This is a genomic window from Micromonospora sp. NPDC007230 (assembly GCF_042869115.1).
Classification (GTDB): Bacteria; Actinomycetota; Actinomycetes; order Mycobacteriales; family Micromonosporaceae; genus Micromonospora.
On sequence record NZ_JBIAFE010000036.1, the window covers coordinates 1 to 52,973 of the forward strand.

A 52,973-nucleotide genomic window follows, 5' to 3' on the forward strand; every position below is an offset into this window, starting at 1 on the left:
CGACGCCGCCGACTACTTCGACGGCCGACTACCCGAAGCCTTCGCCGGATACCCCCGACACCTCACCCGCTACCCCGTCCAATACCCCACCGCGTGCAGCCCGCAGGCTTGGTCAACGGGCGCCCCTCTGTTGTTGCTGCGGACCATGCTCGGCATGGAACCGCGCGGAGATCACCTGCTGACCAGGCCGGCGGTGCCCAGTAAGGTCGGCCGGATCGAACTGCGCCGCATACCCGGGCGCTGGCGGCGGGCCGACGTCTTCGGCCGCGGCCGGTTCGGCTAACTGCTTCGTCTCGAACCCGCGCAGCTGACCAGCACGGCGTCGGCCGGCCGCCGCCCGCCACCTGTTCGGCATTACTCCCGCGGGGCAGCGCCCGCCGTCGTCACGGGGTTCTTCGGCGCATGCCCGCTATCGTGAAGGCCACAAGCCGGTCAGCCTCCTGCGCCGAGCCGCTCTCCCGCAACCAGGCGGCGGCGTTCATCAGCGCGAAGACGTCCTGCCCGCGCACCTCGGCCCTGATCGCGCCCGCCGCCCGTGCCTGCCCGACCAGCCGCTCCCCGATCTCCACCATGCGTACGCAGCTGGCGTGCAGCTCTGACGCCTCGTCGTCGGCGCCGCCGACGAACTCGGCGGCCAGCCCTTGGTAGGCCGCGGCGTGTTCGACGACGGCGCGGATCCAGCGTTCCAGGGCGCGGTCGGCGCTGCGGGCGGACTCGGCGATGAGCTCCTCGCCCAGCGCGAACAAAGCCTCGTTGCGTTCCCGCAACAGCGCCCCGAGCAGCGCCCGCCGGTTCGGGAAGTGCCCGTAGAGCGTGCCGATGGCGACTCCCGCGTCGCGAGCGACACCCTCCAGCGATGCGTTGACGCCCCGCACCCGGAACGCGGTCTCCGCCGCTGCCAACAGCCGCTCGTAGTTGCGCAGCGAGTCGGCGCGTGGCCGCCGCTTGCGCTCCGGGTTGGTGGTCATGACATCCGCCTTGCTATGTCGAGGGTGCCTCGGGTTATATTTCGAGGGCCCCTCAGTTTACTTTCCTCCGATGGGAGCGTCCATGATCCTGGTGACCGGCGCGACCGGCTCGATCGGCCGCCACCTCGTACGCCTTCTGCGGCAGCAGCAAGCGCCTTTCCGCGCAATGGTCCGTGACGCCGCCCGCGCCGAAGACCTCGGATGTGACGTCGTTGTGGCCGACTACGACGACCCCGACTCGGTCGCCGCCGCCCTGCACGGCGTGGACCGGCTCTTCCTCAATGGTGGCGGCGCGATCCCGGTCGACGGCCCGCAGCCGATGGTGCGCCAGCAGATCGCCGCGATCGACGCCGCCGTCGAGGCCGGAGTGCAGTCGATCGTGAAGGTCTCCGTCTGGGGTGCCAAACCCGGGGGCAAGCTCGCCGAAGGCGCGCACTGGGAGATCGAGCAGCACCTCACAACAGCCCCGATCGGCTGGTTCCTGCTGCAACCCAGCGGCTTCATGCAGAACTTCCGCACCGGCGCCGGAGCGTTCACCGACAACGGCGACCTGATCGGCCTGGCCGGCGACTGGCGAGTCTCCTACATCGACTGCCACGACATCGCCGCGTGCGCCGCCGCACTGCTCACCGGACCGGCCCGGCCCAACGGCACCTACATCCTCACCGGACCAGAAGCGCTCACCCACGCACAGATCGCGGCGAAACTGTCCGTCGGGCTTCTCGAATTGACCCCCGCCGAGATGACCGCCCGGCTGACCAGCCTCGGGCTGCCCGGCCACTTCGCCGCCGACGTCGTCGGCCTGTGGAGCGAAGTCGCCGAAGGATCACTCGCCGCCGTGACGTCGACGGTGCGCGACCTGACCGGCCAGCCACCGCGCACCTTCGACGAGTTCCTCATCGCGTCGGCTAGGCCGTAGGGGTGATCCCCTAGCGGTCGGGAAGCAGCGGGTCCGCCAGGAGGTGGAGCGAGGCGTGGGGCGGTGGCGACGCCAGTCGTACGGCCCGCGCGACCGCAGGACGATGCCGCAGGGATGACGGTTGCCTACCGTCCTGGATGTGGAAGAACGTCTTGATGGCATGGCGGTGCCTCGCCGGCGTGTCCGGTCGGGTTGGCGGCGCGTGTTGCTGCGGATCGCCGCTGGTCTGGTAGTGGTGTTCGTGGTGGTCAGCGGCTCTGGTTGGACCTACGAGACGCTGTCGAGGCGGGGTGACGGTCAGCGGCATCCGGCGCCGGGCCGGTTGATCGATATCGGGGGGCGCCGGCTGCACCTGAACTGCACCGGGTCGACCGGCAGTGCGCCGACCGTGGTGTTCGAAGCAGGGCTCGGCGAGTCGTCCACGACGTGGGCGACAGTGCAACAGATGCTGACTGACGCCTCGGCGACCGTCCGGGTCCGGGCGTGCAGCTATGACCGCGGCGGCTATGCGTGGAGCGATCCCGGGCCGGGTCGGCGCGACGCCGGGCGGCTGGCCGAAGAGTTACATACTCTCCTGGACAAGGCGGGCGAGCATGGGCCGTACGTCCTGGTCGGTCATTCGCTGGGTGGGTTCGTGGTGCGTCTGTTCGCTGACCGTTGGCCTGGCGAGACCGCGGGTCTGGTGCTCGTGGACGTCACCGACGAGCGCGAGACCGGGACGTTGAAGGCGAGCGCCCCGATCATTCGCGCGCAGATGGCAGCCTTCCGGTTCGCCGCGCGGATCGGTGTGGTGCGCCTGGCCCCCGGGATCGCCGCGACCGCGGGCGCGCCGCAGGCGGTACGTGAGCATGCGGCGGTCGTGTATCGGAGCACCAGCATGGCAGCCGCCGCCAGCGAAGCCGAGGCGTCTGTGGACAGCGCCCGCCTGGTGCAGTCAACAGTGCGTCCTGGAGCTTGGCAGGACCGGCCGGTGGTCGTGATCTCCGCAGCCGGGCAGCCGCGCGAGGCGCTCGAGCATCACGCCCACCTGGCCGCCCTGTCCAGCCGAGGCCAACACGTCATCGCCGACACGACCGACCACTACGTCCATTACGGCCAGCCACAGTTGGTTGTGGACGCGGTGCGACGAGTCGCCTCCGCTGCTCTGTAGACGACCGCCGGCCGCGCAGATCGGCAGGCTTCACAAGGCGTCAGCGGACAACAACCAGCGTCGCCGCGCCGGCTGAGCAGCCCGCCCTGGCCGGCGGTCACGGGGCAGGCGCGGGGGTCAGGTCGGGCATGCGAAGCGCATCGTGCAGCGCCGCGGCGGCATTGTCGTCAACGGTGGGTAGGGTCCGCGCGGCGAGCCAGGCGGCCCCGACCTCGCCCGGCGCCGCGACGAGCACCGGCGCCGACCATCGGCGGGTGAGCCGTCGGCGGACCGCGTCCTGGAAGATCCGCCCGGCGGTGAGGACACTGCCAGCGAGCACGATCGGCGTGGTGTCGGCGCGCTCGCGGACCGCGGTGACGGAGGCTACCAGCCGATCGGCGGCCGATCGGACGATCGCCTTGGCGTCCGGGTCACCGGCGTCGGCAGCGCGGGCCACCAGCGGTGCGAGCTGGGCGAGTCGGGTCGGCGGCCGGTCGTACACGGTGCGTACCAGCGCGTCGGCGCACTCACGGGTGGCCGTTCCGGGCTCTGTTCCGAGCAGGTGCCGCGTCACCAGTACGGCGAGCGGGCCGGGCGGACCGCCGGCGTAGAGCGCGCTGGCGACGGCCTGCGCTGCCGCCCGGCCCAGCCAGAACCCCGAGCCCTCGTCGCCGAGCAGCCAGCCCAGGCCGTCGACGCTGCGCACCAACGTGCGTTCGTGGAGCTGGGCGGCGATGGCCCCGGTGCCCGCGATCAGCACGGTGCCGGACGGCTGCCGGGTACCGGCCGCGAAGGCGACGACCACGTCGCCGACGACCTGGACCGGGCAGTGCAGCCCCAGGCCCGCCCACGCGCGCTGGAAAGCGGCGGCCGTGGCCGGCTCGGCGAACGCGCCGGAACCGGCGATGCCGAGCACGGCGGCCCGGACCGCGCCCGGGTCGACACCGGCCAGGGCCGCGCGTACAGCCTCCGCCACCGTGGCGGCGGCGTTCGTCGGCGGCGTTGAGACGGGATTGGCGCCGCCCGCGCGTCCGTACCCGACCGGTACGCCGGTGGCGGTGGTGATCAAGGCGCGCGAGGACGAGCCGCCCACGTCGAGCCCGAGGACGAGAGGTCGACTGCCGGCGATGGGGCACCTCCAGATGCGGGTGGTCGGTAGCGCGGACATCGTGCGGGCCGCTAACCGATGGAGGCAAGGTGCATGAAAAAAATGTTCTCGATCCTTGACATTCGGCCCCCCTGATCGTAATTTTCACTGCCAACCGACGGTAGTGAAAGGAATTCTCTGATGGTGGCTGCCACGGAGCCCACGGGCGGTGTACTCGGGCGGATCCGCACCGAGCTGCCCACGCTGCCCGACGCGCTGCAGCGGGTCGCGGAACAACTGCTCGCCGATCCGGCCGAGGCCGCGCTGGCCACCATCGTGGACCTGGCCGAGCGCAGCGGCACCTCGACCGCGACGATCACCCGGTTCTGCCGAGTCTTCGGCTTCTCCGGGTATGCGGCGCTGCGAGTGGCGATCGCGACCGAGACCGGTCGGGCGGCGCAGGCCCGCTGGGAGCTGGACATCGGCCGGGAGATCGTCCCGCAGGACCCGCTGGACCGGGTGCTGGAGATCGTAGCCAGCGCGGACACTCGGGCCATCCAGGAAACCGTCGCCCGGCTCGACCGCGAGTCCCTCGAGCGGGTCGTCGCCGCGCTCGCCGGGGCCCAGCGGGTGGAGCTGTTCGGCATCGGCAGCAGCGGCACCGTCGCGGCCGAGATGGCCTTCCGGCTCCAGCGCATCGGTGTGGTCTGCTGGGCACGCTCGGAGGTGCACACGGCGCTGACGAACGCCGCGCTGTTGCGTCCCGGCGACGTCGCGATCGGGCTGTCCCACGGGGGACGTACCCACGAGATCATCGAGATGCTCGCCGAGGCCGGCAGCCACGGCGCGACGACGGTGGCGGTGACGAGCTTTCCGCGCTCGCCGTTGGCCGAGGTGGCCGACGTGGTCCTCACCACGGCCGCACACGAGACGACGTTCCGGGCCGAGGCGCTCGCCGCCGTCCACTCGCAACTGCTGGTGCTCGATCTGATCTACGTGGTGCTGGCCCAACGCACCTTCGAGCGCAGCAGCGTGGCCTTCGAAGTGACCGCTGAGGCGGTCGCCGGCCATCGACTCCCCGAGGAGGCTGACGACTCGCGTCGCTCGGCCGGTCGGCGGGGCAGACGCAGGGATACCAGCGGCCGCACGCGGCCCGCACCGAAGCCGGAGGAAGCATGACCCTCACCAGCCAGGCCTATTTCACCGCGGTCAGCGATCGCCTTGCACGGGTGGCCAGCGCCCAGTCGGCCGAGATCGAGAAAGCGGCCGATCTGATCAGCGCGGCGATCCAGGGCGGCAAGGTGGTGCACGCATTCGGTGCCGGCCACTCGGAGGCGTTGGCCATGGAGATCGCCGGGCGGGCCGGCGGGCTCGTCCCCACCAACCGGTTGGCGTTGCGCGACATCGTCCTGTTCGGCGGCGAGCCGACCAGCGTGCTCGCAGACCCGACGCTGGAGCGCGATCCGACCGTGGCCGAACGAATCATGGCCCTCGCGCCGGTCGCGCCGGGAGACGTCTTCGTGATCGCCTCCAACTCCGGCGTCAACGGGGTCGTTGTCGAGCTCGCTCACCTGGTCAAGCAGCGGGGTCACGGTCTCATCGCGATCACCTCCCTGGAGCACACCATGCGGGTTTCCCCGCGTCATCCCTCCGGTCAACGTCTGGCGGACCTCGCCGACGTGGTGCTGGACAACGGTGCGCCGTACGGCGACGCCATCCTGCCGCTACCCGGCGGCGGGGCGATCGGCGCTGTCTCCTCGGTCACCGCGGCGACGCTCGCGCAGATGGTCGTCGTCGAGGTCGTCCAACGCCTGCTCGCCGCCGGCGAGCGACCGCCGATCTACCTCTCCGCCAACATCCCCGGCGGGGACGAGCACAACCACGAACTAGAGGCGCGTTATGCCGGCCGGATTCGCCGCAACGCCTGACTACGAAGCGAGGTTGTCATGACCACATCCCACCTGCTGCCCCACGTGGTGCAGTCCCGCCGCACCCTGTGTCGGGCGATCGCCGCGGCGCTGCTCGCCGCACCCGTGACCGGATCGCTCGCGGCCTGCGCCATCGGTGCCGGCGACGACAAGACGACGACCGCCGACCGGGGCTCGACCAGCGACGCCAATCCGCTGGGAGCCCCGCCCGACAAGCCGCTGGAAATCGTCATCTTCAAGGGTGGCTACAGCGACGAGTACGCGAAGTTCGACGAGGAACTGTTCCGGCAGCGGTTCCCCAAGGTGAAGATCAACCACCAGGGGATCCAGAAGGTCGGCGACGTGCTGCGCCCACGGTTCGTCGCGGGCGACCCGCCGGACGTCATCGACAACACCGGTGCCGGTCGGCTCGACATCGCGTCGCTGATCGCCGACGGCCAGTTGCGCGATCTCAAGGAGGTGCTGGACTCGCCGTCGATCGACGACAAGAGCAAGACCGTACGCGACACCCTGCTGCCCGGCGTGGTGGCGAAGGGCAGCACCGACGGCACCTGCTACCAGCTCAACATCGCCTACACCGTGTACGGCCTGTGGTACTCCAAGCCTCTGTTCGAGAAGAACGGGTGGACGTACCCGAAGTCCTGGGACGAGATGCTCACGCTCTGCGCGGAGATCAAGAAGTCCGGTATCTCGCCGTGGACCTACCAGGGCAAGTATCCCGAGTACATGAACGACCCGCTGTTCTCGATGGCCATGAAGGCCGGCGGGACGGACCTCATGGCGAAGCTCGACAACCTCGAGCCGAACGCCTGGCGCGACCCGGCGATGGTCGCCGCCGTCGAGGCGATCTACCAACTCGTCGACCGCGGTTTCTTCCTGCCCGGATCCGAGGCGTTGTCGCACACCGAGGCGCAGAACGCGTGGTGCCAGGGGAAGGCCGCGTTCATCCCGTGCGGCTCGTGGCTGGAGAGTGAGCAGAAGGCGGTGACCCCGGCCGGCTTCGACATGGTGGTCGCCCCGATGCCCGCCCTGTCCAGCTCGGACAAGCTGCCGGGCACCGCGATCCAGGGCGCCGCGAGCGAGTCGTTCATCGTGCCGACGAAGGCCAAGAACCCGTACGGCGCCATGGAGTTCCTGCGCACTCTGGTGTCCAGGCCGGCGGCGAAGAAGTTCGCGGAGCTGGCGGCCACCCTGCCCAGCACCGCCGGGGGCACGGAGGGGGTTCAGATGACCTCCGGCCTGGCCTCCGTCGCGGCCATGGTGGCGGCGGCGGGATCGGACGTCGTCTCGCTCAACTTCGGCGAGTGGTACCCGACCATGGGCACCGCCGTGTCGAACGCGACGGGCGAGTTGCTCACCAAGCGCATCAAGCCGGGCGACTGGATCAACCGGATGCAGAAGGCGGCCGACGACGTGGCCAAGGACAGCACCATCACGAAGCACAAGCGGTAGGCAGCCATGCGGCAGGGCAAGTACCGGTTCCTGGCCTGGTCCGTCCTACCCGGCCTGGCACTCTACGCGGTGTTTGTGATCTCGCCGTACGTCCAGGCGTTCTATCTGGCGTTGACCGACTGGCGCGGCGTCTCCGCCCGACAGAAGTTCGTCGGCTTGGACAACTTCGCGCGGCTCGCCGGTGATTCGCTGTTCTGGACGGCGCTGCGCCACAACGCGTTGATGCTACTCGTCGTGCCACTGGCCACCATCGGCATCGCGCTCTTCCTGGCCTCCATGCTCAACCTCGCCGGCCGTGGTGGCCGGGCGGCGATCCAGGGGGTACCGGGCGCGAAGTTCTACAAGATCGTCTATTTCTTCCCGCAGCTGCTGGCGGTCTCCATCGTCGCGGTGCTCTGGCAGTTCGTCTACACCCCCAACTCGGGCCTGCTCAACGGAGCCCTCGACGCGGTGGGGCTGGGCTCGCTCACGCGGCCCTGGCTGGCCGTACCGTCCCTCGCCCTGCCCGCCGTGATGACCGTGATGGTGTGGGGATCGGTCGGCTTCTACGTGGTGCTCTTCTCCGCCGCCATGCAGTCGATTCCCCGGGACATCCTGGAGGCGGCGGCGATGGACGGCGCCAGCCGGTTCGTCACGTTCCGCCGGATCACGCTGCCGCTGCTGTGGGACACCGTGCAGGTCGCCTACGTCTACCTGGGCATCCTGGCGATGGACGGCTTCGCCCTCGTACAGATCCTGACGGTGGGGCTCAACGGCGGTGGCCCCGACAACGCCACCGAAGTGCTCGGGCTGAACCTGTGGCGCAACGCCTTCGTCTACGGCCGCTTCGGCTACGCCTCGGCCATGGGGGTTGCGATGTTCTTCCTCACCCTCGCGCTGGCCGCCCTCACCCTGCGGTTCACCCGGCGCGAACGCATCGAGTACTGAGACGGATCAGTCATGACCCTGACCCAACAGCCCGTCGCCCGGGCCAGCGCACCGGGAGCGACCAGTCCGCCCCAGCTCCCGCGCCGGCGCATACCGGGCCTCCTCAACGCCTTCTCGCACGCCTTCCTGGTGGTCTGGGCGGCGCTGGTCGTCCTCCCGCTGCTGTGGGCGGTGGTCAGCTCGTTCAAGACCGACGCGGAGATCTTCGACAGCCCGTGGCGGCTGCCCGCGACGCCACGGTGGGAGAACTGGGCCCGCGCCTGGAACCAGGCCGATCTCGGGCAGTTCTTCCTCAACAGCGTCATCGTGGTCGGCTGCGCGCTGGTGCTCACCATGCTGCTCGGATCAATGCTGGCCTACGCCCTCGCCCGCTACGACTTCCCCGGAAACCGGGTCGTCTACTACCTCTTCGTGGGTGGCATGACCTTCCCGGTCTTCCTCGCCCTGGTGCCGCTCTTCTTCGTCGTGGACCAACTCGGCATGATCGGTACATACCAGGGGCTGATCCTGGTCTACACGGCGTACGCACTGCCGTTCACGGTGTTCTTCCTGACCGGCTTCTTCCGCTCCCTGCCCAACGAGATCGCCGAAGCCGCCTTCATCGACGGCGCCTCCCACGAGGTGGCCTTCTTCCGCGTGATGCTGCCGATGGCCAAACCCGGGCTGATCAGCGTCGCCATCTTCAACTTCCTGGGTCTGTGGAACCAGTACCTGCTGCCGGTCGTGCTCAACCCGAACCCGGATCGGCAGGTGCTGGCACAGGGTCTCGCCGCACTCGCGGTGAACCAGGGATACCGCAGTGATTGGAGCGCCATGTTCGCCGGTGTGGTCATCGCGATGCTGCCGGTGCTGGTGGTCTACGTGGTCTTCCAGCGCCACATCCAAGTCGGGCTGACCGCCGGAGCGATCCGATGAGCAGCCTTTCACACGACGTGCTCGCCGACCGAGCCCGCGGCTGCCTGCTCGGGCTCGCCGTCGGCGACGCGCTCGGCCGCCCCGTGGAGACTCTGGAACCGGCGCAGATCCGCGCCGAGTTCGGGCGGCTGACCGAACTGCTGCCGGACGCCGACGGCCAGGTCAGTGGCACCGACGACACCGAGTACGCCGTCTTCGTCGCGATCCTGCTCGACCGGCACGGCCGTGACCTGAGCCCGGCGCACGTGGCCGACGCGTGGCGTGCGGCGCTGGTGCCCCGCGAGACGCTCGGCGCGGCCGGCTTCAGCGAACTGGCTGCGGTGCTGAACCTGGCGCGCGGCTGGGACCCGCCGCACACCGGACGGCATCGGCACTCGTGGAGCGACGGGCTGGCCATGCGCGCGGCACCGTACGGGGTCTACGCCGCCGGCCAGCCGGACATGGCCGCCCGGCTGGCCATGGTCGACGGGACGGTGTCGATGGACGGTGAGGGCATCCACGGCGGCTGTGCCGTCGCGGCCGCCGTCGCGGTCGCGATGACCGGGGCCGCGCCCGCTCGCGTGGCCGAGGCGGCCCGCGCGGCGGTACCGGCCGACAGTTGGCTCGCCCGCACCCTGGCCCGGGCGACGGAGGTGGCGGCCGGCGGTGCCCGCGGGGACGCGTTGACCGAAGCACTGCACGACGCGGTGGTACCCCGCTTCTACCCGTTTTCCGACCTTGCCCCCGAAGCGGTCGCACTCGCCGTCGGGGCCTATCTCGCCGCAGACGGCGACGTGGAGGAGTCCGTGGTGAACGCGGTTAACCTCGGCCGGGACGCCGACACCATCGGCGCGATCGCCGGAGCGCTGGCCGGCGCCGGGCGCGGCCGGGACGCTGTCCCCACCCGCTGGGCCGACCAGATCGGGCCACTGACCGGGGCCTGCGTCGACGACGTCGTCGGCCGGCACCCGACGGACGCCGCCGACCTCGTTGCCGCAGCCGCCCTTCGCGACGGGATGTGGACGGCATGACCAGGCAGGTGCGCGACCGGGTACGCGGTGCCCTCGTTGGCCTGGCGATCGGCGACGCCGCGGGTTGGCCCGCGGGCTGGCACCGTTCGCACCTGATGGTCGACTGGATCCGACGGAGCCGGCCGACGCTCGACCGGTACGCCGACGAACGGGGCCTCACCACGCTCCCGGTTCCGTTCGCCCTCAACCAGCCGGTCGGACCGCTGCTGCTCGGGCCCGGCGACGATGCCGAATGGGCCGCCTTCACCGCGACCGCCCTGCTAGGCGGCGCCGGTCAGGACTCGACCGCCGATCCGGTAGTCGGCGACCGGGAGGCGCTGATGGCGGCCTGGCGGAAACTGGCGCTGCGGGCCGAGGAGCCGTCCCTGTGGGGACGGATCTCGGTACGCACCGCGCTGGAGAACCTGCGCCGCGGCATCGACCCACCGGCCAGCGGACACGACAACCCGCACCACTTCGACGACGCGGCGGCGATCCGGGCAGTGGCCATCGGCGCCCGCTACCCCGGCGCCCCGGCAGTTGCCGCGACGCTCGCCGAGGCCGACGCGGCGGTGACCCAATCCGGCGACGGCGTCCACGCGGCCCGAGCGGTGGCTGCGGCGGTAGCGGTCGCCATCGCCACGGACGGGGACCTGGAGCGGACGCTGGCGGCCGCCTCAGCCGAACTGCCCGCGGACACTGCCGTGGGCCGGGACGTACGGGCGGCACTCGCCCTGGCCGACCCGGCCGACGGCGCGTTCGCCCTCGTGCCCGCCCTCGACCAGCAGGTACTCGACCACGTCTACGCCTACGGAGTGGCTGCTGCGGACACCCTCGCGGTGGCATTCGCGACTGTCGCCGCCGCGCGGGGCCGGCTGGCCGAGGCCGTACCCGCGGCGGCCTGCGTGGCCCGCACCGCCGATTCGGCTCCTGCGCTGGCCGGCGCGCTGTGCGGCGCGCTGGCCGGGTACGACGCGCTGCCTGCCGCCTGGGGGCAGGCATGCCGGCGGCTCATCGGATGCTGTCTGCCCGAGACGGCCGGCTTGGACCTGGTGGAGGTGGCCGACCGCCTCTACCAAGCCGGCGACGTCTGATCCACGACCCGGCAAAGTCCTTCTGCCAAGGACTGTGCAGAGCCGTCGCCCAGGTCGAGGCCCACCGGGCCGCCGGAGTCTCTCACCTCGACACGATGCCGCAGCGGACCCCTGACCCATCACCTGTCCGATGTACCGCACGCGAGAAAGGGCAGCCCAATGAACCCCTCCGCCATCCGCCCACCCGACCAGACGCTTCCAACCGCACCCACTCGGCGACGCCGTCGCAGCGGCCTGATCCGTCGCCGTGCCCGCCGTGCCCAGGCAGCGGTGGCGTCCCTCGTCGTCGCACTCGCCGCGATGGCCGTCGGTCCGTCCGCGCCGGCCGCCGCCGCGGACGAGGGCGCGGTCAGCATCGACTCGCACCACACGGACGACCAGCTGCCGGTCGGCATCGTTCGAGTGAGCGGCAGCTACCACGGTCTCTATGACCTGAACATCGTCGTCAACGGCGAACGGATGGACCGGGTCCGCATGACCGACCCGGAGAACGACGATTCCGGCAACTGGAGCTACGACCTGGACACCAGGCCGTACGACGGCGACCTGGAGATCGCCGTACTGGGTATCAGCGACGTCACCCGCTACGGTGTCTGGTCGAGCTGGGTGCTGATGCACGTCGACAACCCGGCGGCCAACAAGCCGACCGTGACGGTGACCTCGCCGGCTGAGGGTAGCAGCGTGACCGAACCCACCACGGTCACCGTGAGCGCCACCGGCCGCAACGACATCCGGCGCGTGGAGATCCGCGTCAACGGCAACGCGTGGCAGCCGGCGGAGCTGGTCGGCGGCGAATACCGCTACCCGCTGGACCCGCGCCCGTTCGGTGACACCATGGCCAGCATCGAGGCCCGGGCCACCGACAGCCGCGGGAACGTCGGCACCTCCCACCCGCAGTACGTGTCGCTCAACGGCGGCGCCCCCGCCCCCGTTGTTCCGCATGCCCAGGACCGGGCGATGTGGATGTGGGAGGAGTCGTCGTACAACCTGGTCAACAACCCAGGCGCGCGCTCGGTGCTGGAAGCGCTGACCACGGACACCGCCACGTTCAACTCACGTCCGATCAAGACCATCTACTTCGGCGTGGACCGCGGCTGGGACAACAACATGCTGGAGGACATGCGGCCGCAGGTGCGCGACCTGCTCCGTTGGGCGCACGACCGCGGGTACAAGGTGCACGCCCTGATCGCCGGCGGCACCCGGCCGCCGTTCCTCGGTGGGCTGTGGCGCTACCGGGACCATGCGGTGCGCGAGATGGAGAAGGTGCTCAACTTCAACCTGTCCTCAGCCCCGGCGGAGCGCTTCGACGGCGTGAACGTGGACATCGAGCCGTACATCATCGGGCCCAGCTACATCGACGACCGACCATTCGTTCAGTTGCAGTGGCTGGACACGTTGCAGACTCTGATCGACCGGCGCGACGCCTCCGGTACCGGCATTCTGTTCGGCCCGGCGATGCCGGTCTGGCTGGACAGCGAGACGGTTACCTGGCACGGCGTCACCAAGACGATGGCCCAGCACTTCCAGGACATCTCCGACTATGTGTCGCTGATGGACTACCGGGACACCGCTGAGGCGATTGTGCGGGACGCGGCCACCGAGGTGGCGTACGCCCAGCAGATCGGCAAGCCGGGCTCGGTGCTGGTCGGGGTGGAGACCATCGACCTGGTCGCGGTGGGCGGTGACCCGGAATGGGTGACGTTCAGCGAGGAGGGCCGGGCCGGCCTGGAGACCGAAGTGGCCAAGGTTTACGACCAGTTCGCCGGCAGCCCCGGATTCGGCGGCGTCGCCATGCACCACTACGACTCTCTCCTGGATCTGCCGTCCACCTGGGCCCCCGGTGGGCTGCTGCCCCCGATGCCGGTCGACGCACAGGCACCGACCGCGGTCAGCAGCGCACCGATCGCGAGCACCGTGGATTTCAGCCGCGTTGACCTGCGGTACGGGCGCGCCCACGACAACGGCGAGGTGCACCACTACAACGTCTACCGCTCGGAGAGCCACGACGTCGCGGTGGTGCCCGGAAATCTGGTCGGACGCACCCACGGCCTGGGGTACACCGACACTGGCCTGCTGGCCAACAAGCGGTACTACTACCGAGTCACCGCGGTGGACATGAAGGGCAACGAAGGACCGCCGTCCGCCGTCACCTCGGCCCGTACCGAGCGGAGCAATCTGCGTCCGATGGTGGTCCGGGAAGCCGCGACCACCCTGGCGGACGGAACGATCCGGATCACGGCCCAGGTCGTCGACGCGCGTACCGGTGCCGGCGTGCCGGCGAAGGTGGAGGGCCGCTTCACCAAGTCGGCCAGCCAGTATCTGTGGATGTCCGCCGACGCCAGCGGCCGGGTCAGCGGTGTGTCCGCTCCGCAGACGGCGGCCAGCGGCACGGCCGGCTTCGCGATTCACCGGATCGTTGCACCGGGCTACTACTGGGCCTCGTCTGAAGATCTGGCCCAGGCGGGGGAGGTCGTCTGGTAGCCAGCGCAGGTAGGTAGTCACTCATCCCGCCAGCACTCTGCCGCCGGGACCCCGGCGGCAGAGTGCTGCGTGGCACCGCCCGGACCGCCCCGCACCGCGTACTGCCGCCGCTGCCCGGCTGGCCGGTGCGGGCCGGGTGCGAATGGTCGGCCGGGTGGGCGACGACGAGTACGGCCGTCACCTGCGGGCCGACCTCACCGCGGCAGGAGTCGACGTCGCTGGCGTGCTGGTGGACCCGACCGAGCCCAGCGGAACCGCGCTGATCCTGGTCGATGCCGCCGGCGAGAACATGATCGCCGTGTCGCCCGGCGCCAACGGCGCGGTCGACGACAACGACGTGGCCCGCGCCGCAGCCGATCTGCGCGCCGGCGACGTTGTCGTCTGCCAGCTAGAAGTACCGCTACCGGCGGTTCGGGCGTTGGCGACCGCAACCCGCGCAGCCGGGGCGCGACTGGTGTGCAACGCGGCCCCCGCCGCCACGCTCGACGCCGAGGTGCTCGCCGCGCTCGACGTACTCGTGGTCAACGAGACCGAGGCGCAGGTGGTGCTCGGCGCGGTCGTCCCCACGCCGACCGGCGCCGCTGCGGCTGCCTGCCGAGCCGGCTGCGCCGTCGTGGTGACTCTCGGCGCCGAGGGCGCGGTTTACGCCGACTCGGACGGCCGGTCCGGCCACTGCCCCGCGCCGATCGTCGACGCCGTCGACACGGTGGGGGCGGGGGATGCCTTCGTCGGCGCACTCGCGGTCGCTCTCGCCGCCGGCGCCGCCCTCCCTGACGCGGTCGCCGCAGGCGTGGCCGCCGGCTCGCACGCCGTCACCCAGGTCGGCGCGCGGACCGCACCACACGCGGCCACGGCGTACCTGCCCGCCACGCCGAGCACGGAAGGCAGCTGACGCTGCCCGACCACGAGATGCCGCAGCTCCTGCTGATAGCCCGGGCTTACCGAGCGGGCAGGATCGTCAGACGTTGGAGACGCGCGAGCAGCGTCGGGCTTGGGTATTTCGAGTCGGCCACCTTGTCCATCAGTACTGCGATGTAGTGGGAGTACAGCTCGGGTGGGAGGCCGCGTTCGATGGTGTCGAGCATCGCCGGACTGGGGTATCGGTCGTTATCGACCTTGTCGATGAGCTCTCCGTAGAAGTCGTGTTGGCCCTGCCGCATGTCGGACAGGAGGTTCTGCAGCCACTGCCACTGCCGATCGTTGTGGTCCTGCTCTTCCTTCGGTCGGTCTTGCCTGGGGGCCACCGTCGTATCGCCCTGACCCTGGGTCATGATTGCCTTCCTCACCTGCGTGTCCGGGGTCGTTCAGCGGACTTCGAATGTTGTCGCCCGCCGCATCGGTAGGTACTGGGTACCCGGAAAAGGGGCCGGTACGCGCCAGGCGGCGGGAACGATCGACCGGTTGCCGGTCCGGCACCAACGTGGACACCCCCGGTTTTCGTCGGCCCTCCCGCTGGGTAGGGGCTAGTTCATGACGGCAGATGCACAGGTTCAAGAGGACCGTGCCCGTGGTCAGTCTGATGGCGACGGTGCCCACGGACGTCCCGGTCGCGATCACGAGTCCGGGCGTGATCATCGTGAGGGCCGGTCCGAAACGGATGGCACGCGACAGCGGTCCCGTGGTGATGACGGTGACCGGCAGGATTCCGGCTCCGGCCGCCGCGGCCTGGTGGACGTCGCGCGGGCTGCCGTGGGTGAGTTCGTGGAGTTGACCGGGCTGACGCCGGAGAGATTGAGCGGGGCACGACCGGAGCAGGACGGCTGGTCCTTCCTCCTCGACGTCACCGAACTGGATCGGATTCCCCCGAGCAGCAGCGTTATGGCGACCTACCGGGTGGATGTCGACCAGGAGGGCCACGTCATCCAGTACGAGAGGCTGCGGCGGTTCCATCGCAGCGCCACGGATCAGACATGACCGGGAATCTGGCGGCGCCTCGGTCGCGATACGCGCAGCCCGCTTCGGACTCGCTGGCGGATGTCCTGGAGCGGGTCTTGGACCGTGGCGTGGTCATCGTCGGCGACATCGTGGTGGGTGTGCTCGACATCGAGCTGCTGACGTTGAAGGTGCGGCTACTCGTCGCGTCGGCTGATACGGCACGGCAGATGGGCATCGACTGGTGGCTGCATGATCCTTTCCTCAACTCGCGGGCCGCCCAGGTCGAGGCCGACAAGAAGGCAATGGCGAGAGCAGGTCAACGGGACGAGGTCGAAGCCACCCCCCAGGGGGCGGGAGAGGGGGGTGGCGCGCAGCCGGCATCCGCAGCGGCGTTGGGCAGCGAACGCGCCGGTGGAGACGGGCTCATCGACCAGTTGCGGGCGGAGAACGAGGCACTCCGCGAGCGGTTGAGCGAGATCGAGCGGCGCATGCGGACCGGGAGTTCGGAGTGACCGCGAACCAGGGCATCTACCTGTATGCCGTCGTGCCCGCGGAGGCCGCACTGCCCACCATGGCGGGCATCTGCGACGAACCGACCCAGCTCCTCGCCGGATCGGGTCTGGGCGTGCTGACCAGCGAGGTGTCCGCCGAGAGCTTCGCGGCGATCAACGACGAGTCCGGCGATGCGGCACTGCTCGGCGAACTCGCTCGGCGGCATGACGCGGTGGTACGGGCCGCCGCGGACGCCGCCGGTGCCGCGCTACCGCTGCGGCTGGGCACGGTGGTGACCGAGCGGCGGGCGCTACTTGATCTGCTGATTGTCCGCGGCGAACACTTGCGCCGGTTGTTGGCAAAGGTCGCTGGCTGTGACGAGTTCGGCGTGCGCGTTACCGGCGGTACCAGTACCGCGGCAGGCAGCCACGACTCCGTTGACAGCGAAGCGGGTACTCCGACCCCCGAGGGAAGCCCCGCCGGGAGCGCCGCCGACGCTGAGGAGCGGTCCGCGAGCATCGGGGCTGGCCTGGCCTACCTTCAGCAGCGACGCGAGGCGCTGCAAAGCGTGCAGCGACGCAGGGAGGCCTCGGCCGTGCTGGCTGCCCACGTGGACGCGGCACTGCGTGAGCATGCCGTTGACGCCGTCACCGGTCGGGGCGGAAACATCCTGGACCGGACCTACCTGGTGCGCCGCGACCGGTGGTCGAAGTTCATCGAGGCTGTCGACCAATGCGGCGACCGGCTGGCCACGGAGGGTTACACCCTCAGCGTCAATGGGCCGTGGCCGCCGTACTCATTCTCGGTGACCAACCTCAAGGCGGCTGACCGTGGCTGAGCGGCGTGAGCTGAGCACCCGGCTCACCGGCACGAACGACCTGGTCGAGCTGCTCGACCGGATCGTTGATCGCGGCGCTGTGGTCAGCGGTGATGTGGTGATCGCACTGGCCGGAATCGATCTCATCAGGTTGGACCTCAACCTGCTGCTCATCTCGGCTCAGCGGCTCGACGACTTCCAAGCTGGACTCGGCGACCCCGAACAGTGGGGAGTAAGTGGCCGCGAACCGGGCAATGCCTGAATGGACAACCAGGAAGGAGGTTCGCGTTATGACGTCGTCGCGGAATGATTCGCCGCTCCGGGTGAACATCGACCCGGAGCAGGCCGGCGCGGGCCTCGGCCGCCTCGTCGTTGTGCTGCTGGACGTGGTCCGGCAGTTGCTCGAGCGCCAGGCGTTGCGCCGGGTGGACGAGGGTGGTCTGACCCCGGAGCAGGCGGAGCGGTTGGGGCAGGCGTTGCTGGCCTTGGACCGGCGTTTCGCCGAGTTGCGGGAGATCTTCCAGGACTCGCCGACCAGCGGTGAATTCGGAACCGCCGACCCGGAAGACCGCACGGCCCAGGCGGATCGCCAGTCGGAACGACGAGACGACCGGACGGACCTCGACCGGTTGGTGGCCTTCGCGAGAACCGACCGGACGAGCTGACCGGCAGCGAATACGCCACGCCGTAACGGTGAGGGCAACACCGCGACGGGACCGAAATTCACCCTGGACGACCAGCGATTGAGGAGAAGCGACAACGATGACCATGATGACCACCGGAGCGAACCGCGCTCCCCGCCCAAGCAGTCTGGCCGACGTACTGGACCTGGTCCTGGACAAGGGCATCGTGATCGACGCGTACGTACGCGTCTCGCTGGTAGGGATCGAATTACTGACCATCGACGCCAGGATCGTGATCGCCAGCGTGGACACCTACCTACGCTTCGCCGAGGCGGTCAACCGCCTCGACCTTCAACCCGAGGGACAGGTCACCGGCCTGCCCGGGATGATCCAAGGGATGACCGAGGGAGGCGCCCGATCCAAGACCCGCGGCGCGCTTGGCGGTCTCAAGGACACCCTGGGCGAGATCAAGGACTCCGTACACGGCGACCGGGACGACCAGGAAGGTGAGGGAGACGAGGGCTCGGGGCGCCGGCGGCGCAAGCTCCCGATCGGACGCCAGACTGGCAGTGACAGGGAGAGCTGATCGTGCTGGTCGTGTACGGATTGGTCCGCCCTGCGCATCCGTTGCCCGAGAGTGTCACCGGTATCGGGACGCCGGCCGGCCAGGTCCGGCTGGTGGGTACCGAACAGGTCGCCGCGGCGGTGAGCGAGATCGGTGACCAGGCCCTGCGCGACGCCGACGCGGTCGCCTACCTCGACGTCCTACGGACCCTGATCGAGGGTGGGCCGGTTCTGCCGGTTCGGTTCGGGACGCTCGCCCCAGACGACGACGCGGTGCGATCGGAAATCCTGGCGCCGCTCGGCGAGCGAGGCGCCTCGCGGCTTGATCAACTGGACGGCCTCGTCGAGATGCAACTGAAGATCAAAGCCGATGAGGACGCCGAGCTGCGCAACCTGCTCGCCTCGTCGCCGACGTTGCGCCAGCTGGTCGGGCAGTCCCGGGCCGGCGCGCCGGATCTCAATGCGCAGATCAGCGTCGGTGAGCAGGTGAACCAGGGACTGGCCGAGCGGCGTGCGGCACTCGACGCTCAGGTAGCCGGCCGGCTGAAGCCGCTCATCGTTGACCACGGCTCGCGCACCGCAGACGACGTCACGCTTCTCACTCATTACTACCTGGTCCGTGCTGACGACCTCGAACAGTTCGACGCAGCCGTCGAGGAACTGCGCGACGACCTCGGTGAGCGCTACACCATCGAGTACGTGGGCCCGCTGCCGCCGCTCGACTTCGCCGAGAGTACGGACGACGTGCCCACGATACCCGCGAGCGGAACCGCGTCCAGCCGCTGGGGATGGTGAGACGCCTCAACAGCGACCGGTTCGGTCATAGGCGCTGCCTATGACAGTGGTCTGGGAATGATCTCTACCGGGGAGCGCCGCGCGGGCGAAGCCTGGAACGGTGATCGTTCTTGCTGAGATGCGCACCCGTCGCCGCGCACCCGTCCAGGCCGCCGGGCTCGGCGCGGCGGTGTTGCTGGGACTCGCCGCGACGGTGGCCGGCACGCTGGTCCCCGTGGTCGGTGCGCCCGTCTTCGCCGTTGTCGTCGGGGTCTTGCTGAGCCCGTTGGCACGGCGCCGGTCCGAGGCGATGGCGCCGGGGCTGAGCTTCGCCAAGGGCCTGGTGCTCCAGTTGTCAGTCGTGTTTCTCGGCGCTCAACTGTCGCTCGACGAGGTACTGTCGGTGAGCGCGGCGTCATTGCCGGTCATGCTGGGCACGCTCGGGGTGTGCCTGCTGCTGGCCTGGTCGGTGGGCCGGCGGCTCGGTGTTCCCCGCGATCTGCGCACGCTGATCGGCGTCGGCACCGGTATCTGCGGCGCCTCCGCCATCGCGGCCGCGACACCGGCGATCCGGGCGAAGAGTAACGACGTGGCGTACGCGATCTCGACGATCTTCCTCTTCAACGTGGCCGCCGTGCTGGTCTTTCCCCCGCTCGGGCACGCGCTGGGGTTGGACGCGCACGCGTTCGGGCTCTTCGCGGGCACCGCCATCAACGACACCAGTTCGGTGGTGGCCGCCGCGGGCGCCTACGGCCAGGACGCCGCCGGATACGCAGTCGTCGTCAAGCTCGCCCGTACCCTGATGATCATTCCGATCGTCCTCGTCCTCACCACCCTGACCCGCCGCCGCGCCGACCTGCCGGAGATGTCGAAGGCCCGGCTCGCGGCCTCTCTGGTGCCCTGGTTCCTGGTCGCATTCCTCGCCGTGGCCGCGCTTAACACCGGTGGACTCATCCCCACCGCTGCCCAGGCCGCTCTGCACCAGGTGGCGCTGCTGTTCATCGCGATCGCCCTCGCCGCCGTCGGCCTCTCCACCGACGTGGCCGCCCTCCGCCGCGCCGGCGCCCGGCCGCTGCTGCTCGGCCTGATCCTCTGGGCCGCGGTCAGCTCGACCAGCCTGGGCCTGCAATACCTGCTGGCCCGATGACGAGGCCCGGGACGGGCCGAACACCCAACCACCTGTGACAGACTGCGCGGGATGCCACTACCGCCCTGGATAAGCGACCTGCCGGCGCTCGACCTGCTGCTGTCCGTCGCCGAGACGGGGAGCGTCGGGCGCGCGGCGCAGGCGCACGGGATCACCCAGCCCAGCGCCAGCGCGCGGCTTGCGAAGCTGGAACGCCGGCTCGGCGTACCGCTGCTGGTGCGTTCGCGACGCGGGAGCCTTCTCACGCCCGCCGGCGAGGCGGTCGTCGCCTGGTCGCGCAACGTCATCGACGCCGCGCAGAACCTCGCCGACGGAGTTCTGACGCTGCGCGCCGACCGGCAGGCGCGGCTGCGGATCTCGGCGAGCCTCACCGTGGCCGAGTACCTGCTGCCGGCCTGGCTGCTGAGCCTGCGCCGCACCCATCCCGAGCTGGACATTTCGGCCGACGTCGCGAACAGTCACGGCGTCGTCGAGGCCGTCCGCTCGGGCGCGGTAGACCTTGGGTTCGTCGAGTCACCCGACATCCCCGCAGACCTGAGTGCCCGCATCGTCGGCGACGACCGGCTCGCCCTGGTCGTCGCCGCCAGCTATCCGCTCGCCGCGCACGCCTGGCGCGCACTGCGGCCGACCGACCTCGCCGATCAGCCACTGCTGCTGCGTGAACCGGGCTCCGGCACCCGCGACACGTTCCTGAACGCGGTCGAGCACGCCCTCGGCTTCGCGCCGTCGCTGCCGCACGCCATCAGCCTCGGCTCGACCACCACGATCCTTTCCACGGTCCGCGCCGGTGGTGGCATCGGTGTGATCAGCGCACGCGCAGCCGCGCCCGCCGTCGCGGCGGGAGAACTGGTCGAGCTTCGGGTCGAGGGCCTCCCGCTGACCCGTCCGCTGCACGCGCTGTGGCTGGGCCGTACCCCGACCGCCCTCGCAGCGGAACTCTTGACGATCGCCGCTGCTCCTTCCGCGGGGCGATAGCAGTTCCGGTGAATCGGACTACGCCAGCCCAATCTGCTTCATGAAGGTGGTGAGGTCGTAGAAGAGGTTCTCTCCGGCGATCTTTCCGTCGACCCATCGGGCCACGGTGCAGAAGTCGACGTCGAACGATTTGCCGGTGGGCGGGATCTCGTTACCGTCCGGGCCGGTCATGGGGCCGGTCATGGTGCCGGTGAAGCGCGCGATCGAGCACGTCCAGTCACCCGAGGCGAACAGGACCTTGTATGGCCGGTTGCCTAGCCGCTGATCCGGAAACGCCTTGAAGAAGTCCCTCGCCTCGGCCTCGTGGTTGTGCTGACCATGCGTCTCCGGTTTGCCGGGCCACCGCACCACGACGTCCTCATGATGCCGACTGTTGAACGTGTCGATGTCCTGGGCGTTCCACGCGTCGTCGAGGGTCTGCATCAGTTCCATGTTCTGCTGCTCGATGCCCACCGCCGTGACCTCCTGCTGTTGACCGCCGGTTCAACGGTGAGCCTAGGGCGGTGCAATGGCCACTCGACCGCGTTTGTTGACTTCCAAGCCGGCTCAGCGAAGTTAGAGCGACCGGCAATTGGTAGGGCGTCTGGCGGACGGGACCCCGAGGTAGCAAGCAGGCACGGGTCCATTGATCATCGGAGTTCTCTACGCTTCGTGACCGATGGAGTCCCGTGCCTGCGCTGCCATCTTCGTTGTTCGAGCCCGTCTGGGTCCAGTTCGCCGCGCTGCGGGCTGAGCAACCCGAGTTCGATCCGGCGCATCCGCTGGGCTGTCACCGCCGCCGGATCCCTGACCGGGTGGTGTTTGAGCATGTCATCGCCGCTTTGGTGCACGGTTCCGGCTACGAGCGTGTCGCGTCGGATGCCTGCTCGGACCGTACGATCCGTCGCCGTTTACGGTCGTGGGCCGAGGCCGGTCTTGGCGAGCAGGTCCACGAACTGGCTCTGGAAGCCTATGACCGGATGATCGGCCTGGACCTGGCCGATGTCAGCGCCGACGGCGCGATCACGAAAGCACCGTGCGGTGGTGACCGGGCCGGCCGATCCCCGGTCGACCGTGGTAAAGGCGGCATGAAACGCTCGACCGGCGTCGATGGCTACGGTATCCCGCTCGGGATCATCGGCGCCCCGGCCAACCGGCACGACTCCCCACTGCTGCGGGACACCTTCGCCGCGTGCAGCATCCAGTTGCGGCATCACTGGCCCGAGCGGGTCACCGCACACCTGGACCGCGGCTACGACAGCAACCGAACCCGTGACCTGCTCGAAGAGATCGGCTTTGACGCCGAGATCGGCCGCAAGGGCGTGCCAGCCCCCGTCCAGATCGGCAAACGCTGGGTGGTGGAGAGGACCAACGCATGGATGAACGGCTTCGGCAAGATCCGCCGCTGCACCGACCGCAACGCCACAATCATCGACTTCTACCTGTACCTGGCTGCCGCGATCGTCACGATCCGTCAACTCATCCAACGCGCCCGCACGCTCTACCGCTGGGACACCCGACCCACCACCCGCAGGCTCAGGTAACACCAATTGCCGGTCGCTCTTAGCCAGCCCGCATGTGGCCCGCCGCCCACGCTCGACCCGTCCTGGATCCTCAACCCCGGCGTCCTCGGCGGTCCGCCGGCTGACTTGGGCCGGCCCCGCGAACCTGACTTGGGAGTGCTCGGGTCGTTCCCGGGCCGGTTCGGGCGAGCGGAGCCACGTCGGACGGCCGCCTCACCAGACGGTCAGTGGAGACGGGCCCGCAGGTCGGCGATCCGATCCGCCGCGGCGATGAAGCCGGCGGCGTCGAGCTGGCCCTCGGTCTGGGCGTTGACCAGGGCGGCGGTGGCGGCTTCGCCCTGGCTGACGTCACGGGCGGAGCACAGGATGAGGTCCATGCCGGCGGTTGCGGCGGCGACCGCGCGCTGGCCGGTGGTGCCGTAGGGGGCCAGCGCACCGGCTTCCAGGGCGTCGGTGACGGTCACCCCGGTGAACCCGAGGCGGTCGCGCAGTTCCTGCCTGACCACTGTCGGCGACAGGCCGGCTGGGCGGTTCGGGTCCAGCGCCGGGTAGATGGCCCAGGACACCATGACGAGGTCGACGCCGATGGCGACGGCGGCGGAGTACGGGAACTCGTCGGTGCCGCGCAACGTGGCCAGCGACTGGGACAGGGTGACCGTCCGGGTGTCTGTGTTCTGGGCCGTTGCCGCCCATCCCAGTCCGGGGAAGTGCTTGGCGGTGGCGGCCACGCCGGTGCGCTGCTGGGCGGTGATGAACGCCCGCCCCAAAGCCGCGACGGTGCCGGGGTTCGCGCTGTAGGAGCGCTGATACTGGTCGATGAAGTTGCCCGCAGTGGAGTAGACGTCGAGAACCGGGGCGAGGTTGACGTTCATGCCCACTGCGGCGAGGGTGCGGCCGGCTCCGGTGCCCGCCGCGGCCGCCGCGGCCACCGGATCGGCGGCCTGGCCGATCCGCTTCTCTGACAGCGCAGGCGCCCCCGGCAGCCGCCGGATCAGGCCACCCTCCTGGTCGACCATCAGCAGCAGGGGCACGTGGACCGGGCTTTGCGCCTGGGCTCGTCGCAGCTGGGCGGTCACCGAGCTGATCTGGGCGGTGCTGGCGATGTTCTCCCCGAAGAAGATCACCCCGGCGGCCTCACCGGCGCGGATGATCCTCAGCAGGCTCGCCGGTGGGGTCAACCCGGGGTAGGAGTAGATGATTCGCTGCCCGGCCAGTTGCCACCTGGTCAGGCCGGCCGACCTGGTCGGTTCCGGCACGGACGGTACCGGCGCGGGTGACGTGCCCGGGGCCTGCGTGGGCAGTAGCGCGGTCGATGCGGACGGCGATGCCACCCACCCGCCACCCGACCCACCAGGCGCGGGCCAGATTGAGCGGGTCGTATCAGGGGCGGACGGCCCGGGCGTGGGGGCGTGTGAGGCCTGGCAGGCGACCATGGCAAGGCCGAGCGCCCCGGCCGCCAGAACGGTGCGAACCTTCGCCGGTGGGTACATGACCACCTCCGCGTAGCACGATCCCGGCGCGCCTGGCGGACCCGACGATCAGTCGACGGTGACCGATCTGCGGTGTCCCGATCTCATCCGGTGGCGACGATGAACGTGCATCCGCTCCGGCGGCGATCGCCAGCGCTGCGCCTGCCGGTATGGGTGCCTCCCGGTGTCACCGGACCCCGTGCGGCGGCTCTATCCATAACCAGTATGTGCGGGATATCCGTCGGTGACCAGTCGCCCACATCATCGCTCTACGCGGCCATTGAGCTGAACCTTCCCCCGGCTGGGGACACCGGCGAAGCCTCGCCGGGTGGATTCTCCCGGCCGGGGCCGGAGGCCTGCTCAGGTTTCGTCGTCACTTGGCGGTGAGCTTGTCGACGTCTGGGGCGTAGACGGTCATCCAGTGCGCGTGCAGCCGGTAGAAGACCACGTCGTTTTCCCAGTCGAAGGCGCCGTCGCCGTAGAAGTCCTTCAGGTACGTGAGCAGGTCTGGCCAGTCCGCGGCAGGCTCGCTGTCCTGAGGGTTGAGGATCTCCACCGTACCGTGCGTGAACACGCCCAAGTCCTCGCCACGCATGTGCGCGACGCTGGCGGCCGGACGGGCGGCGAGGTGGCGGGCCTTGGCGGCGGTGCGCGCCGTCCCGAAATGCCACTTGCCGTGTAGGAAATGCCCGTCCACGCCGCTGATCCGCGGCTCGCCCTTCGCCGTCACGGTGGACAGGGCAAGCGTGCACATGCCGGTGAGCACCTGGGTGAGCTGCTCCGCGGTCAGGGTGCGCTCAGCGATGATCGAGCGGAGATGCGAGGTGGAGCGGGACAGGGAGGAGTCCAGGAGGTCCTGGAGCCCGTTGAGATCTTCCGGCGTTTCGCGCATCGAGGTCCTTATCTATTCGTAAGACCGGTTCACGTCCACCACGACGCCGACCGGTGAAACCATGTTCGATCAGAAACCTGACGCCTTGTGTCGTACTTCTTCAAGTAGCAATGATCAATCGCGGGACGTCTCCACGCACCTGGCCGCAGCGGCGGGCGCGCCCGAGCCAGCCGGGGAGATTGCGGCGCGACCTACACCCGGGAGCTCACCGCCAGTCCGGATGGCCGGGCACGCCATCGGCGAAGTCGACGCGAAGCTCGACTTTCCGTCGTCGCAGCAAAAGACGCGCATACGGCAACCAAACTTCTTGATGTCTCGATGGAAAGAACCTAGGTTCGGGTGAGCACTTGTCATGTAGCGCCCCCGGGAGGCCCCGAGACCTCGCGGGGAACGAGAGGCCGATGCAGACGGACCGCTGACGAGCGAAACCGGCAGCGCCGCCCCGATCGGCGAGACAAGGAGGTTCAGCGTGGGTAGCAGGAAACGTTTCCTCGCGGGCACGGCGCTCCTCGCCGCGGCGGTCCTGAGCGGCGGTTTCGCGGCGGCGCCGGCCACTGCATCGCTATCGTCGTGCGTCGCGCCGGACAGCCGGCCAACCGTCCGCTTTCTTGACTACGACAGCGGCATGGCGAACCGGACCGTCGACGGCGGCTGTTCGATCAACGACCTGATCGACGACGAGCGTGCCTGGGCCAGCCACGGCGGGTTCGTGGCGCACGTGACCCACATCGCACGCGATCTCGTCGGCACCGACGTGATCACCACAGCGGAGGCCGCCACGCTGACCGAAGCCGCGGCGCACTCCGACGTGGGTAAGACGACAAGCTACGTCAGCCTGTTCGACGGGACGACCGAGTCGTACGCGAACTGGGGCTACGTCGGCGGCCGCGGGTTCGCCCTGCGCGACGACGGGTCGATGGTGACCACCAACTCGCCCACCGGCGGCGGCCTCGGCATGCTCTGGTACCGGGCCGCCCAGTTCGGCGACTTCTCACTGCGCCTGCAGTTCCGCGACGAGCGGGGCGGCGACGCGAACGCGCGATCGAACAGCGGCATCTTCGTGCGGTTCCCCGGCGTCGACCCGGCCGCCAACCCCCAGTGCAAAACGAGCGATCCGGCATGGGTTGCGGTGAACTGTGGCCACGAGATCCAGATCAACGACTCGCCGGAGATGGGCAGCAACGACCCGCGGAAGACCGGATCCGTGTACGGGTTCGCCGACCTGAACCTCGCCCAGGCCCGCTCGACGGACAAGGGGGTCTGGAACGACCTCGAGATCCGGGTCGTCGGCCAGCACTACACCGTGATCCGTAACGGCGTGGTGATCAACGAGTTCGACAACGTGCCCGGCCTGCCGTTCCCGGGCCGTCCGACCGACCCGGGCACCAGTGGACGGCAGTACGCGCAGGGCTACGTCGGCCTGCAGAACCACGACGGCGGCTCGGTCATCGCCTTCCGCAACATACGGGTGCGAGACCTCGGCTGATCCTGGCCGGGTGCCTGCTTGTGGCAGCGGTGATCCGCCGGCCCAACCTGCTCGGCGGATCACCGCGGCGCACGCACCGGGTGGGGGGTCATCTCGGTGCGAATGGGGCGACGGCGGGCGCGATGGCTGGAGGCGGGGTTTGTGGGCGGCCCGGGGAGCCGGCGGAGGCGAGGCCAGATACACGTACGCCCGTGCCGGGTGATCGGCTCCGGGCTGCTGGTGTGACGGAACCGCGCCCCGGACCGGTCCGGGGCGCGGTTCCAGAGAGGGCTCGGCGCTAGTGGTCGTGGCCGCAGGAGATCCGGGCCCGTTCGAGCTCATCCGGGGTGTTCCACCAGTACGCGGCCGTGCTGGCGTGTGCGGGCACGCGCTGCTTGACCTTGCCCTTGGGTGCTGATCCCGCCGCTGGCGGCTGATTGGTCGTCGTGGCGGTCGGGTAGGGGGCGATCAGGTCTGCGACGGTGTGGTGCCGTCCACCCACGACGACCGCGGTGACGTTCGCGGCGTCCGCAATCCGAGTCAGCGGGTCGCCGTCGACGATGGCCAGGTCCGCCAGCATGCCCTTGCCGATTCGACCGATTGGCTGCCCGAGGAAATTCCCCGACGTCGACGTTGCGCTGGTCAGGGTCTCCAGCGGTGTGAGCCCGTACTTCACCATCGCGCGCATGTTCATGTGCAGGCTGATGGCCAGGTGATCGATCGGGGCGTCGGTCCCGGCGGTGACGACGCCGCCACCACGGACCATCGCGACCAGTTGCGCGACCTGGTTGGCAAGGTTCTGCCGGGTGACGGTCTGGTCGGTCGTCTGCGCAGAGGTGATCGACGCCTGCAGTTTCTCCATCCGCCAGTTCGGGTAGAGTCGCCGGACGCGTTCGTCGGTGACGAGGGAGATGTCCTCCCGGTACAGGGTCGACGACACGAACAGGGTTGGCGTGCGGGCCATCTTCGACGCGTTGAACATGGCGATGACGTCGGAGTAAGCCGATCCGACGTTCGTGACGGTCCGGGAGTAGCCGAACCGGTTCGTGGCGCCGACGTGCTCGGTTCCGTCGCCGCCCATTGCGATCGCGGGGTAGTGGTAGTGCGAGGTGACCGGCTTGCCGTGCCGGTGTGCCCACTGGATGACCTCCTTGTGCCACACGACCGGTAGCCGCACGTAGCACTTCATCAGGTCGTAGTCGAGCTTGGCCGCCCGTTCCAGCTCGAGCGCCAGCTGGGCGTGGGTGAATGTCGGGCGCATGAAGTTGTAGTAGATGCGAGGCCCGTCCACGGCCTCGCCGGTGGCCAGATAGCGCGGCGCCAGTCGGGCGCCGGACTGGACCGATTCGCGTTCCTCGACCATGTGGTAGGCCGGGGAGCCGGGTGAGCGGGTCGTGGTGATGCCGAGCGCGAGCCACAGCGGCCCCTGCCGCGACCCGTACGCGTAGCCCTGCATCTCGCGGTGGTGGTGGATGTCGATCAGTCCGGGCATGACGAACCGGTCGCTGGCGTCGACGAGGCTGCCGCTGCGGCCCTCGCGGTGCGGCTCGACCGCAACGATCCGCTGGCCGCGCACGATGATGTCGACATCTCGGGCCACTGTCGCGGACGACCCGTCCCACATCCGGCCTGCGTGGATCACGACCTGGTCCGGGCCGGGGTCGTTGCGCCAGCGCAGCTGGACCGGGATCGTCCGGCCGGCCCCGCCGTCGACCCGGACCGTCTTCAGCTGACCACCGGACAGGTACGTGAGCGTGGAAGAGCCGCCCGCCCAGACGGGTGCGTCGGACAGTTCCCTCGTGACCTGGCGTGCCGGCCCGGTCGGGTGTCCGCTCTGGTCGACCGGGAGCACCCAGATCAACGACTCCATCGCGAATGCGAGCATCGTCCCGTCCGGGGACCAGACGGGCCCGTCGTCACCGCGGGTCTGCAGCGACCTGTGCGGGGCGGGGTCGACGTACCTGCCGGCGCCCGTGGCGCGGTCGACCACGAGGATCTTCGACAGACCCTCCCGGTAGCGGCGCGAGTAGGGCACGACGGCCGCCAGGGCGATCATCTTCCCGTCCGGGGACCACGTGGGCCGGCCCGGCTCGAACGTCGCGCCGAAGACCTGCTGCACGTCGCCGGTGGACACGTTCAATACCCACAGGCCGCCATCCTGGTCGAGATAGGCGATCTCTTCACCGCTTGGCGACCACCGCACCGACAGGGCCGCGGACTCGGTCAGGTAGGTCAGCTGCCGGTCGACCCCGGAGCTCAGGTCCCGGACCCAGATGTTCAAGGTGCCGGTTCGGTCGCTGACATAGGCCAGCTGCTGGCCGTCCGGCGAGAAGTCCGGGTCGGCCTTCCACCAGCGGTCCCCGAACAGGGGTACCGGCTTCTCCCCGACCCGCATCAGGTAGATGTCGTTGAGGGCGCGGAACGCGATCATGGTCCCGTCCGGGGACACCGCCGGGGAACCGATGCCAATGACAGGGAAGGTGCCGGGTGCGTCGAACATCCGGGTGGTCTTGCGGTACTTCGCGACCGTGGCTGTCAGCGCTGCGGTGAATCCGACGGTCCCGGCGGTGGCCGAGCCGAGGCGACGCGTGCGGATCTTGCCGGCCGAGCTGTAGTGGTACCGGCCGTCGGCCGTGAACCTGGCCTGGAAAGGGAACACCTCCTCACCGGTGACCAAGGTGCCTGCCGTCGAGGCCAGCTCGTTGCGGCCCGCAGCGAGCAGGTGGTAGGCGATGTCGGTTCCGTTCGGCAGGAACGACGGCTGGTGGATCACCTGCCCGGCCGGCACCGTGACCGCCGTGGTGCGGGCCCCGGTGGCGACCTCGACGACATCGATGCGGGTGTCCGCTACGACGAATGCGATGCGAGACCCGTCCGGTGACCAAGCCGGCTCGTACTCCTCGGCCGCGGTCTCGGCCAATGCTCGGCTGGAGCCCGTGGCGAGGTCGAGCACCTGGATGCCGTACGAGCCGCCCTGGTCGGACGAGTAGGCGATGCGACGCCCGTCGGGGCTGTACCTCGGTTCGCGGTGGTCGAACGGGCCCTTCGTCAGTTGGGTGATGCCTGACCCGTCGGGGCGGATCGCCCACAGGTTGAACACTCCATCCCGGTACGACTGGAACACGATCGTGGACCCATCGGGCGACCAGTCCGGCTGGGCGATGTCGTACAGGTCGGACGTCAGGCGGCGCGCGGCGCCGCCCGAGGCGGAGACCACCCACAGCACACCGAGCATGTCGAACGCGAGCATGCGCCCGTCCGGAGACGGTGCGACAGCGAAGTCGGTTCCGGTGTCGACGCGGGTGTTGCCGCCCGGATCGGGGCTGCCGGCGCGGGCACTCGGCGCAGCCGCTTGAGTGAAGGCCGCTGCCAGTACGGCGCCCGCACCAGCCTTGAGGACGGTTCGGCGGGACGGGGTGAATCGGGAGCCGGTGGGGCCGTAAGCACGTGGCTGGTCGGGCTCCGTGAGGTCATCGGCCGGAAAATCCGCAGTGGGGGACATGCTGTTCCTCCTTGGCCTGCTGCATCGGATACTTCAGGCGGTATCGCGCATCCTTCTCCCCGGCGTCAGCGCGCGGTCCCCATCTATGCCGCTCGAACTGTGAGCGGCCCACACAATGCGGTGAGCGGTGCAAATAGCGCGACGGAAGGTCCCGCTGGCGCCGGCACTCCGCGCTGGCGGATCGCGAACGGGATTCGGACCTGTGGCAAAGGACACGATCGCCGGCTTGCCGCCCCAACACCGTGATCATGTAGCCTGACCTGCGTGAACAGTGCGCCGTCGTTGGACCGGACCCCGCTTGCGGTCCGTGTCGTCGCCGCGCGCCGCATCTGCTGTTGTTGACGGTCTGACACTCCCCATCCGCGCCCGTGGCTGCCGCGCCACGATGCCCGCGCGTCGTCATCAACGTCTGATCTGCCCTCATTTGTGAGCCTCAATCACCGCGTCCCGCGCTCGCGCGACGCAGGTTCCTTCTGCCTGGAGTAAGGACATGAGCATTCACCGCAGGCCCTCGGCTGGCCTACCCTTCGCACGCCGGTTGCGCCCGCTCGGCGCGCTCGCGGCCACCGCCTCCCTCGCGGTGCTGCTCGCCGCCTGCGGCTCGTCGACGAGCCCCGGGTCGACAGGCGCCGCCGACGCGACGATCACGGTCGGTTCGCTGAACGAGCCGACGACGCTCAATACGATCAAGGGCGGCAACACCGGCCACGCCCAGGTGCTGCTGCGCAACGTCGTCGAGGGGCTCACCGTGCTGACCGACGACGGCAAGGTCGAGCCGCTGCTGGCCAAGTCGTGGGACGTGTCGCCGGACGGCACGGTATACACGTTCCACCTGCAGCCCGGCGTGACGTTCTCCGACGGCACCCCGCTGAAGGCCGGCGACGTGGTGGCCGCGCTCAAGCGCGTGACGTCCGACGAGTCGACCAGCGCCCGCAAGAAGAACCTCTCGATCATGAAGACGATCGAGGCGCCGGACGACGGCACCGTCAAGGTCGCCCTGTCGACGCGGTCGCAGTCGTTCCTGTTCTACCTCACCAGCACCGGCGCGGCTGTCACCAAGCCCGACGCCGGCAACCCGGAGACGACGGTGATCGGCACCGGCCCGTACACCCTGACCTCCTGGAAACAGGGTGACTCCATCACGCTGACCCGCAACGACAAGTACTGGGGCACGAAGGCCAGCAACAAGCAGGTGGTGTACCGCTTCTTCAAGGACACCACTGCCGAGAACAACGCCCTGCTCGCCGGCCAACTCGACCTGGTGACCCAGGTGTCCTCGCCGGATGTGCTCACCCAGTTCGACAACCAGCCGCAGTTCTCCATCGTGGAAGGCACGTCCACGACGAAGGAACTGTTCAACTTCAACGACGCCGTCGCCCCGTTCAACAACCCCGACGTACGGCACGCCATCCGGCAGGCCATCGACCGCAAGGCGCTGCTGACGGCGGTATGGGCCGACCGCGGCCAGGTCATCGGCTCGATGGTGCCGCCCACCGACCCCTGGTATGAGGACCTGACCAGCATCGACGACCACAACGTCGCCGGCGCCAAGCAACTGCTGGCCAAGGCCGGGTACGCGAACGGGCTGTCCTTCACCGTCGACTACGTACCGTCGGACGCGGTCAACATCATCGCGCAGGGGCTGAAGGGCCAGCTCGCCCAGGCCGGTATCACCATCACGCTGAACCCCGTCGACGACGCGACCTGGACCGACAAGGTCTACAAGAACCACCACTTCCAGGCCACCATCATGACCCACGTCAACCAGCGCGACCTCGTCTGGTACGGCGACCCGACGTTCTACTGGCAGTACGACAACCCGCAGGTGCAGCAGTGGGTCAAGGACTCCGAGACCGCCGCGACACCCGACGAGCAGACCGCCCTGCTGAGGAAGGTGGCACGGCAGATCTCCGAGGACGCGGCGAGCGCCTGGCTGTTCCTCGACCCCGCCATCAAGGTCGCCAGCACCTCGGTCAGCGACTACCAGAAGAACAACACCACGGACAGCTTCTATGTCGCACCGATCACCAAACGCTAGGCGATAAGCGGTGCTCAGCTACCTCATCCGTCGGGTCGCCTGGCTGATCGGTTCGCTGTTCGTCGCGGGCTCGGCGGTGTTCTTCCTGCTCCGGGTCCTACCGGGCGACCCGGCCGTCACGCTGCTGGCGGTCGGGTCCGCCCCGGACCAGATCGACGCGATCCGGCACCAGCTCGGCACCGACCGGCCGGTGCTGGCGCAGTACGGCCACTGGTTGAGCGATCTGGTGACCGGGAACCTCGGGGACAGCCTGTTCACTCAGATGCCGGTGCTCGATCAGATCGCCGGCCGGCTCCCGGTCACCGTACCGCTGGCGCTGAGCGCGTTCGTGCTGTCGATCGTCGTGGCCGTACCGATCGGGGTGTTCGCGGCGGTACGGCGGCGAGGTCTGCTCGGGGTGGCGGTGTCGACGCTGGCGCAGGTGGGCATCGCGCTGCCCATCTTCTGGGTCGGGATCGTGGTGGTCTGGCTGGTCGCGGTGCGGTGGCGGGCGCTGCCGCCGGGCGGGTTTCCCCGCACCGGCTGGCAGGACCCGCAAGCCGCGCTCCAGTCACTGGTTCTGCCGGTGGCGACGCTGACCATCGCGCAGGGGTCGGTGCTGGTGCGCTACGTACGCTCGGCGACGCTCGACGTGCTGAGCCAGGAGTATGTGCGCACCGCCCGCTCCCTCGGGTACAGCCTGCCGCGGGCGCTGTGGCGGCACGGACCACGCAACGGCGCCGCCACCGTGGTCCAGATCCTCGGCATCCTGCTGGCCAGCTCACTGCTGGGCACCGTGGTCATCGAGAGCGTCTTCGCCCTGCCCGGCCTGGGCTCGCTGCTGTTGACCAGCGTGAAGGCCCGCGATCTGCCGATCGTGCAGGGCACGGTCTTCCTCATGACGGCGACCGTGCTGGTGGTGGGGCTCGTCGTCGACGTCGTGCAGCGGCTGGTCGACCCGAGACTGCGAGGTTCGACATGAGCACACCTTTGGTCGAAGCGGTCGAAACGATCGCGGCGCCAGACATCCCCGCCCGGACGCGCCGAGGCTGGCGCTCGCCGTCGTTCGTGCTCGGCGCGGCGCTGCTGCTGGCGGTTCTCGCCCTGGCGCTGGTGTCGCTGGTCTGGTCCCCGTACGGGCTGGACCACACCGACCCGGCGGCCCGGCTGGCGGACCCGTCCGCATGGCACTGGGCGGGCACGGATCGCCTGGGCCGCGACCAGTTCACCCAGCTGATGCTCGGCGCGCGTACCGCGGTGTGGATCGGGCTGGCCTCAGTCGCGGTGGCGTTCCTCATCGGCGTCCCGCTGGGTCTGCTCGCGGCGGCCGCCGGCCGGTTCCTCGAGAACACCGTCGTCGGAGTGATCGACGTCGTGATCGCCTTCCCGACCCTGCTGCTGGCGATGCTGCTGGTCACCGTGTACGGCGCGTCGACCGCAGTCGCGATCAGCGCGATCGGCATCGGCGTCTCCGCCGAGGTGGCCCGGTTGACCCGGATCTCGGCGAGCCGCGTGTTCACCCAGGACTACGTCCTCGCGGCGCGTACCTGCGGCACCGGACCACTGATGATCCTGGTCCGGCACGTCCTGCCCAACATCTGGCACACCCTGCTGGTACAGGCCACCCTCGCCTTCGGCGTCGCGGTCATCGCCGAGGCGTCGCTGTCGTACCTGGGGCTCGGCACCCCGCCGCCCGCGCCGTCCTGGGGCCGCATGCTCCAGGAGGCGCAGTCGACGGTGAGCGTCGCCCCGTGGAACGTCCTGCTGCCCGGCCTCGCAGTCGCCGTCACGGTCGTCGGGGTCAACCTGCTCGGTGACGGCCTGCGGGAAGTCCTCGACCCGCAGCTACGGCAGGAAAGGCAGGCAGCGCACCGATGACCATCCTGGAGACCACCGGGCTGACCGTCACGCTCGACGGGCAGACGCTCGTTCGCGACGTCTCGTTCGGCCTCGCCGCCCGTGACCGGGTCGGCCTCATCGGCGAATCCGGCTCGGGCAAATCGCTGACCGCGCTGGCGCTGCTGGGACTGCTACCGCCGGGCATGCGTACGAGTGGCCGCGTCCTCATCGACGGCGAGGACCTCCTCGGGGCGCCGGACCGGCAGTGGCGCCGGGTCCGCGGCCGCACCCTCAGCATCGTGTTTCAGGAGCCCCTGACCGCCCTGGACCCGCTGATGCCGGTCGGCCGCCAGATCGCCGGCCCGCTGCGGCTGCACCAGGGCCTCAACCGCAGCGACGCCGAGCGCCGCGCAATCGACTGGTGCGGCCGGGTGCACCTGCCTGACCCGGCCCGGCTGGTACGGGCCCTGCCGCACGAGCTTTCCGGCGGCCAACGACAACGGGTGGCCCTGGCGATGGCTCTCGCCTGCCGGCCCCGGCTGCTCATCGCCGACGAGCCGACGACCGCGCTGGACGTGACCGTGCAGGCGCAGATCCTCACCCTGCTCGACGAGCTGATCGAGGAGACCGGCGTGGGGCTGCTGTTCATCAGCCACGACCTGCCGGTCGTCGCCGGGGTGGCCCGCCGTCTCCTGGTCATGCGCACGGGCCGGTTGGTCGAATCCGGCCCGGTCGACGACGTGCTACGCCGGCCTCGCTCCGGCTACGCCCGGCAGCTCGTCGCGAGCGCCGCCAGGGTGACCCGGCTGGCCCGCCCCACCGTGCGCAGGGAGGACCGATGAGCGATCCGATTCTCACCGGGCATCAGCTCACCCGATGGTTCCCGGGCCGCACCCGCCCGGCGCTCGACGGGGTGGACGTCACCGTGCGGCCGGGGACCAGCCTCGGGATCGTCGGCGAGTCGGGCGCCGGGAAGTCGACCCTGCTGCGGCAGCTGCTCGGCGTGGACCGCCCGACCTCGGGCGAGATCCGCTTCGCCGGCGAGCCCCTCGACCGGGGCCGACATAGCGCGTTCCGCCGGCAGGTCCAGGTCGTCTTCCAGGACCCCCGGTCGTCGTTGAACCCCCGCCTGTCGGTCGCGTCGATCGTCGCCGAGCCGCTGCGCTCGCTGCGCATCGGTACGGACCGGTCAGCCCGCGCCGAGCGCGTCGCCGAGGTGCTCACCGCGGTAGGGCTGCGCCCGGAGGACGGACGCCGCTACCCGCACGAGTTCTCCGGCGGTCAGCGCCAGCGCATCGCCATCGCGCGGGCGCTCGCACCCGGCCCGCGGGTCCTGCTCGCCGACGAACCCGTCAGCGCCCTCGACGTCTCGGTCCGGCTGCAGATCATCGACCTGCTCAAGGATCTCGTTGACCGGCTCGGGCTCACGCTGGTGCTGGTCTCGCACGACCTGGCGATCGTCAGCCAGCTGTGCCAGGAGGTGCTCGTCATGCGCCACGGCCGCGTCGTCGAGCGCGGCCCGACCGCGGACGTGCTGACCAACCCCGCCGACGAGTACACCCGTGCCCTGCTGGCGGCCATCCCGCAACTGCCGCTCGACCTGATGGAGGAACCGTGACCTTTGTTGATCAGTGGCGGACCTGGCACGCCGAACGTGAGGCGGCCGTGTCGGCGCCGGGCGGGGACCTCACGCTGACCGGCACGCACTGGCTGGTGGGGCGCACCCACATCGACGGGATACCCGGCACCTGGTGGGCCGACGGAACCGACGTGCGGGTGTCCGGCGCCGAAGGCCTGCTCGTCGGCGGCGTACCGACCGCCGACGGCCTGCTGCGGCCCGACCAGCGACTCATGGTCGGCGATGTCGAACTGAAGATCATCCGCCGCGGCGCCGACATGGCGGTACGGGCCTACGACCCGCACGCGCCGGCGGTGCGCCGGTTCGCCGGCATCGACGCGTTCGCCCCCGACCCCGCCTGGGTGCTAACCGCCGAGTTCACCCCGGCCGACGCCGACCAGACGCTGCGCACCGAACACAGCCACTCCGACCGGCTGGTGGACTACCCGGTCGTCGGCACGTTCACCTTCACGATCGACGGCCAGCAGGCCGAGCTGGTCGCGCTGTACACCGGCCATGCGGGCGAAGCGCACATCACGTTCCGGGACGCCACCAGCGGACGCGAGAGCTACGGCGCGGCCCGGTTTCTGTTGCTGCCGATGCCGGCTGCGGCCGGCCCGGTGGCGCTGGACTTCAACCGGGTCACCCTGCCGCCGTGTGCGTTCTCCGACGCCTTCATCTGCCCACTGCCGCCTCCGGGGAACATGCTGCCGTTCGCCGTCCGGGCCGGCGAGAGGGCGGTGCTTGATCAGCCAGATGGCGGACGCGCCGGTGTGACCTCCCAGACCAACACCGAGGAGTTCACTGAGGACTCCACAGCAGGAGCTGAAACGGGTCCTCGCCGCAGGTGAGCCAGGTGCCGTCGCCGAGCGCCATCGGGTCCTCCGAAACGGGCAGCGGGTACTCCACCTGGCCGAGCACGTCCCCTCGCGCCGTGTCGATCAGCCAGTGCCGCGTATGCCCGTTCCCCTCCATGGTGCTCGCGACAACCGTGCGCTCGTCGACGAAGCCGCACTGGTAGCCCCAGAAGGGCTCCTCCTCGGCGTCCGACAGCGCCTCAAGATGCGGGGAAAGCTGGTAGTCGGCGACCTCGTGCGTCACCGCGCCGTCGGGAAGACGATGGATTGCGGGCTCCCTTCCCCAGTGAGCGATCGTGAGGAGCCGCGTCCCGCAGGGGCTGACATCGACGAGGCAGCGGTCATCGTCACCGATGGGGGTGACGGTGAGTCGAGCGCCGTCCCACCGGCCCCACCGCAGCGGCGCGCCATCCTGGCCTTCGCCGACGCTCAGGCCCATCTGGCCCGGGTCGGGGTGGGCGATGTGGTGGGAGCCGGCGGCCGCGGTGCCGGTCGGGGCCCGCCCCAGGATGCGACCGTCGACGGCGTCGAGCACGAGCCACTCCTCGTCGAACTCCGGCTCGACGTCATCCGGCAGCGGGGTGCGTACGTGGGCCCACACCGTGGAGCCGTCCGCACTGATCCAGCACGAGCCGGAATCGGGGTGGCGGTGTTCCTCGCTGCCCGCGTACTCGGCGTAGGAGTCGTGCAAGGACGAGCAGTACGGGACCCAGCACGCGTGCCGCACGCGCCAGCGCAGCCTGCCGGCGGCGTCGATCGCGTGCAGCGCATGCTGACCGCTGAAGACCGCCAGGTCGAGGGTGGGACTCACCGCATCGATCCCGCCCGCCCCACGCGGCCAGGGAGCCGGAAACCGGGCGGCGGGAGCGCCGTCACCGGCGACGAGCCGGTCCAGGTCGTACGCCAACAGTTCGTTGTCCTGCCGGATCACCACGAGCCGGCGATGCGGCCACCGCTGGACGGCAGGCGTGTCCGCCGTGCGGGAGAAACCGGGTACGCGAGGAGCGTTCGCCGGCACGCGGAAGGACGCCACGAAGCGAGGGATGATGCGCACCGCATCATCCTGCCCGCCCGCTACGACAGCACGGATCGGCAGCGCCGCTCAGCGAGTCCGCTTCGTCGTCCGCTTGCGGGGTGGGGTCAACAGGTCGGCTATCGCCGCGATCGCGGACGGCACCACCCGGTAGTACGCCCAGACGCCGCGTTTCTCGCGTTCGAGCAGGCCGGCCTCGGTGAGGATCCGAAGGTGATGACTCACGGTCGGCTGGGAGAGACCGAGCGGCGCGGTGAGGTCACTCACGGACGCCTCGCCCTCCGGGGCGGACTGGATCAGGCTGAGCAGCCGCAGTCGGGCCGGGTCGGCGAATGCCTTCAGCACTCCCGCGAGCCGCTCGGCATCGGCACGCTTGATCGGCTCGCCAGCCAGCGGCGAGATAGCAGGCTTAGCAGTTTTCGCAGTTGACACGCCCTCTATCGTTCCACGAACACCATCGATCCGCCGGTGGAACCGGGACCAGTACCCGATGCGACAAGAGGCCTCCGCCAGGTCAGTCGCGGGCGGGTGACCATCCGTCCGCGATGAGTCGAGAGTCGTCGCCGCCCTCGCCCTGGAAGAGCACTCCGTCCCGGTCCGTCGCGGCGATGTGGTCGACGTAGACCCCGCGGCCCTGGCCGGAGCCGTCGGTGGTGCTGATCCACCGCAGGTGGGTCGCCTGGTCGGGCAACTCGACCGTGACCTGCCACCAGACCCGGCCGCCGTAGCCGGTTACCGTGCCGTCGCTGGTCCACCTTCGGTCCCCGTCGTGCAGCAGCATCCGCCCCGGAGCCCAGGTGTGCCCTCCGTCGCTGGAGACCTCGAACCGGGCGTTGTCGTAACGGGGCTCGGTGTCGTACCAGAGTAGGAAGCTCGCCGTCCCGCTTCGCGCCGCCCGGCGCAGCGGAGCGGTGAGCGTGCTCGTCGCGAGGTCGCGCGGGTCGGCCCGCCAGGCCTCCCGCGACCGAGGGCGCACCGGCATCGCCTCGGCGAGGTCGCGCGCGACCACGCGCCGGGCGACGTTGTTGCTGCCCCAGCCGCGATCGGGGTGCACCCGGTTGCTGAGCAGGATGACGAACGAGTGGGAAAGTGGATCGATGACGATGGACGTGCCGGTGAAGCCGGTGTGCCCGAACGCCACGGGGGAGGAGAGCCCCATCATGTACCAGTGCTTGTTGAGCTCGAAGCCGAGCCCACGGTCGCTTTCCGGATAGGCAGACTCCAGCGATGCGTTGTAGTTGACCAGCATCGCGCGCACCGTGTCGTCCCGCAGAATCCGCTGCCCGCGATACTCGCCGCCGTTGAGTAGTGCCTGGCAGAGGACGGCCAGGTCCGCCGCGGTGGAGAAGATCCCCGCGTGCCCGGCCACGCCGCCGAGCGACCAGGCGTTCTCGTCGTGCACCTCGCCCCAGACCATGCCGCGCCCGGCGTACGGTTGGTACTCGGTCGCGGCGATCCGCGACCGCCGCTCCGGTCCCGGGTTGTAGCCGGTGTCGGTCATGCCGAGTGGCGCGGTGACGCCGTCGCGGACCAGCTCGGCCAACGGCCGGCCGGTCACCCGTTCCAGCAGTACGCCGAGCGCGATCAGGCCGAGGTCGGAGTAGACGTACCGGGTGCCGGGCGGTGCCGTGAGCGGCGTGGCGAGCGCGGCGGCGAACCGCTCGGCGGGCGTCGGGTATTTGCTCCACAGCGCCGTGAATGCGGGCAGACCTGAGGTGTGGGTGAGCAGCATGCGTACGGTGACCGCCGCCTTGCCGCCGGCCGCGAACTCCGGGATGTAGCTGGCCACCGGTGCGTCCAGGTCCACCCGCCCCCGCTCGACCTGCTGCATGGTGACGATCGTGGTGAACAGCTTCGACACCGATGCCATGTCGAAGATCGTGTCGGGCCGCATCGGGATCTGCTGGTCAGCGGGGAGCTCCACCCCGACCAGTTCGGGTGCCGGCCCGACGGCGGCGTACTTGACCGCCGCTCCCACGGTGGCATGTTGCACGATCACGCCGTCCTTGGCCGCCAGGACCACGGCACCTGTGTACGCGGGATAACCGGGGTGGTCCGGGGTCGGTTGCAGATAGGCCGCCAGGTCTGCGGGGAGACGATCCACCTGGTCGGGGAGCAGGCCAACCTCGCGGGCACTGCCGCGCCGCAGCGTGTCCGCACGGAACTGGATGTCGGCGGGGGTGACGGCCGGCGGTCCGGACGCGGCCGGGGGCGGCACGGCGGCGGCGGGCGCCCCGGCGGCTGGCAGCGCCGCGCCCAGGAGGGCCATGGCCAGGCCGAGCGAAACCGTGCGGAGCAGCGGGCGGGGGGACTTGTTTGCGGATCTCCTCGCCGCGCCAGCGCCAAGCGCTCCGACACCGACCGCACGGGTGCGGACGTTACTACGCTGCATGCGTCGCCTCCTACCAGGTCAGGCCGTGGCCATAGGGGTAGAGCACGGTGCCCACGCCCTCGGACGTGGGGATCGTGACGGGCAGCCGCCCGCTCGGGGACAGTTCGCCGTGCAGCGCGCGGACGAGGGCGTCCATCGCCGCCACGGTGTATGAGTAGGTCGCCACGTAGCTGGTCACACCCGGCAGGTACGCGATGTCGTACGGATCCCGGACCGCCGCCACCACCACGGGCTTCCCGGTGTCGACCAGCGCCGCGACGAGGCGCCGCTGGGTGCCGCGTGGGTCCGTGACGACGTTGTCCCACGCCTTGTTCACCAGCACGACGGTGAGATCGTGGTTCGCCGCCTGGGCGGCCGCCGCAGCGATCTGCGCGTCCGACGGCAGGGTCGCGGGCCGGGCGGTGGCTCGGGCGCCGCGGGCGGTGAACCCGTCGGCGACCGTCGCGATCGGCGCGAAGGCGGCACTGTTCCAACCGGTGACCAGCACCGACCGGTTCGCGTGGGCCAGTGGCAGCAGCCCGGCGTCGTTACGGACCGCGGTGAGGGTCGCGTCGGTCACCCGGGCGACGGCGGCGATGTGCTGGGGCGCGCCGACCGTCCGTACCGCCTCGTCGACATCGACCAGCGGCGACCCGGCCAGCCCTTGCCGGTACTTCATGGCGAGGATGCGCCGGACCGACTCGTCGATGCGTCGCTCGGTGAGCTCGCCGGTGGCGACGGCCCGCAGCACCGCATTCCGCGCCAGCTGGAGGTCCGGCGGCATCAGGAGCTGGTCGGCGCCGGCCTTGAGCGCCAACACGGGTACTCGGTCATCGCCGTACTTCTTGCGCACGGCGGCCATGTTCAGCGCGTCGGTGACGATGACTCCCCGGAAGCCCAGTTCGCCGCGCAGCACGCCGGTGAGAACCGCCGGCGACAATGTCGCGGGGTCGCCGGACGGGTCGAGCGCGGGCACCACGATGTGGGCGGTCATGATCGACTCGACGCCCGCGGCGATCGCCTGCCGGAACGGCGGCGCGTCGATCCGGTCCCACTCCGCCCGGCTGTGGTCGATCACCGGCAGGCCGGTGTGGCTGTCGTCCGCCGTGTCGCCGTGGCCGGGGAAGTGCTTCGCCACCGCGGTCACGCCGGCGCCGTCCTGGAACCCGCCGACCTGTGCGGCGGTCAGCTCGGCCACCAGGGTGGGGTCGGCGCCGAAGGACCGTACGCCGATCACCGGGTTGCCCGGGTTGATGTTGACGTCGGCGATCGGCGCGTACGGCTGGCGGACGCCGACCGCCCGCAGCTCCCGTCCGGTGATCTCCGCCGCCGTGTACGCGGCCTCGGGCGAGCGCCCAGCGCCCAGGGCCATCGCCCCGGGGAACTGTGCGGCGGGGGCGGGCATCCGCAGCACCACGCCCTGTTCCTGATCCGTGGAGATGAGCAGCGGCACCCGACCCTTGGCGCCGTCACCGAGGGCGGCCCGCTGGAGCCCGTTGGACAGCGTTGCGATCTGCCGGGGGCTGTCCAGGTTGTGCGACCAGGAGAAGTAGATGACGCCGCCGAGGTGGAACCGGTCGATGACCTCGGCCGGCGTCTCGACGCCGAACGCGGCCCGGTTGGCGGCCCGGTCGGCGGCCGTGGGCTCGGCGGCGTCACCGCCGTAGACGTAGGTGGAAAAGAGCTGGCCGACCTTCTGCTCCAGGCTCATGTGTCGCAAGGTCGAGGTGACCCAGCCGTGCTCGGCGGCGGTGGGCGGGTCCACAGGCGCGGCGGAGGCCTGGACGGGGAGCGGCAGGACGGTGGTCGCCAGAGCGGCCAGCAGTACGAACGCGGTGCCGAGTCGAGCCTTCATGGACGACGACCTCTCAGTCCGAATGACTGAAACTTAGCTACATGTCGATATATCGTCAAGAAGGTTAGCTACAGGGCCGGCTGGTTGAGTTCGCGGCGTTCAGTGCTGGAAGGCCGAACGAACTGTGCCGCCGACAATCGCGCACCAGGTGTCCACGTCGACCTTCCCATTGGGTACCAGGCCGTGCAGGCGCTGCATGTCCTGGACCGCCTTCATGGTGTTGTGGTCGAAGTCGCCGGTCAACGTGACGTCGTCGTACCCCTTGCGGCCGAGCAGGAACTGCACCGCGTTGACGGGAAGACCGCTGGCGTCCTTCTCGAGTGTCGGCACAAGCGCTTCCCAGGTGGCCGCGTCGAAGGTCGCGTCCGGGTCAACCGGAATCCCGTGGCTGGCTTGGAAGTCGGCCACGACGGGATTCATGTCGTAGCCGAAGTTGCCGTTCGGAGTCAGCGGGTACCCGAGATCCGCGAGCAGGTACTGCGCGACCTGCACAACCGGGCCGTCGACGAAACGCCAGATGTCGGGCCACCGGCGCGCGGGGATGTCCGACTGTGGTGTGCCGAGTGCTGCCGCGACACGCGAGCGCACCATCGGGAACAACCGGTAGAAGGCGATGCCCGGGCACTGGGTGGGGTAGAAGTCCCAGTGGCCGAAGATGTCCCATGGCTGCAGCCGGAACTGCTGGCACACGGCGGTGCACAACCTCACCAGCGCGTCGAGCAGTGCGTCCGGCGGCGTCTCGGTGATGTAGGTGCCCTCGTTCTCGATCCCGATCGCGTTCCCGTTCTCGCCCGGGCAGTGTGCGGCGCTGATCTGGTGTGCGCCCGCGTCGAGCGTCTCCAGGCTGCGGCGGCGACCCTCCAGCACGTAGCCGCCACGGCTGACCGTGAAGTGCTGTCCGGTGTCCACCCAGCCGTTGCCGTCCATGTGCAGGTCCTGGCAGTCCCGCGCCAGTTGCATCGCGTGGTCGCGCGAGTAGTCCGTGACGTTCGGGAACGCCATGTGATGCAGGATGATCTTGTTGGTGGTGTTGCCGGTGATCTGAATCGCTCCCCTTGGCGGACGCGCGCCCCATGTGTCGCAGTCAATGATCCAGGGGAACATGGCGCTGGGCGCGGCGCCCGCTGGCGCCGCCACGAACAGGTCAGTACCGACGATCGCCGCGATCCCAGTACCCAGACCTGCCTTGAGCAGGGTACGACGGTCGACCTCGTGCCGATGAGTTGACATGCGCTGCCTCCGAGAGGGGGGTGGAACAACAACGACAACTGTTGTAGGAGGTCATCTCGCCGAACGGTGGGTGGCCTGGCATGGTGCCACCTTCATCCGCGAAGATCGGTGAAATATTTCGACTATTCCACCGCAACGTCTGGCAATTTTCAACAGGCCGAGCGTCAACGGTCGGCTGCGGCGCCACAGCACCCGAAATGTGCTTCTCCAGCGACCGTGACGTCTACCGCCGTCTCGCCGGCCTCAGTCGAGCAGGGCGAGGAAGCGGCGCAGGGCCGGGTTCGCGCTGTCGCGGGGCCAGCACAGAGCCACGTCCACAGTGGGCGTCGGAGCGGTGAACCGGCGCAGCCGTACATCGCGCAGCCGTAGCGCGCGGGCGCGGCCGGCCGGGACGGCCGCGACCACGTCTCCCTGCGCCACCGCCCGCAGCAGTTGCTCGTCGTCCGGCTCCTGTCGGACAAGGTTGAAGCCGCCGTGCGGCCAGACCTGGGCGATCGTGCGGTCGAACATGCCGGGGCCGTTCTCGCGCGGCCACATCACGGCCGGCAGGTCGACCACCTCGGCCCGGCTGATCCGACGGCGACCGGCGGCGAGGACGTGACCCGCAGGCAGGGCAAGCAGCAGTTCCTCGGTGTCGACGGTCCGGCAGGCCAGCGCGGGCTCGTCGACCGGCGGGCGGACGAACGCCGCGTCGAGCCGCCCGGCGAGCAGGCCGGCCACGTTCGGCGCCGTCCAGGCCGTCTCCGGGACCACCTCGACGTCCGGGTGGGCCGCCCGGAACCGGGCGACCAGCGCGTCGACCCGGCCGCCACGCGCCGACCGGGTGTACGCCAGCCGGAGCCGGCCGCCCCGCCCGCGTACCAGGTCCCGGATGCGGGCGGTGCCCGCGTCCACCTCCGCGAGCAGCCGGGCGGCCTCGCCGGCGATCCGCGCCCCCACCTCGGTCAGCGTGCAGCCCCGGCTGGTGCGGTGTACCAGCGACACGCCGAGCTGGCGTTCCAGGGCGCGGATCTGCTGGCTGAGCGCGGGCTGTGCGACGTGCAGCCGGGCGGCGGCCCGGGTGAAGTGCAGCTCCTCGGCGAGCACCGCGAAGTAACGCAGCCGCCGCAGGTCCGACCAGACGTCCCGGGCCGGCGAGTCGAACATGGACCGATCTTAAGCGGCGCTTATCGCCGGCTACCCGATCCGTCTTGGACGGCGGCCCGTCGGGACGGTGACGATCCGAGGCCAACGGCACGAGCGACGGGAGCGGACGATGGTGGCGGCGACGGACGTGGTGGTGGTCGGGGGCGGGGTCGTCGGGATGACGGCGGCGGTCACCCTCCAGCAGCGAGGGGCGCGGGTGACCGTGCTGGCCGCCGACGACCCGGCGGACACGGTGTCCACGGTGGCCGCCGCGGTCTGGTACCCGAGCCACACCGACCAGGACCCGCGGGTGCTGCGCTGGGCGCGGGAGACGCATGCGGAGCTTCGCCGCCAGGCGGCGGACGGCGTGCCGGGGGTGGTCGACCGGCCGACCCGGATGCTGCTGCGCCACCCGTACGCCAGTCCGCCGTGGTGGGCGGAGGCGTGCGGGGATCTGGTGGCCGAGGCGGCGCGCCCGCCGTACACGGCGCTGCTGCGGTTCACGGCGCCGACGGTCGAGATGAGTCTGTACCTGGCCTGGCTACGGCAGCGGCTGGAAGCCGGCGGCGGGCGGGTGCTGCGCCGCCGGGTGCGACGGCTCGCCGACGCGTTCGAGACCGCGCCGACAGTGGTCAACGCGACGGGGCTGGCCGCCGGCCAACTCGCCGCCGACCCGGCCGTGCACCCGGTGCGCGGGCATCTGGTGCTGGTGGCGAACCCGGGCCTGACGGTCTCGGTGCGAGACGAGGACGACCCGGCCGGGATCACGTACGTGCACCCGCGCCGGCACGACGTGGTGCTCGGCGGCACATACCAGCCGGGGGTGGGGCACACCGCGCCCGACCCGGACACGGCGGCGGCGATCCGGCGCCGCTGCGTCGCGCTGGTGCCGGCGCTGGCCGACGCGCCGGTGCTCGGCGAGCGGATCGGGCTGCGGCCGGCCCGGCACGGCGGCCCCCGGGTCGAGGTGGACCCGGACCCGGCGGGCCCACCCGGCAGCCGGCTGGTGCACGCGTACGGCCACGGCGGGGCGGGGGTCACCCTGTCCTGGGGGTCCGCCGCCGAGGTGGCAGACCTCGCCCTGGACGGCTGACGGAACCGACCAACTTGCGCGCGGATCTGCCGCTGGCAAAGCCGTTACCGAGCCAGGCACCTCTCGTCCAATCCTCCCCGTCAGGCGGGGGCTTGCGACGTCTGTGCCGGTAGCTGGTGCAGCGCGTCCACCAGCGGTGCGAGCTCCGGAAGGTTCTCGGCCTGCGCCAGCGTGGTGGCGAGAACCTCGTCGTGCGTCGGGCGCGCCTGGTTGAGCAGAGCCCAGCCCTGCTCGGTGAGTTCGGTGTAGATACCGCGGCGGTCGTCCTGGCACAGGATGCGGGTGAGCAGGCCACGGTCCTCCAGCCGGTTGACCAGCCGGGTGGTGGCGCTGCCGGAGAGGGCGGCGGCGCGGGCGAGTTGCTGCATGCGCATGTGCCAGCCGTCCTGGCGGGACAAGGCGTCGAGCACGGTGTATTCCACGACTGAGAGGTGGTGCTCGGCCTGCAGAGCCTTCTCCAGGGCGGTGTCGATGAGGCCGTGCAGGGCCGCGAGGGTCCGCCAGCCCTGGGCGCGGATCTCGACCGCGTCGTCGCGGATGCCCACGTCCTGCACTCCTTGCTGTCACCGGTTGTCGCCGACCGTCCGGATCGGGGCCAGCGCTGTTGCCGCAATTCTAGCCGCGTACGCCGATTGTTGCAGACGCCAGCTATGTGACCAGTGGCACGCTTGCGCCGATAGGCGGCGCGCGCAAGTATCTCAGTTGCGTACGCCGGTAGTTGCAGGCGCGCTACATGTCCGCAACGGGAGAACTGATGTCTGCTGAACCGAAGAAGCTGCCACTGGGCCTGCTCGCTCTTGCGATCGGTGGGTTCGGTATCGGCCTCACCGAATTCGTGATCATGGGCCTGCTGCCCGAGGTCGCCACCGACTTCGCCGTCACCGAATCCGCCGCCGGGTGGCTGATCTCCGGCTACGCCCTGTCCGTCGCCGTCGGTGCGATCGGCCTGACCGCCGCCGTCACCCGGTTCAACCGCAAGCACGTCCTGACGGGGTTGATGCTCCTGTTCGTCGCCGGAAACATGGCCTCGGCGCTGGCCGGGACGTACGAACTGATGATGGTCGGCCGCATCCTCGCAGCCCTGAGCCACGGCGCCTTCTTCGGCATCGGCTCGGTCGTCGCGGCAAGCCTCGTCGCACCGTCCCGTCAGGCAGCCGCCATCGCCATGATGTTCACCGGGCTCACCGCCGCCAACGTGCTCGGCGTCCCGTTCGGCACGTTCCTCGGCCAGCAACTGGGCTGGCGATCCACGTTCTGGGCGATCACCGCCATCGGCGTCGTCGCCCTGGTCGGCATGGCCGCCCTGGTCCCGTCACAGACCGCCACCGCCAGCGCCGGCGGGCTGCGCCACGAAGTCAAGGCCTTCGCCCACCCACAGGTGTGGTTCTCGCTCCTGATCACGGTCCTCGGCTTCGGGGGCATGTTCGGCGCGTTCACCTACATCGCATACACCCTGACCGAGGTCAGCGGCTTCGCCGCCGCCACCGTTCCGTGGCTGCTGGTCCTGTTCGGCGTGGGCCTGTTCGTCGGCAACACCCTCGGCGGCAAGGCCGCCGACCGGTCGGTGCCCGCGACGCTCACCGCCGTCCTCGCCGCACTGACCGCGGTCCTGGTCATCTTCGCCGTCACCGCGCCGAGCCAGATCATGACCGTCGTCTCGCTGGCGCTCATGGGCGCGTTCGGCTTCGCCACCGTGCCCGGCCTGCAGATGCGGATCATGCAGTACGCCGGGCAGGCGCCCACGCTGGCCTCCGGCGCGAACATCGCCGCCTTCAACGTCGGTAACGCCCTCGGCGCCTGGATCGGCGGCGTGACCATCACCGCCGGACTCGGCTACACCTCCACGCTGTGGGACGGCGCCGCGCTCAGCTTCGCCGGCCTCCTGGTCCTGCTGATCGCCACCCGGCACGCCGTACGCCGCGACGCAACGCCCGCCGCGGTCAACACCGCCGGCACCTGGGCCTGACACCGAGCCACGCACCTGGACACCGGCGTCCACCGTCGTGGTCGACGACAAGACCGTACGGGCATCGCCGTTTGCCGTGAAGGGGTGGGGCGGCCTCAGCCACCCCACCCCTCAATGGGTTCTCATCCAGACGGCAGACGGCCGTCAGGCGTTCGGTACTTCGTCATCGGGGGCCGTCAGGACGAGCCGGCGTCGGCGGGTGACGAGGAAGAGCACCGCGCCGAGCGCCACGACGCCCGCGCCGATGCCACCGATCAGCCCGGCCTGGACGCCCGTCACCGGCAGGCCGCCGACCGAGCCGCCCGAGCCGTCACCGTCCGAGCCGCTGCCGCCCGCAGCGCCGACGTGGACCCGAAACTCGGCAGTGTTGTCGGCCGGGTTGGCGTCCCTGACGTTGATCGCCGACTGGGCCTTGAGGCCCTTGGGCAGCTTGCCGTTCGTGCTGCGAGCCACCGAGGCGGGGCTGACCTCGGTCTGGGTGGCTAGGGCGACACCGGTGAGCTTTCCGCCCTTCAGCACCACCGGTCCGGGAGCGTCCTTGGCCACGGTCACCGGGAAGACGATGCCCACGACCGAGAGGATGTCGTCGTCCTTACCGCTGTCCTGGTCGATCGGCACCAGCGTGACGTCCTCGTAGTCGCACGTGACTGTGCGATTGCCCGTGCCGTAGGTGCAGCCCGGCTCCGCCTCGGCGAAGGTCACGTGCTCGGGCAGCGCGACGGAGACCTTAAGGCCCTTGGCGATGGTGTCCCCGACATTGCCGACGGCGCCAAGGACGAAGCTGCTGCCGCCCGGCGCTACCGGCTTGTCGGTCAGCTCCCCGTCGTCGGTCACCTGGTACACGTCCTCGGCCACGGCCACCAGATCGACGCCCTTGGCCGGCACGTCGACCGTGACGGTCGCCGAGTTGTTGGCCTGGTCGGGGTCGGAATCCGACACCGCGGTGACGGTGAAGGATCCGGCGGTGCCCGTCTTGCCCACCACAGGCGTCAGCGCGAACGGGGTCTTCTGCAGGAAGCTGCTCCCGACAGCAAGCCCGGGCTCCTCCCGGCACAGCAGCTTCTCGCCGCTGCGCTCGCAGCCGAGCTGCTGCGATGCCCCGACCGTGACCTTGCTGTCATCCAGGCCACTGAGGTCGTATTCAAGGGTCCAGTACGAGCCGTCAGCCGGACCCTTGTTAACCACGGTGGTGGTCAGTTCCCTGACCGAGTCGCCTGCGGTCACGGAAGTGGCCGAGGTGGTCAGCTCCAGGTCGGCGCCAGCAGGCTCTGCATACGCCGGGCTGGTGGCGAGCAGGGTGGCGGATGCGAACAGCGCCAGTGAACTTGCGCCAGCGCGCCTTACCGCACGCATTCTCATGTATCCCCCGTACATCGAAGGGCGGAAGTGGGACCGGGGTACGGTATCGGAGACGGGCAGCCCTCGCTACGTCACAAGCTGATACGGGCGCAGCTTGGCGGCGATGTCGTGGAACGTACGCCGAGACACCACCAACATCGTCGCGTGCGCCAGGCCGCCGCGAAACCTCGGCGGCGGTGCACGCCTATCGGCGGCGCGAACGTTACGCGGCGTGACGCCGTTATCGGCGTCCGGCCGGCAGGCGACACGATCTGTCGCATGGCCTCGATGACGAAGCCGGTCGTCGCCGCGTGTGCGATGACGCTCGTCGAGGACTGCACCCTCCGCCTCGATGACCCGGTCGACGACCTCCTCCCGGAGCTGGCGGACATGACCGTGCTCGCCGATCCCAACGGGCCACTGGACGACACCGTGCCGGCGAATCGCGCGATAACGCTGCGGGATCTGCTGACCTTCACCCTCGGCACCGGCATGGTCCCTGCCGAGCCGGGAACGGTCCCGATCGCCGACGCGCTGAACACACTCGGCGAGCCGCCGCCCGACGAGTGGATCCGCCGGCTCGGCACGCTCCCTCTCGTCCATCAGCCAGGTGAGCGCTGGATGTACGACACCGCCGCCGACGTGACGGGCGTGCTCATCGCCCGGGCCACCGGCATGTCCTTCGGGGATGCCCTGCGCGAGCGGGTCTGCGATCCGCTCGGGATGAAGGACACCGCCTTCAGCGTGGGCGGCGAGAGCATCGGCCGGTTGGCGACGGCGTACGAGCGCGACAATGCCGCCACTGGTGAGCCGGTCGTCGAAGACGGCCCCGACGGGCAGTGGAGCCGGCCGCCGGCGTTCGAAGGAGGTGGCGGCGGGCTCGTCTCGACCGCCGACGACTACCTCGCCTTCGCCTCGGCTCTGCTCGCGGGCGGCACCCACCACGGCGAGCGGGTGCTCTCGCGGCCATCGGTGACCCTGATGACCAGCGACCACCTGACCGCGGCGCAGAAGGCGGTCTCCGGGTTCTGGCCGGGGTACTTCGACACCATGGGCTGGGGTTTCGGGATGTCGGTCCGCACTCGCCGTACGCACCTCGGCCCCTCGGTCGGGAGCTACGGATGGCCCGGTTTCTACGGCACCGCCTGGTACAACGATCCCGCCGAGGACATGACGACGATCTTCATCATGCAGCGGGCGCACGCGGGCGACCAGAGGCTGCCGACGTGGCTCGACTTCTGGACCGCTGTCTACCAGGCGATCGACGACTGACCGCGGGGGCCCGGAGACCGCCAAGCCAGGCTGTGGTGTCCACAGCGCCGCCCGGGGGCCGGACCAGTGACCTACTCACCGGCCGGCGGGGCGCGAGTCAGGCACTGCCGGGGCGGGTGGGGCACTATCGTTCTGGCGTGCACATCCGTTTTGACGTCCCAGCCGATCCCGCCTACCCAGGCCGCGTGGCGGCCGCGCTCAGCAGCGTTCGGCTGCGCAGGTACGGTTATATCGGCGCGGTGCTGGCGGCGGTCGGGGCGATCGGTTTCGCCGTCTCGCAGGGGTTCGGGTGGGGCGATCGGATCTCGCCGCTGTGCTTGGCGATGGTCGCGGGTGGCCTGCTGTCGATGCTGTACTCGCCGTGGGTGCGGTGGCGCGCTCGGCGCCGATCCAGTCAATACGCTGTCGAGGGCGCCTACGACATCACCGACGACAACATCATGATGCGCAGCGGCTCGGAGTCCGGCGGCATCGCCTGGGACGGGGTCGCCCAGGTAAGGGACACGCCCGAGTTCTGGATCGTGTATGTCGGCCGGATGCCGGCGACCGTGATCCCACGCCGCTTGATGTCCGCCGAGGACGCCGAGACGTTGCGTGCCTATATGGCCAAACGCGGGCTGCTCCAGCATCGGTGAACTCATTTGCCGCGACGCGGGCGGCGACTCGACCACCAATTCGGTCACCCTCAGTAGTCGGATCTTGACGCTGACCGGGTCGGCCGCCGCGCCGAACGCTTCACCCACGGCCAGCACATCGGCGATCTGATCCCCGGCTACGCCGTCGACATCGAGGCCAGCCTTACTCAGCAGCTGGACCGGTCGGGGCACAGGAACTGCGATGGAGCCATACCAACCACAACCTCGAGAAGCATGCCGCAGCGTGGGCGACAGCCGTGCCGCGACTCGGTGATCCCGCGGGTGGAACTGGCCGGCGGTCGCAAGCGCCCCCGGCAAGCTGAATCGGGTGATTCGCCGGATGGCCGCAAGCGAGACCAGCTCTCACCCCGTGCTGCCGCACGCCGCTCAGTTCATCGCACACGCCGGCTTGCGATACGAGTACGGGCACAGACATCCACGCAGCTCCGCTCTACGGCATGAGCCCCCATGACCGGTGCGCGGATCTCGCCGAGCAGCCATGCCGACGCCATTCCGCCAACTGACCGCAAATTGGAGCTGCGTCGCCAGTCCTCTACTGTCATCATGTTCGCCGTGCCAGACCGTGTGATGTTCGTTCAGTTGAAGACGGGCCACGACACCGACAAAGGGCCGGCGTGGATCAGTCACGTGCGGTTCAGCAAGAGCTGGCAGACGGCTTACTGGCATGGTAAGACGCTCCGGCGCGGGCGTGGCATGTCTGACGCCAACTTCTACGACGTAGATACCGACGAGGAGTATTGGATCTCCGGACCGCACCGCGACCGCGCGGACACGCGCTACAGCGGCATGCGGCCCGAGATCGATGACGACGTCCGCCAGGCGTACGAGGCATTCCTTCGCGGTGATCCTCTACCAGGCCGCGAACACGGCTGACCTTCCTGGCTCAGCGCCCGAAGGCACCGACCTGTCCCGGTGGGGCGCCGAGGACATCGACGCCGTCGCGGCCACGCTCAACGCTCGGCCCCGCAAGGCACTCGGGTGGAAGACACCCGCTGAGGTGTTCAACGAACAGCTAGCGTCTCTGATCAGCTTAGCGATCCTGAGTCGGATTGAGTTTCCGGGATCGTTTCCCACCGTGGTGGAGATGCATGGACGTGGAGATGGAATCCGGCGCCCAGTGCGGCTCCGCGTGGCCGGTGGCCGGTGGTGGTGGGTGTGCTGATCGTGGTCACGCTCTGGTGTCGGTGGGCTGCGCGGGGCAGCCTCCGGTCCGTTGGCGCGTGTCCCTCCGGACGCTTGCCCGCCTGACCGTGAGGCCGGGTGGGGGAGGGTGCCCCGCGTCGCCTGGGCGCGGGGCGTGGTGCCTTGTGCCGGGTGGGCGTGGTCTTCGACCGGTCCCTCCGACTGGTCTTGGAGGTGCTGGGGGTGACAACGGCTGCGGCTTCGAACTCGTCGACGACCGTGCGGATCACCATGGCGCCGGTGGTCTTGTCGATGACGGTCTTGCCCTGATGGGTCAGACCACGGGCGGCGATACGCCGCCAGGCGCCGTGGTCGCGGTCGCCCTGCCAACGGCAGGATTGGTTGGGGCAGATGGCCCATTTCCATCCCGGTGTGGTGGGCCGGTCGGGGGCTTTGCGGTGCTGTAGCGGGGTCAAACATTGGGGGCAGTGCTTGGAGGTGTTGTGGGCGGGGACGGTGACCACGGCGATGCCGTGCTCGGCGGCGAGGTGCCGCATCCGGTCGCTGATCTTTCCGCGGACCTGCTGGGACAGGCGCGTGTTCAGGCTGTGCCCCATGCCCCGCGCTTCCATCGACCGTAGGTCTTCCAGATAGATGACGGACGCCCGGGCGGCGATCGCCTGGTCCACCGTCCAGCGGGCGGCCGCCCACGCGAGCGCATCGTTGAGGTTGGATCGGCGGGTGGACACGTGGCGGATCTCGCCGGACAGCACCTCGTGTTTCGCCCTCAGCTGCTCGTCGGGGCGGCCGCCGAGCAGCCGCGCGTACTGGTCGGCCTTCGCATGCAGCCGCTCTGACAGGCGCCGGAGCCGGTGCTGCTTGCCGAGGACCCCAGCGGCCCGGAACTGTCCACCAGCCCCCAACGCCGTGATCCGCCCATCCTCTCCCAGTCGTAGGGCTCCGGCGCTGAGGAGGGTGTTGAGGCCCCAGTCCACACCGACCGCCACCGTGTGGCCGGTGCGCGCGGCTTTCGGCACCGGGTGCGTGTATGCGACATCGGCACGCACCTGCCCGCCGGTTATTCGGAGGGTGGGCAGGTGCAGCAACGCCGAGGCAGGAACCGTGGACGGCAGCCTGATCGGACACGCCACCCACGTCCAGTCCCGATACGTCTGCGGATCCGGACGGGTGGGCAACTGCAGCCGCAGCAGCGCCCTGCCCGGGTCGGTGTCGCTGCGCTCGATCGTGGCCTGCTGCCGATCACACGCGGCCAACAGCAACATCCGCCCGATCCTCGGGACGCCTTCGAGTTCGAACACGTCCACCGGCAGCCGGCCGTTGGCCTTGGCGAACGTGGCGGCCTGCCGGGTGCGGCCCTTGATGACGCTGGATGGCAGATGCTGCCCGCCGGGGATCGAGGCCCGAACCTGATCCCACTCCGCGGGCGTGCGCTTGCGCGGATCGGCCGGCCACGTCGACAGGACCCCGGCGGTCACCTCGGCGCGCCACTTCACCGACCGCAGCGCACGCCCCGCCTGCTCCTGCGCCATCCGCACGACCCGATCATTGACCCTCACACCCCCAGGCGCGGTCAC

49 protein-coding genes and 2 pseudogenes are annotated in these 52,973 nt (G+C 70.0%); 35 read left to right on the plus strand and 16 right to left on the minus strand.

All coding sequences use genetic code 11. From position 1 onward, the window contains the following. Nucleotides 1–283: pseudogene (locus tag ACFYML_RS33035) on the plus strand (amylo-alpha-1,6-glucosidase); the annotation flags it as partial. A 100-nt stretch (nucleotides 284–383) separates the two neighbouring features. On the opposite strand, the gene ACFYML_RS33040 reads toward ACFYML_RS33035, so the two are convergent. Then, nucleotides 384–968: a TetR/AcrR family transcriptional regulator gene (locus tag ACFYML_RS33040; protein ID WP_387424368.1), complete on the minus strand. Its 585-nt coding sequence runs from the start codon at nucleotides 966–968 to the stop codon at nucleotides 384–386. Between ACFYML_RS33040 and ACFYML_RS33045 the strand changes: the two genes are divergently transcribed. Both ACFYML_RS33045 and ACFYML_RS33050 read left to right on the plus strand, forming a co-directional pair. Continuing rightward, nucleotides 967–1,887, plus strand: coding sequence for an SDR family oxidoreductase (locus tag ACFYML_RS33045; RefSeq protein WP_387424369.1), 921 nt, complete (start codon nucleotides 967–969; stop codon nucleotides 1,885–1,887). The two genes, ACFYML_RS33040 and ACFYML_RS33045, sit on opposite strands and share 2 nt — an antisense overlap. A gap of 121 nt (nucleotides 1,888–2,008) precedes the next feature. Continuing rightward, entirely contained in the window at nucleotides 2,009–3,037 is a 1,029-nt protein-coding gene (locus tag ACFYML_RS33050) for an alpha/beta fold hydrolase (protein ID WP_387424370.1), read from the plus strand. Between the two features lie 97 nt (nucleotides 3,038–3,134). Here the strand turns inward: ACFYML_RS33050 and ACFYML_RS33055 are convergent, their stop codons facing one another. Beyond that, nucleotides 3,135–4,184: an N-acetylglucosamine kinase gene (locus tag ACFYML_RS33055; RefSeq protein WP_387424371.1), complete on the minus strand. Its 1,050-nt coding sequence runs from the start codon at nucleotides 4,182–4,184 to the stop codon at nucleotides 3,135–3,137. A 120-nt stretch (nucleotides 4,185–4,304) separates the two neighbouring features. Between ACFYML_RS33055 and ACFYML_RS33060 the strand changes: the two genes are divergently transcribed. The 9 genes from ACFYML_RS33060 (at nucleotide 4,305) to ACFYML_RS33100 (ending at nucleotide 14,781) form a co-directional block, all read left to right on the plus strand. Continuing rightward, the gene (locus tag ACFYML_RS33060) at nucleotides 4,305–5,282 is read left to right on the plus strand and encodes a MurR/RpiR family transcriptional regulator (protein WP_387424372.1); all 978 of its coding nucleotides are present in this window, start codon (nucleotides 4,305–4,307) and stop codon (nucleotides 5,280–5,282) included. Next, on the plus strand, nucleotides 5,279–6,031 hold the full coding sequence (locus ACFYML_RS33065) for a sugar isomerase domain-containing protein (protein ID WP_387424373.1): 753 nt from the start codon (nucleotides 5,279–5,281) through the stop codon (nucleotides 6,029–6,031). Before ACFYML_RS33060 ends, ACFYML_RS33065 begins: the two co-directional genes overlap by 4 nt. Before the next feature lie 18 nt (nucleotides 6,032–6,049). Next, on the plus strand, nucleotides 6,050–7,483 hold the full coding sequence (gene ngcE / locus ACFYML_RS33070) for an N-acetylglucosamine/diacetylchitobiose ABC transporter substrate-binding protein (RefSeq protein ID WP_387424374.1): 1,434 nt from the start codon (nucleotides 6,050–6,052) through the stop codon (nucleotides 7,481–7,483). A gap of 6 nt (nucleotides 7,484–7,489) precedes the next feature. Next, a complete protein-coding gene (locus ACFYML_RS33075) occupies nucleotides 7,490–8,410 on the plus strand; it encodes a carbohydrate ABC transporter permease (RefSeq protein ID WP_387424375.1) in 921 nt (306 codons plus the stop codon). 12 nt (nucleotides 8,411–8,422) lie between these two features. Next, nucleotides 8,423–9,325, plus strand: a complete 903-nt coding sequence (locus ACFYML_RS33080) for a carbohydrate ABC transporter permease (protein WP_387424376.1) — start codon at nucleotides 8,423–8,425, stop codon at nucleotides 9,323–9,325. Next, nucleotides 9,322–10,335 (plus strand): ADP-ribosylglycohydrolase family protein, encoded by a 1,014-nt coding sequence (locus tag ACFYML_RS33085; protein ID WP_387424377.1) that lies wholly within the window; start codon nucleotides 9,322–9,324, stop codon nucleotides 10,333–10,335. Before ACFYML_RS33080 ends, ACFYML_RS33085 begins: the two co-directional genes overlap by 4 nt. Beyond that, nucleotides 10,332–11,408: an ADP-ribosylglycohydrolase family protein gene (locus tag ACFYML_RS33090; RefSeq protein ID WP_387424378.1), complete on the plus strand. Its 1,077-nt coding sequence runs from the start codon at nucleotides 10,332–10,334 to the stop codon at nucleotides 11,406–11,408. Before ACFYML_RS33085 ends, ACFYML_RS33090 begins: the two co-directional genes overlap by 4 nt. Before the next feature lie 270 nt (nucleotides 11,409–11,678). Beyond that, nucleotides 11,679–13,889: an Ig-like domain-containing protein gene (locus ACFYML_RS33095; RefSeq protein ID WP_387424379.1), complete on the plus strand. Its 2,211-nt coding sequence runs from the start codon at nucleotides 11,679–11,681 to the stop codon at nucleotides 13,887–13,889. 118 nt (nucleotides 13,890–14,007) lie between these two features. After that, nucleotides 14,008–14,781 carry a PfkB family carbohydrate kinase gene (locus ACFYML_RS33100; protein WP_387424415.1) on the plus strand — a complete coding sequence of 258 codons (774 nt, stop codon included), beginning with the start codon at nucleotides 14,008–14,010 and terminating at the stop codon, nucleotides 14,779–14,781. Nucleotides 14,782–14,827: 46 nt separating this feature from the next. On the opposite strand, the gene ACFYML_RS33105 is transcribed toward ACFYML_RS33100, so the two are convergent. Continuing rightward, entirely contained in the window at nucleotides 14,828–15,160 is a 333-nt protein-coding gene (locus ACFYML_RS33105) for a hypothetical protein (RefSeq protein ID WP_387424380.1), read from the minus strand. 199 nt (nucleotides 15,161–15,359) lie between these two features. On the opposite strand from ACFYML_RS33105, the gene gvpO reads away from it, so the two are divergent. From gvpO to ACFYML_RS33150, 9 genes are all read left to right on the plus strand, one after another. Then, nucleotides 15,360–15,803, plus strand: a complete 444-nt coding sequence (gene gvpO, locus ACFYML_RS33110; RefSeq protein ID WP_387424381.1) for a gas vesicle protein GvpO — start codon at nucleotides 15,360–15,362, stop codon at nucleotides 15,801–15,803. Beyond that, the gene (gene gvpJ, locus ACFYML_RS33115) at nucleotides 15,800–16,276 is read left to right on the plus strand and encodes a gas vesicle protein GvpJ (protein ID WP_387424382.1); all 477 of its coding nucleotides are present in this window, start codon (nucleotides 15,800–15,802) and stop codon (nucleotides 16,274–16,276) included. The genes gvpO and gvpJ (ACFYML_RS33115) overlap by 4 nt, the downstream gene beginning before the upstream one ends. Further along, nucleotides 16,273–17,094, plus strand: coding sequence for a GvpL/GvpF family gas vesicle protein (locus ACFYML_RS33120; protein WP_387424383.1), 822 nt, complete (start codon nucleotides 16,273–16,275; stop codon nucleotides 17,092–17,094). The genes gvpJ (ACFYML_RS33115) and ACFYML_RS33120 overlap by 4 nt, the downstream gene beginning before the upstream one ends. Continuing rightward, nucleotides 17,087–17,335, plus strand: a complete 249-nt coding sequence (gvpJ, locus tag ACFYML_RS33125; protein WP_387424384.1) for a gas vesicle protein GvpJ — start codon at nucleotides 17,087–17,089, stop codon at nucleotides 17,333–17,335. The genes ACFYML_RS33120 and gvpJ (ACFYML_RS33125) overlap by 8 nt, the downstream gene beginning before the upstream one ends. A gap of 28 nt (nucleotides 17,336–17,363) precedes the next feature. Next, complete coding sequence (gene gvpK / locus ACFYML_RS33130) at nucleotides 17,364–17,738, plus strand: gas vesicle protein GvpK (protein WP_387424385.1); 375 nt, start codon at nucleotides 17,364–17,366, stop codon at nucleotides 17,736–17,738. A 106-nt stretch (nucleotides 17,739–17,844) separates the two neighbouring features. Next, nucleotides 17,845–18,282 carry a gas vesicle structural protein GvpA gene (locus tag ACFYML_RS33135; RefSeq protein ID WP_357446692.1) on the plus strand — a complete coding sequence of 146 codons (438 nt, stop codon included), beginning with the start codon at nucleotides 17,845–17,847 and terminating at the stop codon, nucleotides 18,280–18,282. A gap of 2 nt (nucleotides 18,283–18,284) precedes the next feature. After that, a complete protein-coding gene (locus ACFYML_RS33140) occupies nucleotides 18,285–19,055 on the plus strand; it encodes a GvpL/GvpF family gas vesicle protein (protein WP_387424386.1) in 771 nt (256 codons plus the stop codon). 100 nt (nucleotides 19,056–19,155) lie between these two features. Continuing rightward, on the plus strand, nucleotides 19,156–20,181 hold the full coding sequence (locus ACFYML_RS33145) for a YeiH family protein (RefSeq protein ID WP_387424387.1): 1,026 nt from the start codon (nucleotides 19,156–19,158) through the stop codon (nucleotides 20,179–20,181). Nucleotides 20,182–20,232: 51 nt separating this feature from the next. Further along, nucleotides 20,233–21,156 (plus strand): LysR substrate-binding domain-containing protein, encoded by a 924-nt coding sequence (locus ACFYML_RS33150; RefSeq protein ID WP_387424388.1) that lies wholly within the window; start codon nucleotides 20,233–20,235, stop codon nucleotides 21,154–21,156. Between the two features lie 18 nt (nucleotides 21,157–21,174). On the opposite strand, the gene ACFYML_RS33155 is transcribed toward ACFYML_RS33150, so the two are convergent. After that, nucleotides 21,175–21,609 (minus strand): ester cyclase, encoded by a 435-nt coding sequence (locus ACFYML_RS33155; RefSeq protein WP_387424389.1) that lies wholly within the window; start codon nucleotides 21,607–21,609, stop codon nucleotides 21,175–21,177. 215 nt (nucleotides 21,610–21,824) lie between these two features. Between ACFYML_RS33155 and ACFYML_RS33160 the strand changes: the two genes are divergently transcribed. Beyond that, nucleotides 21,825–22,679 carry an IS5 family transposase gene (locus tag ACFYML_RS33160; protein ID WP_387424390.1) on the plus strand — a complete coding sequence of 285 codons (855 nt, stop codon included), beginning with the start codon at nucleotides 21,825–21,827 and terminating at the stop codon, nucleotides 22,677–22,679. 203 nt (nucleotides 22,680–22,882) lie between these two features. Here ACFYML_RS33160 and ACFYML_RS33165 read toward each other — a convergent pair whose 3' ends face one another. Next, the gene (locus tag ACFYML_RS33165) at nucleotides 22,883–23,914 is read right to left on the minus strand and encodes a glycoside hydrolase family 3 N-terminal domain-containing protein (protein WP_387424391.1); all 1,032 of its coding nucleotides are present in this window, start codon (nucleotides 23,912–23,914) and stop codon (nucleotides 22,883–22,885) included. Nucleotides 23,915–24,500: 586 nt separating this feature from the next. Beyond that, nucleotides 24,501–25,019 (minus strand): pyridoxamine 5'-phosphate oxidase family protein, encoded by a 519-nt coding sequence (locus ACFYML_RS33170; protein WP_387424392.1) that lies wholly within the window; start codon nucleotides 25,017–25,019, stop codon nucleotides 24,501–24,503. Between the two features lie 625 nt (nucleotides 25,020–25,644). Here ACFYML_RS33170 and ACFYML_RS33175 point away from each other — a divergent pair. Beyond that, on the plus strand, nucleotides 25,645–26,505 hold the full coding sequence (locus ACFYML_RS33175) for a DUF1080 domain-containing protein (RefSeq protein WP_387424393.1): 861 nt from the start codon (nucleotides 25,645–25,647) through the stop codon (nucleotides 26,503–26,505). 277 nt (nucleotides 26,506–26,782) lie between these two features. Here the strand turns inward: ACFYML_RS33175 and ACFYML_RS33180 are convergent, their stop codons facing one another. Further along, nucleotides 26,783–29,734, minus strand: coding sequence for an amidohydrolase family protein (locus ACFYML_RS33180; RefSeq protein WP_387424394.1), 2,952 nt, complete (start codon nucleotides 29,732–29,734; stop codon nucleotides 26,783–26,785). 742 nt (nucleotides 29,735–30,476) lie between these two features. Between ACFYML_RS33180 and ACFYML_RS33185 the strand changes: the two genes are divergently transcribed. Genes ACFYML_RS33185 through ACFYML_RS33210 form a run of 6 tightly spaced genes read left to right on the plus strand, consistent with a single transcriptional unit; the run spans nucleotide 30,477 to nucleotide 36,311 of the window. After that, a complete protein-coding gene (locus ACFYML_RS33185; protein WP_387424395.1) occupies nucleotides 30,477–32,024 on the plus strand; it encodes an ABC transporter substrate-binding protein in 1,548 nt (515 codons plus the stop codon). 10 nt (nucleotides 32,025–32,034) lie between these two features. Continuing rightward, nucleotides 32,035–32,985, plus strand: coding sequence for an ABC transporter permease (locus tag ACFYML_RS33190; protein ID WP_387424396.1), 951 nt, complete (start codon nucleotides 32,035–32,037; stop codon nucleotides 32,983–32,985). Continuing rightward, complete coding sequence (locus ACFYML_RS33195; protein ID WP_387424397.1) at nucleotides 32,982–33,881, plus strand: ABC transporter permease; 900 nt, start codon at nucleotides 32,982–32,984, stop codon at nucleotides 33,879–33,881. Before ACFYML_RS33190 ends, ACFYML_RS33195 begins: the two co-directional genes overlap by 4 nt. Further along, nucleotides 33,878–34,684, plus strand: coding sequence for an ATP-binding cassette domain-containing protein (locus ACFYML_RS33200; RefSeq protein WP_387424398.1), 807 nt, complete (start codon nucleotides 33,878–33,880; stop codon nucleotides 34,682–34,684). The genes ACFYML_RS33195 and ACFYML_RS33200 overlap by 4 nt, the downstream gene beginning before the upstream one ends. After that, complete coding sequence (locus ACFYML_RS33205) at nucleotides 34,681–35,460, plus strand: ABC transporter ATP-binding protein (protein WP_387424399.1); 780 nt, start codon at nucleotides 34,681–34,683, stop codon at nucleotides 35,458–35,460. Before ACFYML_RS33200 ends, ACFYML_RS33205 begins: the two co-directional genes overlap by 4 nt. Next, nucleotides 35,457–36,311, plus strand: a complete 855-nt coding sequence (locus ACFYML_RS33210; protein WP_387424400.1) for a DUF1684 domain-containing protein — start codon at nucleotides 35,457–35,459, stop codon at nucleotides 36,309–36,311. Before ACFYML_RS33205 ends, ACFYML_RS33210 begins: the two co-directional genes overlap by 4 nt. Here ACFYML_RS33210 and ACFYML_RS33215 read toward each other — a convergent pair. The 6 genes from ACFYML_RS33215 to ACFYML_RS33240 form a co-directional block, all read right to left on the minus strand. Next, nucleotides 36,262–37,371 carry a hypothetical protein gene (locus tag ACFYML_RS33215; RefSeq protein ID WP_387424401.1) on the minus strand — a complete coding sequence of 370 codons (1,110 nt, stop codon included), beginning with the start codon at nucleotides 37,369–37,371 and terminating at the stop codon, nucleotides 36,262–36,264. The two genes, ACFYML_RS33210 and ACFYML_RS33215, sit on opposite strands and share 50 nt — an antisense overlap. Before the next feature lie 48 nt (nucleotides 37,372–37,419). Further along, nucleotides 37,420–37,782: an ArsR/SmtB family transcription factor gene (locus ACFYML_RS33220; protein WP_387424402.1), complete on the minus strand. Its 363-nt coding sequence runs from the start codon at nucleotides 37,780–37,782 to the stop codon at nucleotides 37,420–37,422. An 82-nt stretch (nucleotides 37,783–37,864) separates the two neighbouring features. Next, on the minus strand, nucleotides 37,865–39,742 hold the full coding sequence (locus ACFYML_RS33225; RefSeq protein ID WP_387424403.1) for a serine hydrolase: 1,878 nt from the start codon (nucleotides 39,740–39,742) through the stop codon (nucleotides 37,865–37,867). 10 nt (nucleotides 39,743–39,752) lie between these two features. After that, on the minus strand, nucleotides 39,753–41,576 hold the full coding sequence (locus ACFYML_RS33230) for a glycoside hydrolase family 3 protein (RefSeq protein ID WP_387424404.1): 1,824 nt from the start codon (nucleotides 41,574–41,576) through the stop codon (nucleotides 39,753–39,755). A 99-nt stretch (nucleotides 41,577–41,675) separates the two neighbouring features. Beyond that, on the minus strand, nucleotides 41,676–42,806 hold the full coding sequence (locus ACFYML_RS33235; RefSeq protein ID WP_387424405.1) for an N-acetylmuramoyl-L-alanine amidase: 1,131 nt from the start codon (nucleotides 42,804–42,806) through the stop codon (nucleotides 41,676–41,678). A 243-nt stretch (nucleotides 42,807–43,049) separates the two neighbouring features. After that, nucleotides 43,050–43,952 (minus strand): LysR family transcriptional regulator, encoded by a 903-nt coding sequence (locus tag ACFYML_RS33240; RefSeq protein ID WP_387424406.1) that lies wholly within the window; start codon nucleotides 43,950–43,952, stop codon nucleotides 43,050–43,052. 109 nt (nucleotides 43,953–44,061) lie between these two features. Here ACFYML_RS33240 and ACFYML_RS33245 point away from each other — a divergent pair, with 109 nt between their 5' ends. Beyond that, entirely contained in the window at nucleotides 44,062–45,024 is a 963-nt protein-coding gene (locus ACFYML_RS33245; RefSeq protein WP_387424407.1) for an FAD-dependent oxidoreductase, read from the plus strand. Between the two features lie 80 nt (nucleotides 45,025–45,104). Here ACFYML_RS33245 and ACFYML_RS33250 read toward each other — a convergent pair whose 3' ends face one another. Then, nucleotides 45,105–45,569 (minus strand): MarR family winged helix-turn-helix transcriptional regulator, encoded by a 465-nt coding sequence (locus ACFYML_RS33250; RefSeq protein ID WP_387424408.1) that lies wholly within the window; start codon nucleotides 45,567–45,569, stop codon nucleotides 45,105–45,107. 209 nt (nucleotides 45,570–45,778) lie between these two features. On the opposite strand from ACFYML_RS33250, the gene ACFYML_RS33255 reads away from it, so the two are divergent. Beyond that, on the plus strand, nucleotides 45,779–46,990 hold the full coding sequence (locus ACFYML_RS33255) for an MFS transporter (RefSeq protein ID WP_387424409.1): 1,212 nt from the start codon (nucleotides 45,779–45,781) through the stop codon (nucleotides 46,988–46,990). Nucleotides 46,991–47,134: 144 nt separating this feature from the next. Here ACFYML_RS33255 and ACFYML_RS33260 read toward each other — a convergent pair whose 3' ends face one another. Next, a complete protein-coding gene (locus tag ACFYML_RS33260; protein ID WP_387424410.1) occupies nucleotides 47,135–48,364 on the minus strand; it encodes a hypothetical protein in 1,230 nt (409 codons plus the stop codon). Between the two features lie 129 nt (nucleotides 48,365–48,493). On the opposite strand from ACFYML_RS33260, the gene ACFYML_RS33265 reads away from it, so the two are divergent. The 4 genes and pseudogenes from ACFYML_RS33265 to ACFYML_RS33280 all read left to right on the plus strand — a co-directional run. Then, nucleotides 48,494–49,600 (plus strand): serine hydrolase domain-containing protein, encoded by a 1,107-nt coding sequence (locus ACFYML_RS33265; RefSeq protein ID WP_387424411.1) that lies wholly within the window; start codon nucleotides 48,494–48,496, stop codon nucleotides 49,598–49,600. A gap of 137 nt (nucleotides 49,601–49,737) precedes the next feature. After that, nucleotides 49,738–50,235 carry a YcxB family protein gene (locus tag ACFYML_RS33270; protein ID WP_387424412.1) on the plus strand — a complete coding sequence of 166 codons (498 nt, stop codon included), beginning with the start codon at nucleotides 49,738–49,740 and terminating at the stop codon, nucleotides 50,233–50,235. A 468-nt stretch (nucleotides 50,236–50,703) separates the two neighbouring features. Then, nucleotides 50,704–51,129: a hypothetical protein gene (locus tag ACFYML_RS33275; RefSeq protein WP_387424413.1), complete on the plus strand. Its 426-nt coding sequence runs from the start codon at nucleotides 50,704–50,706 to the stop codon at nucleotides 51,127–51,129. A gap of 16 nt (nucleotides 51,130–51,145) precedes the next feature. Beyond that, a pseudogene (locus ACFYML_RS33280) lies at nucleotides 51,146–51,280 on the plus strand (IS30 family transposase); the annotation flags it as partial. 1 nt (nucleotide 51,281) lies between these two features. On the opposite strand, the gene ACFYML_RS33285 reads toward ACFYML_RS33280, so the two are convergent. After that, nucleotides 51,282–52,973: zinc ribbon domain-containing protein (locus ACFYML_RS33285; protein ID WP_387424414.1), on the minus strand; the 1,692-nt coding region annotated here is incomplete at its 5' end.

Coding starts and splice junctions, on each gene's coding strand:
- ACFYML_RS33045 (WP_387424369.1), top strand. CDS start 967: ATGACATCCGCCTTGCTATGTCGAGGGTGCCTCGGGTTATATTTCGAG.
- ACFYML_RS33040 (WP_387424368.1), bottom strand. CDS start 968: ATGACCACCAACCCGGAGCGCAAGCGGCGGCCACGCGCCGACTCGCTG.
- ACFYML_RS33055 (WP_387424371.1), bottom strand. CDS start 4,184: ATGTCCGCGCTACCGACCACCCGCATCTGGAGGTGCCCCATCGCCGGC.
- ACFYML_RS33060 (WP_387424372.1), top strand. CDS start 4,305: ATGGTGGCTGCCACGGAGCCCACGGGCGGTGTACTCGGGCGGATCCGC.
- ACFYML_RS33065 (WP_387424373.1), top strand. CDS start 5,279: ATGACCCTCACCAGCCAGGCCTATTTCACCGCGGTCAGCGATCGCCTT.
- ngcE (WP_387424374.1), top strand. CDS start 6,050: ATGACCACATCCCACCTGCTGCCCCACGTGGTGCAGTCCCGCCGCACC.
- ACFYML_RS33075 (WP_387424375.1), top strand. CDS start 7,490: ATGCGGCAGGGCAAGTACCGGTTCCTGGCCTGGTCCGTCCTACCCGGC.
- ACFYML_RS33080 (WP_387424376.1), top strand. CDS start 8,423: ATGACCCTGACCCAACAGCCCGTCGCCCGGGCCAGCGCACCGGGAGCG.
- ACFYML_RS33085 (WP_387424377.1), top strand. CDS start 9,322: ATGAGCAGCCTTTCACACGACGTGCTCGCCGACCGAGCCCGCGGCTGC.
- ACFYML_RS33090 (WP_387424378.1), top strand. CDS start 10,332: ATGACCAGGCAGGTGCGCGACCGGGTACGCGGTGCCCTCGTTGGCCTG.
- ACFYML_RS33105 (WP_387424380.1), bottom strand. CDS start 15,160: ATGACCCAGGGTCAGGGCGATACGACGGTGGCCCCCAGGCAAGACCGA.
- gvpO (WP_387424381.1), top strand. CDS start 15,360: ATGACGGCAGATGCACAGGTTCAAGAGGACCGTGCCCGTGGTCAGTCT.
- gvpJ (WP_387424382.1), top strand. CDS start 15,800: ATGACCGGGAATCTGGCGGCGCCTCGGTCGCGATACGCGCAGCCCGCT.
- gvpK (WP_387424385.1), top strand. CDS start 17,364: ATGACGTCGTCGCGGAATGATTCGCCGCTCCGGGTGAACATCGACCCG.
- ACFYML_RS33135 (WP_357446692.1), top strand. CDS start 17,845: ATGACCACCGGAGCGAACCGCGCTCCCCGCCCAAGCAGTCTGGCCGAC.
- ACFYML_RS33150 (WP_387424388.1), top strand. CDS start 20,233: ATGCCACTACCGCCCTGGATAAGCGACCTGCCGGCGCTCGACCTGCTG.
- ACFYML_RS33170 (WP_387424392.1), bottom strand. CDS start 25,019: ATGCGCGAAACGCCGGAAGATCTCAACGGGCTCCAGGACCTCCTGGAC.
- ACFYML_RS33175 (WP_387424393.1), top strand. CDS start 25,645: ATGGCGAACCGGACCGTCGACGGCGGCTGTTCGATCAACGACCTGATC.
- ACFYML_RS33180 (WP_387424394.1), bottom strand. CDS start 29,734: ATGCTCGCGTTCGACATGCTCGGTGTGCTGTGGGTGGTCTCCGCCTCG.
- ACFYML_RS33185 (WP_387424395.1), top strand. CDS start 30,477: ATGAGCATTCACCGCAGGCCCTCGGCTGGCCTACCCTTCGCACGCCGG.
- ACFYML_RS33195 (WP_387424397.1), top strand. CDS start 32,982: ATGAGCACACCTTTGGTCGAAGCGGTCGAAACGATCGCGGCGCCAGAC.
- ACFYML_RS33200 (WP_387424398.1), top strand. CDS start 33,878: ATGACCATCCTGGAGACCACCGGGCTGACCGTCACGCTCGACGGGCAG.
- ACFYML_RS33205 (WP_387424399.1), top strand. CDS start 34,681: ATGAGCGATCCGATTCTCACCGGGCATCAGCTCACCCGATGGTTCCCG.
- ACFYML_RS33225 (WP_387424403.1), bottom strand. CDS start 39,742: ATGCAGCGTAGTAACGTCCGCACCCGTGCGGTCGGTGTCGGAGCGCTT.
- ACFYML_RS33230 (WP_387424404.1), bottom strand. CDS start 41,576: ATGAAGGCTCGACTCGGCACCGCGTTCGTACTGCTGGCCGCTCTGGCG.
- ACFYML_RS33235 (WP_387424405.1), bottom strand. CDS start 42,806: ATGTCAACTCATCGGCACGAGGTCGACCGTCGTACCCTGCTCAAGGCA.
- ACFYML_RS33240 (WP_387424406.1), bottom strand. CDS start 43,952: ATGTTCGACTCGCCGGCCCGGGACGTCTGGTCGGACCTGCGGCGGCTG.
- ACFYML_RS33245 (WP_387424407.1), top strand. CDS start 44,062: ATGGTGGCGGCGACGGACGTGGTGGTGGTCGGGGGCGGGGTCGTCGGG.
- ACFYML_RS33255 (WP_387424409.1), top strand. CDS start 45,779: ATGTCTGCTGAACCGAAGAAGCTGCCACTGGGCCTGCTCGCTCTTGCG.
- ACFYML_RS33260 (WP_387424410.1), bottom strand. CDS start 48,364: ATGTACGGGGGATACATGAGAATGCGTGCGGTAAGGCGCGCTGGCGCA.
- ACFYML_RS33275 (WP_387424413.1), top strand. CDS start 50,704: ATGACCGGTGCGCGGATCTCGCCGAGCAGCCATGCCGACGCCATTCCG.